Annotated in this window: 37 protein-coding genes and 1 riboswitch; of the genes, 28 read left to right on the top strand and 9 right to left on the bottom strand. The window is 41.4% G+C overall.

Going from position 1 to position 57,671, the window contains the following annotated elements:
* Positions 1-88 precede the first annotated feature (88 nt).
* From BWI44_RS13165 to tsf, 5 genes are all read left to right on the top strand, one after another.
* On the top strand, positions 89-580 hold the full coding sequence (locus BWI44_RS13165; RefSeq protein ID WP_007659591.1) for a DUF4488 domain-containing protein: 492 nt from the start codon (positions 89-91) through the stop codon (positions 578-580).
* Between the two features lie 290 nt (positions 581-870).
* The gene (gene rplM / locus BWI44_RS13160) at positions 871-1,332 is read left to right on the top strand and encodes a 50S ribosomal protein L13 (RefSeq protein WP_007659593.1); all 462 of its coding nucleotides are present in this window, start codon (positions 871-873) and stop codon (positions 1,330-1,332) included.
* A gap of 5 nt (positions 1,333-1,337) precedes the next feature.
* Positions 1,338-1,724 carry a 30S ribosomal protein S9 gene (gene rpsI / locus BWI44_RS13155; RefSeq protein ID WP_007210470.1) on the top strand — a complete coding sequence of 129 codons (387 nt, stop codon included), beginning with the start codon at positions 1,338-1,340 and terminating at the stop codon, positions 1,722-1,724.
* Between the two features lie 174 nt (positions 1,725-1,898).
* Positions 1,899-2,735 (top strand): 30S ribosomal protein S2, encoded by an 837-nt coding sequence (rpsB, locus tag BWI44_RS13150; protein WP_007659596.1) that lies wholly within the window; start codon positions 1,899-1,901, stop codon positions 2,733-2,735.
* Positions 2,736-2,846: 111 nt separating this feature from the next.
* Positions 2,847-3,839, top strand: coding sequence for a translation elongation factor Ts (gene tsf / locus BWI44_RS13145; RefSeq protein ID WP_007659598.1), 993 nt, complete (start codon positions 2,847-2,849; stop codon positions 3,837-3,839).
* Positions 3,840-3,966: 127 nt separating this feature from the next.
* Here the strand turns inward: tsf and BWI44_RS13140 are convergent, their stop codons facing one another.
* Positions 3,967-4,314 carry a translation initiation factor gene (locus BWI44_RS13140; protein WP_115503182.1) on the bottom strand — a complete coding sequence of 116 codons (348 nt, stop codon included), beginning with the start codon at positions 4,312-4,314 and terminating at the stop codon, positions 3,967-3,969.
* 109 nt (positions 4,315-4,423) lie between these two features.
* Between BWI44_RS13140 and BWI44_RS13135 the strand changes: the two genes are divergently transcribed.
* The 5 genes from BWI44_RS13135 to porV all read left to right on the top strand — a co-directional run bounded on the left by BWI44_RS13135 (position 4,424) and on the right by porV (position 13,393).
* Positions 4,424-6,913, top strand: coding sequence for a DUF5686 family protein (locus tag BWI44_RS13135; RefSeq protein ID WP_195209901.1), 2,490 nt, complete (start codon positions 4,424-4,426; stop codon positions 6,911-6,913).
* Between the two features lie 97 nt (positions 6,914-7,010).
* Positions 7,011-7,673, top strand: coding sequence for a redox-sensing transcriptional repressor Rex (locus BWI44_RS13130; RefSeq protein WP_021967680.1), 663 nt, complete (start codon positions 7,011-7,013; stop codon positions 7,671-7,673).
* On the top strand, positions 7,673-8,290 hold the full coding sequence (locus tag BWI44_RS13125; protein WP_007659602.1) for a fumarylacetoacetate hydrolase family protein: 618 nt from the start codon (positions 7,673-7,675) through the stop codon (positions 8,288-8,290). Before BWI44_RS13130 ends, BWI44_RS13125 begins: the two co-directional genes overlap by 1 nt.
* 16 nt (positions 8,291-8,306) lie before the next feature.
* Positions 8,307-12,143: a type IX secretion system sortase PorU gene (porU, locus tag BWI44_RS13120; RefSeq protein ID WP_195209902.1), complete on the top strand. Its 3,837-nt coding sequence runs from the start codon at positions 8,307-8,309 to the stop codon at positions 12,141-12,143.
* Between the two features lie 74 nt (positions 12,144-12,217).
* Positions 12,218-13,393, top strand: a complete 1,176-nt coding sequence (porV, locus tag BWI44_RS13115; protein ID WP_195209903.1) for a type IX secretion system outer membrane channel protein PorV — start codon at positions 12,218-12,220, stop codon at positions 13,391-13,393.
* A gap of 74 nt (positions 13,394-13,467) precedes the next feature.
* On the opposite strand, the gene BWI44_RS13110 is transcribed toward porV, so the two are convergent.
* The gene (locus BWI44_RS13110; RefSeq protein ID WP_195209904.1) at positions 13,468-14,913 is read right to left on the bottom strand and encodes a retropepsin-like aspartic protease; all 1,446 of its coding nucleotides are present in this window, start codon (positions 14,911-14,913) and stop codon (positions 13,468-13,470) included.
* A 577-nt stretch (positions 14,914-15,490) separates the two neighbouring features.
* Here BWI44_RS13110 and BWI44_RS13105 point away from each other — a divergent pair.
* From BWI44_RS13105 to BWI44_RS13070, 8 genes are all read left to right on the top strand, one after another.
* Positions 15,491-17,212 (top strand): PD-(D/E)XK nuclease domain-containing ATP-binding protein, encoded by a 1,722-nt coding sequence (locus tag BWI44_RS13105; RefSeq protein ID WP_195209905.1) that lies wholly within the window; start codon positions 15,491-15,493, stop codon positions 17,210-17,212.
* Positions 17,213-17,755: 543 nt separating this feature from the next.
* Positions 17,756-18,376 (top strand): RNA polymerase sigma-70 factor, encoded by a 621-nt coding sequence (locus BWI44_RS13100; RefSeq protein WP_118217011.1) that lies wholly within the window; start codon positions 17,756-17,758, stop codon positions 18,374-18,376.
* 74 nt (positions 18,377-18,450) lie between these two features.
* Positions 18,451-19,458, top strand: a complete 1,008-nt coding sequence (locus tag BWI44_RS13095) for a FecR family protein (protein ID WP_195209906.1) — start codon at positions 18,451-18,453, stop codon at positions 19,456-19,458.
* 134 nt (positions 19,459-19,592) lie between these two features.
* Positions 19,593-22,982, top strand: a complete 3,390-nt coding sequence (locus BWI44_RS13090; RefSeq protein WP_195209907.1) for a SusC/RagA family TonB-linked outer membrane protein — start codon at positions 19,593-19,595, stop codon at positions 22,980-22,982.
* 35 nt (positions 22,983-23,017) lie between these two features.
* Positions 23,018-24,871, top strand: coding sequence for a RagB/SusD family nutrient uptake outer membrane protein (locus BWI44_RS13085; RefSeq protein ID WP_229036250.1), 1,854 nt, complete (start codon positions 23,018-23,020; stop codon positions 24,869-24,871).
* Between the two features lie 52 nt (positions 24,872-24,923).
* Positions 24,924-26,540, top strand: a complete 1,617-nt coding sequence (locus BWI44_RS13080; protein WP_195209909.1) for a sulfatase family protein — start codon at positions 24,924-24,926, stop codon at positions 26,538-26,540.
* 243 nt (positions 26,541-26,783) lie between these two features.
* Complete coding sequence (gene ispF / locus BWI44_RS13075) at positions 26,784-27,263, top strand: 2-C-methyl-D-erythritol 2,4-cyclodiphosphate synthase (RefSeq protein ID WP_044533763.1); 480 nt, start codon at positions 26,784-26,786, stop codon at positions 27,261-27,263.
* Between the two features lie 40 nt (positions 27,264-27,303).
* The gene (locus tag BWI44_RS13070; RefSeq protein ID WP_195209910.1) at positions 27,304-28,320 is read left to right on the top strand and encodes a metallophosphoesterase family protein; all 1,017 of its coding nucleotides are present in this window, start codon (positions 27,304-27,306) and stop codon (positions 28,318-28,320) included.
* Positions 28,321-28,437: 117 nt separating this feature from the next.
* Here BWI44_RS13070 and BWI44_RS13065 read toward each other — a convergent pair whose 3' ends face one another.
* Complete coding sequence (locus tag BWI44_RS13065; RefSeq protein WP_195209911.1) at positions 28,438-29,964, bottom strand: alpha-N-arabinofuranosidase; 1,527 nt, start codon at positions 29,962-29,964, stop codon at positions 28,438-28,440.
* Between the two features lie 305 nt (positions 29,965-30,269).
* On the opposite strand from BWI44_RS13065, the gene BWI44_RS13060 reads away from it, so the two are divergent.
* From BWI44_RS13060 to BWI44_RS13035, 6 genes are all read left to right on the top strand, one after another.
* Positions 30,270-33,503 (top strand): SusC/RagA family TonB-linked outer membrane protein, encoded by a 3,234-nt coding sequence (locus BWI44_RS13060; RefSeq protein WP_195209912.1) that lies wholly within the window; start codon positions 30,270-30,272, stop codon positions 33,501-33,503.
* Between the two features lie 15 nt (positions 33,504-33,518).
* On the top strand, positions 33,519-35,468 hold the full coding sequence (locus tag BWI44_RS13055) for a RagB/SusD family nutrient uptake outer membrane protein (protein ID WP_195209913.1): 1,950 nt from the start codon (positions 33,519-33,521) through the stop codon (positions 35,466-35,468).
* Positions 35,469-35,491: 23 nt separating this feature from the next.
* Complete coding sequence (locus BWI44_RS13050) at positions 35,492-36,748, top strand: DUF5013 domain-containing protein (protein ID WP_022208584.1); 1,257 nt, start codon at positions 35,492-35,494, stop codon at positions 36,746-36,748.
* An 18-nt stretch (positions 36,749-36,766) separates the two neighbouring features.
* Positions 36,767-39,028, top strand: coding sequence for a hypothetical protein (locus tag BWI44_RS13045; RefSeq protein WP_195209914.1), 2,262 nt, complete (start codon positions 36,767-36,769; stop codon positions 39,026-39,028).
* 11 nt (positions 39,029-39,039) lie between these two features.
* On the top strand, positions 39,040-41,430 hold the full coding sequence (locus BWI44_RS13040) for a hypothetical protein (RefSeq protein ID WP_195209915.1): 2,391 nt from the start codon (positions 39,040-39,042) through the stop codon (positions 41,428-41,430).
* A gap of 108 nt (positions 41,431-41,538) precedes the next feature.
* On the top strand, positions 41,539-45,543 hold the full coding sequence (locus tag BWI44_RS13035) for a hybrid sensor histidine kinase/response regulator transcription factor (RefSeq protein WP_118296153.1): 4,005 nt from the start codon (positions 41,539-41,541) through the stop codon (positions 45,541-45,543).
* 44 nt (positions 45,544-45,587) lie between these two features.
* Here BWI44_RS13035 and BWI44_RS13030 read toward each other — a convergent pair whose 3' ends face one another.
* Positions 45,588-46,958: a glycoside hydrolase family 28 protein gene (locus tag BWI44_RS13030; RefSeq protein WP_195209916.1), complete on the bottom strand. Its 1,371-nt coding sequence runs from the start codon at positions 46,956-46,958 to the stop codon at positions 45,588-45,590.
* A gap of 254 nt (positions 46,959-47,212) precedes the next feature.
* On the opposite strand from BWI44_RS13030, the gene BWI44_RS13025 reads away from it, so the two are divergent.
* The 4 genes from BWI44_RS13025 (at position 47,213) to BWI44_RS13010 (ending at position 51,844) form a co-directional block, all read left to right on the top strand.
* Positions 47,213-49,243, top strand: coding sequence for a DUF3858 domain-containing protein (locus BWI44_RS13025; protein WP_286814503.1), 2,031 nt, complete (start codon positions 47,213-47,215; stop codon positions 49,241-49,243).
* Between the two features lie 111 nt (positions 49,244-49,354).
* Complete coding sequence (locus tag BWI44_RS13020) at positions 49,355-50,410, top strand: Gfo/Idh/MocA family oxidoreductase (protein WP_118423576.1); 1,056 nt, start codon at positions 49,355-49,357, stop codon at positions 50,408-50,410.
* A gap of 8 nt (positions 50,411-50,418) precedes the next feature.
* Entirely contained in the window at positions 50,419-51,237 is an 819-nt protein-coding gene (gene thiD / locus BWI44_RS13015) for a bifunctional hydroxymethylpyrimidine kinase/phosphomethylpyrimidine kinase (protein WP_286814500.1), read from the top strand.
* 4 nt (positions 51,238-51,241) lie between these two features.
* Complete coding sequence (locus BWI44_RS13010) at positions 51,242-51,844, top strand: thiamine phosphate synthase (RefSeq protein ID WP_286814498.1); 603 nt, start codon at positions 51,242-51,244, stop codon at positions 51,842-51,844.
* 34 nt (positions 51,845-51,878) lie between these two features.
* Here BWI44_RS13010 and BWI44_RS13005 read toward each other — a convergent pair whose 3' ends face one another.
* The 5 genes from BWI44_RS13005 to BWI44_RS12985 all read right to left on the bottom strand — a co-directional run bounded on the left by BWI44_RS13005 (position 51,879) and on the right by BWI44_RS12985 (position 57,539).
* Positions 51,879-53,012 carry a DUF4934 domain-containing protein gene (locus BWI44_RS13005; protein ID WP_286814496.1) on the bottom strand — a complete coding sequence of 378 codons (1,134 nt, stop codon included), beginning with the start codon at positions 53,010-53,012 and terminating at the stop codon, positions 51,879-51,881.
* 251 nt (positions 53,013-53,263) lie between these two features.
* Positions 53,264-54,037, bottom strand: coding sequence for a sulfide-dependent adenosine diphosphate thiazole synthase (locus tag BWI44_RS13000; protein ID WP_286814494.1), 774 nt, complete (start codon positions 54,035-54,037; stop codon positions 53,264-53,266).
* Positions 54,038-54,141: 104 nt separating this feature from the next.
* Positions 54,142-55,839, bottom strand: coding sequence for a phosphomethylpyrimidine synthase ThiC (gene thiC / locus BWI44_RS12995; protein ID WP_278707019.1), 1,698 nt, complete (start codon positions 55,837-55,839; stop codon positions 54,142-54,144).
* Between the two features lie 17 nt (positions 55,840-55,856).
* Positions 55,857-56,477 carry a thiamine phosphate synthase gene (locus BWI44_RS12990; RefSeq protein ID WP_007659630.1) on the bottom strand — a complete coding sequence of 207 codons (621 nt, stop codon included), beginning with the start codon at positions 56,475-56,477 and terminating at the stop codon, positions 55,857-55,859.
* A 61-nt stretch (positions 56,478-56,538) separates the two neighbouring features.
* Positions 56,539-56,633: riboswitch (TPP riboswitch) on the bottom strand.
* Between the two features lie 54 nt (positions 56,634-56,687).
* The gene (locus BWI44_RS12985) at positions 56,688-57,539 is read right to left on the bottom strand and encodes an exodeoxyribonuclease X C-terminal domain-containing protein (RefSeq protein ID WP_286814492.1); all 852 of its coding nucleotides are present in this window, start codon (positions 57,537-57,539) and stop codon (positions 56,688-56,690) included.
* Between the last annotated feature and the right edge of the window lie 132 nt (positions 57,540-57,671).

Below are 57,671 nucleotides of genomic sequence, written 5' to 3'. Positions count from 1 at the left end.
TTTTTATAGATAAATTGTTATAATATCAAAATAAATACTTATATTTGTGACAGTCAGATGCCAATACGTTAACCCAATATATACGAACATGAAGAAGAAGTATTTCATTACCATGTTGGCAGCGGTGCTGCTGGCGGTAACAGGAGCGATGGCACAAAAAAAGGCGAGTTTCAAACCTGCAGATTTGAAAGGTATCTGGCAGTTGTGTCACTATGTATCTGAAATTCCGGATGTTCCCGGTGCTTTGAAGCCCAGTAACACGTTTAAGGTGTTGAGTGACGACGGGCGTATTGTCAATTTCACTCTTATTCCCGGCAAAGATGCTATAATCACCGGATATGGTACCTATACCCAGCTGACGGATAATAGCTATCGGGAAAGTATTGAAAAAAACATTCACCTGCCCATGCTGGATAATAAAGATAATGTTCTGGAGTTTGAGATGGGAGAGGGTGGACTTATGCATCTGAAGTATTTTATTTCTAAAGATTTGAACGGCAACGAACTGAACTGCTGGTATCATGAAACCTGGAAACGGGTAATGATGCCACCTGCATTCCCTGAAGACATTGTCCGTTAAAGCGGGTTGTCCTAATATGATAAGCAGTGTTACGATGCATAACAAGTAATCTTATGCATCGTAACACTGCTTGTTTTGTGTCCTAACATTGCTTGTGATTGATAGTTAGCTTCTTTAAAAAAAAGAAGAAAACGTTTGCCAGTTTTGGGAAAATCCGTACCTTTGCAAGCCGATTATTATCTAATAAGGATAAGCAATTAATTCAGAGCGAGTTAATCTACCTTTGTCCGGGGTAGCTAATCCGTAATGAAGAATTTTTTTAGTAGTAACATTTAAAAAACAAATCAAGAGTGGATACTTTAAGTTACAAGACCATTTCTGCAAACAAAGCTACGGTAACCAAAGAATGGGTTATTGTTGACGCTACAGACCAAGTATTGGGTCGTCTGGGCGCAAAAGTTGCGAAACTGTTGAGAGGAAAGTATAAACCAAACTTTACTCCTCACGTAGATTGCGGTGATAATGTAATCATTATCAATGCCGACAAAGTTAAAATGACAGGTAATAAGTGGACTGACAAAGTGTATTTGTCATACACAGGTTATCCCGGTGGTCAGAGAGAAATGACTCCTGCTCGTCTGCAGGCTAAACCGAATGGTGATGACAGACTGTTGAGAAAAGTAGTAAAGGGTATGTTGCCTAAGAATAAATTGGGCGCTAAATTGCTGAGCAATATGTACGTATATGCCGGTAGCGAGCACAAACATGACGCTCAGAACCCGAAATCAATTGATATAAACTTACTTAAATAATAGATATGGAAGTAGTAAATGCATTAGGCAGACGTAAAAGTGCAATTGCACGCATTTTCGTAACCGAAGGTACAGGAAAGATTACTATTAACAAGAGAGACCTTGCAGAGTACTTTCCATCAACTATTCTTCAGTATGTAGTAAAACAACCGCTGAGTAAGCTGGGTGTTGCTGAAAAATATGATATTAAAGTAAATCTTTGCGGTGGTGGTTTCACCGGTCAGTCTCAGGCTTTGCGTTTGGCTATTGCCCGCGCATTGGTGAAGATGAATGCTGAAGACAAAGCTGCTCTTCGCGCTGAAGGCTTCATGACTCGTGACCCGCGTTCTGTTGAACGTAAGAAACCGGGACAACCGAAAGCTCGTAGAAGATTCCAGTTCAGTAAACGTTAAGAGTTGCAGAAACGTTGGGGCGGACAAGTTGCTTAATTCTCAACTTTTATCTCTCAACTCTCAACTGAAAGAGCGTTTAGTATCTAAACTACCGGGACTCTGGAATGATAGACTACCCGGCGGTTGGTTTAGAAAAAACAAAAAAGAAAGTAAACGATTTAAAGAAAAAACAAGATGTCAAGAACAAATTTTGATACATTATTGGAAGCCGGTTGCCACTTTGGTCACCTCAAAAGAAAGTGGAATCCTGCAATGGCTCCTTATATTTTCATGGAACGCAATGGTATCCATATCATTGACCTCCACAAGACAGTTGCTAAAGTAGACGAAGCTGCTGAAGCTTTGAAGCAAATTGCTAAATCAGGAAAGAAAGTCCTGTTCGTTGCTACTAAAAAACAAGCTAAACAAGTGGTTGCTGATAAAGCTGCCTCTGTAAATATGCCTTATGTAATCGAGCGTTGGCCGGGCGGTATGTTGACTAACTTCCCCACTATCCGCAAGGCTGTTAAGAAGATGGCTACCATCGACAAATTGACAAATGACGGTACGTACTCTAATCTGTCTAAGAGAGAAATCCTGCAGATTTCACGTCAACGTGCTAAGCTGGACAAGACTTTGGGTTCTATTGCTGACCTGACTCGTCTGCCGTCTGCACTGTTCGTTATCGATGTTATGAAAGAAAACATCGCAGTTCGCGAAGCTAACCGTTTGGGTATACCCGTATTCGGTATCGTTGATACGAACTCTGATCCTTCTAACATTGATTTCGTTATTCCGGCTAATGATGATGCTACTAAATCAATAGAAGTAATTCTGGATGCTTGCTGCGCTGCTATGCAGGAAGGTTTGGAAGAAAGAAAAGCTGAAAAAGTAGACATGGAAGCAGCTGGTGAAGCTCCTGCCAATAAAGGCAAGAAGAAAGCTACAAAAGCAAGACTCGACAAATCTGATGAGGAAGCAATCAATGCAGCTAAAGCTGCTGCTTTCCTGAAGGAAGACGAAGAGGCTTAATCATACTTGAATGGTAAGATGGTAAAATGATAAGATGATAATGTCGTCTTACCATCCTATCATCTTACCATTTTATCATTTTGAATATTAATTATAAAAAGAAAATATATTATGGCTGTAACAATGGCTGATATTACCAAACTCCGTAAAATGACCGGAGCAGGTATGATGGACTGCAAGAATGCGTTGACGGAAGCTGAAGGCGATTTCGACAAGGCAATGGAAATAATCCGTAAGAAGGGACAGGCTGTTGCCGCTAAGCGTTCAGACCGTGAAGCTTCTGAAGGTTGTGTTCTGGCTAAGACTACCGGTAACTTTGCCGTTATCATTGCTTTGAAGTGTGAAACTGACTTCGTGGCTCAGAATGCTGATTTTATAAAATTGACTCAAGATATTCTGGATCTTGCTGTAGCTAACAACTGCAAGACTTTGGATGAGGTAAAAGCATTGCCGATGGGTAACGGTACTGTACAGGATGCAGTGACTGACCGTAGCGGTATTACAGGTGAGAAGATGGAGCTTGACGGCTATCTGACTGTAGAGGGTGCAAGCACTGTCGTTTACAATCACATGAATAGAAACGGTCTTTGCACGATCGCTGCTTTCAACAAAGAAGTTAACGAACAGTTGGCTAAGGAAGTGGCTATGCAGATTGCAGCTATGAATCCTCTTGCAATTGATGAGGACGGCGTTTCTGAAGATGTGAAGCAGAAAGAGATTGAAGTTGCTATCGAAAAGACAAAAGCAGAACAGGTACAGAAAGCTGTTGAGGCTGCTTTGAAGAAAGCAAATATCAATCCGGCTCACGTGGACAGCGAAGACCACATGGAAAGCAACATGGCTAAAGGTTGGATTACAGCTGAAGATGTAGCAAAAGCAAAAGAAATCATTGCTACTGTTTCTGCTGAAAAGGCTGCACACCTGCCTGAACAAATGATCCAGAACATCGCTAAAGGTCGTCTGGCTAAGTTCTTGAAAGAAGTTTGCTTGCTGAACCAGGAAAATATTATGGATTCTAAGAAGACTGTAAGAGAAGTGTTGGCAGCAGCTGACCCTGAATTGAAGATTGTAGATTTCAAGCGTTTCACTTTGAAAGCTGAATAATTCAACTCAATATATATAGAAAACGACCGCACGGGAATTTCCGTTGCGGTCGTTTTTTTATGCATATTTGCTTCTTTTAGAAGAAGTGATATACTTACTGATAGACCGTCTGTTTCGGTGAACCGGATTATCCGACCGGCTTAGTCTGCGTATATCCCTCCTTTTTAAGTAGTTCCAGCACTTTCTGCTTGAAATCTCCTTGTACGATGATTTCTCCGTCTTTGGCACTTCCGCCTACGCCACATTTGGACTTCAGCAATTTTCCTAATTCCTTCAGGTCATTCTCCGTACCTACGAAACCCGTGACAAGTGTGACTACTTTTCCTCCTCTATTCTTGCGATCCAACTGAACGCGCAATTTCTGTTGAGAAGCTTCCGGGGTAACTTGTTCCCCATCATCTTCCATTTCATAACTATAGTCCGGATTGGTAGAATAAACCACATTCAACCGTTCTTTCCAATCATTATTCTTCATATTCGTTCTGTTTTAAGAATCAAAAGTAATATTTTGCGTGGAACTTTGCAATCTTTTGAGACTTTTGTCGTCTAATAGAAAATGCTAATTAGCTTCAAGTATACGAAATATGAAAAGAATCATCTGGCTATTTCTATTGTCTTTGGTTACTCTACTATCTTTTTCGCAATCTTTCAAGGGTACTGTTACGGATACTGATGGGAAGCCGGTTCCTTATGCCGCCCTCTATCTAAGAGAAATGAAGTCAGGTTTAACTACCGATGAGCATGGGCGGTTTCAAACGAAATTATCTGCCGGACAATATACCTGTGAGGTCTCTTCTTTAGGATTTATATCCCAGACCTTTACTTTCCAAATGCTGAATCGTGATTATGAGAAGGATATAGTGCTTGCCGAACGTACCTATAGCCTGCCGGAAGTAAGCATCACCAAGGGAAATGAAGATCCCGCCTATGCAGTGATGCGCAAAGCGATAGCGCGTGCTCCTTATTATCGTACTCAGATAAAAAGCTATACAGCCGGTACATATCTGAAAGGAACCGGTAAAGGGATCGCTATTCCTGCTGTCCTGAAACTATCCAAAGAGGTGCGGAAAGATGCAAAAGAATGGCTTGGAAAGCTGTTTGTCTTGGAGCAGCAGCAGATCGTGAATTTTACTGCTCCCAATATCTGGAATAATAAGGTATTAGCCAATAAAAACTCTTTTCCTGAGGAAATACAGGTGGATATGGGGATAACTACAGTTAATCTCTATACTCCTGAACTTTTCGGTAAAGTCTCTCCTTTAAATAAAAGTGCTTTTTCATACTATCGTTTCAGACTTGACGCTTGCTTTGTGGAAGAAGGACAAATGATAAATAAGATCCGTGTGATTCCCAAGAAAGACGATAGCCGTTTGCTGGAAGGAGACCTGTTCATTGTAGAAGATTTGTGGTGCATTTCGGCTGCTGATGTCAATGTTCGTGGCACCGGGCTGAAAGCAAAGATTAAGATCACTTGCAAGGAGGTGCAGTCTTCTGTCTTTCTGCCGGTTTCTATTACTACCTCTTCTACCATCGACATAATGGGTTTCAAGGCAGAGGCTTCCTATCTGGCGGCAATACACTATAGAGAGGTAAAAACGGATATCCAGCCGGAGACCAATACGGATAAAATGGCAAAAACTGTAACTGCCACTGAAGTAGCGCAGCCAAAGAAACATAAATTTGAACGTCCGGCACGGATCGGACGCAAAGATACTCAGGTTGATTCGCTTGCCGATAAGCGGGATTCTCTTTATTGGACCACTATCCGTAGTGTGCCGTTGCGATTGGAAGAAGTGCAGAGTTATCAATATAAGGAAGAAAAGATTGCGCTGAAAGACTTATCACCCGGAGAAAAATCCGAGAAGAAAACAGCGGTCGGGCAAGTACTGAATACCATTATGTGGGGAAAGACTTTCAGGACTTCCAATAAAAATGCATGGTTAACTTTACCTGGTCTTTCCGCTTATATTCCCGAATATAATTTTGTGGATGGCTTCTGGTTAGGAGTTAAGCTAAAGACGGGAGTGAAGTTATCAGAATCTTCTACACTTCGTTTTGTGCCTTCTTTCTATTATACCACTGCCCGTAAAAACTGGATTGGACAAGGAGAACTGACGCTGGATTATGCTCCCCGGAACCGTGGTTATTTATCTTTTTCCGGAGGTCTTCTGTCCGCCGATTATAATTCGGAAAGCGGAGAATCCCGTTTGATTAACGGTATGTCAAGCTCCCTGTTCGGTCATAACCATCTGAAGCTTTATGAGAATACCTTCTTCACTGTTGACCATGCAATAGAGCCGGCTAACGGATTACTTTTTTCTTCCTCACTTTCCTGGCAACGCAGGAAGATGCTGGATAACCATATCCGTAAAAGTTGGTTTAAAAGAGATGCCGAACCGAATATTCCGGAAAACACAGCTTTTCGACCAATGCCGGAGAATGATATCCTGAAAGCTTCTTTTGAGTTGGAGTACACTCCGGCTCACTACTATCACATGTCGCAAGGTAAGAAAGTGTATGAAGCTTCCCGTTATCCTACATTTGCCTTGAAATATGACAGAGCTTTCCCTATGAGCGGAAGCCGTTATCTAACTTCGTACCACCTGATGCAATTCTCAGCTAAACAGAAAATCGAATTCGGTATGTTCAATCGCCTGCATTGGTCAGTGAATGCAGGCTCATTCTTTGATGCAAAGAATCTTCAGTTCCCCGACTTTAAGCATTTCGCTTCTACCCGCATATTGGTTACGGAACGTTCTTTCGATACCGGGTTTAGTTTACTGGATAACTACGTTTTGTCCACTAATACCCGCTGGACACAGGCTAATGTCTCCTGGTATACTCCATATCTGCTTTTGAAACATCTTCCTTTTCTGTCAAGAAAAGCATTTGATGAAGCCTTGCATCTTCGTTCCATTGTGATATATGGTCGGCGCCCCTATACGGAGATTGGATATTCGATCGGGTTTTCCGATAGGGTACGGATAGCAGTCTTTGCCGGATTCGATTGCCTGAAGTTCCATTCGGTGGGAGTTTCTCTTAGTTTGCCGTTATCCCTCTTTGGTGATAAGTAAAACTTTTGTAGAAATTATGTTAACTTTCTTCTGTTGGAGTATTCTTTTCCAAAAAAAACGTATTTTTGTCCACCCGTAACCTAAAGAAATGAAGAAAATGACCACGAACCAGGCAATTCAATATAAGGATAGCATGAAAGTGCCGGAGCCTACTTTGCGCAGGTTGCCGTGGTACTTGTCGAATGTTAAGCTGCTCAAGCAGCGGGGCGAACGGTACGTCTCTTCTACACAGATATCCAAAGAAATCAATATAGATGCTTCCCAGATAGCCAAGGATTTGTCGTATGTCAACATCTCCGGGCGTACGCGTGTGGGCTACGAAGTCGATACTCTGATAGCCGTATTGGAAGACTTCCTCGGATTTACCGATATGCATAAAGCATTTCTGTTTGGAGTAGGTAGCTTGGGTGGTGCATTGTTGCGCGACTCCGGTTTGAAGCACTTCGGGCTGGAAATTGTAGCGGCATTTGATGTGAACCCGGAATTGGTAGGCACTACATTGAACGGAATTCCGATCTTCCATTCCAGTGAATTCGAGCAGAAGATGCGCGAATATGATGTGAACATCGGTGTGCTGACTGTACCTATCGAGATAGCCCAATGCATTACGGACACCATGATAGCCGGTGGCATCAAAGCTGTATGGAACTTTACGCCGTTCCGTATCCGCGTGCCGGAAAATATCGTTGTTCAGAATACTTCTCTATATGCTCATTTGGCGGTGATGTTCAACCGCCTGAATTTTAACGAAATCGAATAATGAAGATTATTGCTGTCGGAATGAACTATGCACTGCACAATAAAGAGCTGGGGCATACGTTAGTTAATAAAGAGCCGGTTATCTTCATGAAGCCCGACTCGGCTATATTGAAAGACGGAAAGCCTTTCTTTATTCCCGATTTTTCGGATGAGGTTCATTACGAAACTGAGGTGGTGGTACGTATCTGCCGTTTGGGAAAAAACATTGCGCCGCGCTTTGCCAACCGTTATTATGATGCAGTGACTGTAGGCATCGATTTTACGGCACGCGACTTACAACGTAAGTTCCGTGAAGCGGGTAATCCCTGGGAACTTTGCAAAGGGTTCGACAATTCGGCAGCTATCGGAACTTTTGTTCCTTTGGAGCAGGCTGGAGGCGATTTGCAGCAGCTTGATTTCCGTCTGGAAATAGACGGAAAGGAAGTGCAGCACGGCAATACCTCGGATATGCTTTTCAAAGTGGATGAGATTATTGCATACGTCAGCCGCTTTATGACGCTGAAAATAGGCGACCTGTTGTTTACGGGAACTCCCGCAGGCGTAGGTCCGGTACAGATAGGACAGCATTTACAAGGGTACCTCGGAGAAGATAAGTTGCTCGACTTTTATATTCGTTGAGTCAATTTATTACGATATGTTTATCAAACGTTGCTGGCTGCTTTGTTGCTTTATTGCTCTTCTTCTTCCGGTTTCAGCGCAGGAATTCATTACGCTGAACTGGCAGGAATTGTCTTCTGCACAGACGCTTCCCGTAGTGACGCGCGAACTTCCATTAGGGAACGATTTCCGTTCTTTTACTTATCAGGTAGAAATTGAATTCCCGGAATACCAGAAACTAAGCCGGAGTGAGGTGGCAGCATTAGAAATGCGACTCGACAGTTTGCGTCAGTTACCCAATGAAGACGTTGCTTTCCGGAAGGGCTTACCGGCATCTCCACAGATAAACACCTTCACTAAAATCTCCGCACATCATGGTTTTCTCTCCATAAGTTTTGTCCCTGTAGTTTTTCGTGAAGGAAGCTACCAACGGCTGAACTCGTTCAAGTTATCCGTGAAATCCTATCCAAAGACAGATGGAATAGGAGAGGGTACAGCCACTCGAGGCTCGGGAACAACTTTAACCAGAGCTTCTTTAAAAGATTGCACTACTTCGCTTCTCGCTTCAGGTCATTGGACAAAGATAGGTGTCAGAAATACCGGAGTCTTTAAAATCACGAATGCCGAATTAAAGAAGATGGGATTCTCAAGACCCGAGAAAGTCCGCGTATTTGGTTATGGTGGGTATTTGTTATCCCAGCGTTTCAATGAACATCCGGCAGCAGATTTGCCCGAAGTCCCCTTGCTGCGTTTGTCAGACGGTGTATTGTTTTATGGTCGTGGCACTGTATCCTGGAAACTGAGCTCCGATAACACTTACTTTGTTCGCGAACGTAATTTCTATTCCGATGAAGGCTATTATTTCCTGACTGACCGGGAGGATATTCCGGAAATGGAAGTCGAAGTCCTTTCTTCTTTGAAAGAACCTTCTGCCAACAGGTTGACAACCTTTAATTCCTATGCTCTGCATGAGAAAGAAGTATATAGTTGGGCAAGTACCGGCAGACAACTATATGAAGATTATGATTATGCGACGGGTAACACCAAGAATTATACGTTGAGTTTGCCGGGTATCGTTCCGGAAGATTCTGTATGGCTGACCACAGTTTTTGCTGCCCGTTCCATTGGAGCATCTACCTATTATTCGGTTGCAGTGAATGGTAAGACGAGAGGAAATGCTACACTGGCATCCATATCTTCCGACAATCAATATTACACTAGAGCTACTTCTGCCTCCATAAGTACTTCCTGGCTGGGTACAGAGTCGGAGAATACTATAGTGACCGTTACCCATACCCGCCCTTCCGGGACATCGGGGCGCCTGGATTATATTGCTTTGAACTATATCCGCTCGCTTACGCTGAATGCTCCTTACCTTACTTTCCGTTCTTTGGCCTCCATCAATAAAGAGACGACATTTGTACTTTCCGGTGCCACAGCTTCTACTGTTGTGTGGGATGTCACCGATCCCGCAAATATTTGCAGGATGGAAGGCAGCTTTGTAGGCGGCACATATACGTTTACCATTCCCGCAGGAAAATTGCGTGAGTTCGTAGCCATCACTCCAGAAGCTTTCGGCTTTGATACGGTAGAAACGGTAGGGAATATTGCAAATCAAAATCTGCACTCTCTGGGAGCTACGGATATGATTATCATTTCTCCCGACCGGAAAGACCTGATGACACAGGCGGAACGGCTGGCACAAGCACACCGTGAAAAAGATGGCTTATCTGTTCTTGTTCTTGCTGCTCCGCAAATCTACAATGAATTCTCTTCCGGTACACCGGATGGAACGGCTTACCGTCGTTTGATGAAGATGTTGTATGATCGTTTTCCGAATAAGGCTGAAAGTCCTAAATATTTGTTATTCTTCGGAGATTGCAGTTATGATAACCGTATGCTGACTTCCTCCTGGAAGAATTATCGGCCTGAAAACTTTTTGCTATCTTATCAATCGGAAACCTCTCTTGAGGAAACCTCTTCCTATGTAACGGACGATTATTTCGGCTTTCTCGATGATGGAGAAGGTGAAAATCTGTCAGATGCCATGCTGGATATAGGTATCGGACGTTTCCCGGTTCGCACGGCTGCTGAGGCAAAAGCTACTGTTGATAAGACCATCGCTTATATGGGAAATAAGCATGCAGGACCGTGGAAACACACCGTTTGCTATGTGGGCGATGACGGGGATGGCAGACTGCACATGTCCCAATCTGAAATCCTGGCAAGTTATACAGAACGGAATTATCCTTCCTTCCTTGTTGAAAGAATCTATGCCGATGCTTTCCGTCGCGAATCTTCTGCTACCGGAGAAACTTATCCCGATGCAACAAAACGCCTATTGCAATTATTCGACAAAGGCATGCTGGTAGTCAACTATACAGGGCACGGAAGTACTTCCGCCTGGGCAGAGGAGAATCTGCTGAACATGGGAGATATTACCCAAATGACATCCCCACGTCTTCCTCTTTGGATAACAGCTACTTGTGACTTTACCCGTTTCGACGATATCCAGACTTCCGCCGGAGAGCAGGCATTCTTGAATGCCAAAGGCGGGGCTATTGCTTTGCTCACCACTTCCCGGGTGGTATATGCTGCGCAGAATTCTACTTTAAACCAGGCTTTCCTTCGTCATATCTTTTCCCGCCCTGAAGGTAAACGCCTGCGATTGGGAGATGTTATGCGGCTTTCAAAGTGCGATGCATCTTTGGCTACTGACAAGAATAAATTGAATTTCTCTCTGATCGGTGATCCTGCCTTGACCTTGGCATATCCTGATTATCAAATACAGGTGGATGAATTTGCCGGAGTGAATGTAGCAGAAGAAACAAACACCTATCCGCAGGTGAAAGCCGGTAGCAAGATTACTGTAAAAGGACGTATCCTGACTCCCGAAGGTGTTTTAGCAGAAGACTTTACCGGCACAGTGCATCCTACTGTACTGGATAGTAAGGAAGAAGTAACCACTCTTGATAATCGTGGTGAGGGGGCTTATACTTATACGGAGCGCAGTAAAACTCTCTTCTCAGGCAGTGATTCGGTTCGTCAGGGGCGGTTTGAGTTTACTTTCCCTGTACCGTTGGATATCAATTATTCCGATGAAGAAGGCTTATTGAGTCTTTACGCTCTGGATGCTGTTCACTCTAATGAAGCGGGCGGAGCTTTCGACCGTTTCCTGGTAGGCGGTACGGATGATGATATTTCTTTGGCAGATACGTTAGGCCCTAAGATAACCATTTATCTGAATACGCCGGACTTCAGTTCCGGTGGACAAACCAATACTACTCCCTTGTTCGTAGCCGAGTTAGAAGATGCTGATGGTATCAATACGGTTGGCAATGGTATCGGGCATGACCTTTCGCTTAGTATAGACGGCAGTGCGGTGTCGACTTATAATCTGAATGATTATTATACTCCGGTAGCGGGAGATTATACCCGGGGTACAGTGCATTTTTCAGTGCCCGAACTTACGGAGGGGAAACATATATTGTCATTCCGTGCCTGGGATTTACTGAATAATTCTTCTACAAAGACTTTAGAGTTTGAGGTGGTTCGAGGGCTACGTCCCGGTCTCTTTTCAGTAACTTGCATACAGAGTCCTGCCCGTGAAAGTACTACATTTATTCTTTCTCACAATCGCCCCGGTTCCACACTTTCAGTCCGTATGTCCGTGTATGATTTTGCCGGGCGGGAAATGTGGACACATATGGAGAAAGGAATATCTGAAGGACAAACCTACTATGTAGAATGGGATTTGTGTAGTAACGGTGGGCAACGCCTGGCACCGGGTGTTTATCTATATCGTGCTTCTATTGTCTCTGATGGCAGTCGTGAAAGTACGAAATCACAGAAAATCATCATCCTGTCACAATAAACAGGGGGATTCTCTGTTTAATTAGTATTAAAAAGATATTCTTCATCCGCAGATGAAGAATTAAATAATATCGTATGAAGAAATACATCTTATCATTAATCATAGCTTTCTTGTCCGTACACCTTCTTGCTCAGGACAAGAATCAGTTTAACCCTGTTAATACCGGTGTTAACTCTCTGGGGATTGCCCCTGACTCCCGTGGTGGTGGTATGGGAGATGTGGGCGCGGCTACAGATCCGGATGTGAACTCCCAATTCTGGAATCCGGCAAAGTATCCGTTTACTATCAGCCGTGCCGGAGTGGCGGTTTCATATACTCCCTGGTTGCGTAAGCTGGTGAATGATATTGACTTGGCATATCTGGCAGGGTACTATCGCATCGGAGATTATCAGGCAGTCAGCGGTTCTTTGCGCTATTTTTCTTTGGGGGAAGTACCCGTGGGATATACCGGTGACGAGAATTCTCCGGGATATACGATTAAACCTTATGAGATGGCGGTGGATATAGCTTACTCACGTATGCTTTCCGAGCGTTTCTCTGCAGCGGTTGCATTACGGTATATTTACTCCGACCTGGCATACAGGGAAGACGAAGAAGTTTCTGCCGGTTCCGCTTTTGCTGCCGACATTGCCTTCTATTATACAAATTACGTCATACTTGCCCAGCGTGAGTGCATGCTTTCTTTCGGATTGAATGCTTCTAATATCGGTACGAAGATTTCTTATGATAGCGGTAATACCAGTCAGTTCCTGCCTACTAACTTGCGTTTGGGTGCTTCTTTACTGTTCCCGATAGATGATTACAATACAATTGGAGTTAGTTTCGACGCCAATAAATATATGGTTCCCACCCGTCCTATCCGTGGAGAAGACGAGTCACAGGAAGAATATGAAGAACGTCTGGACCGTGATTATAATGATATCTCACCCATTAAGGGTATTTTCAAATCTTTCAGTGATGCTCCCGGTGGTTTCAAGGAAGAACTGCAGGAGATACAATGGTCGTTGGGATTGGAATATACCTATCACGAACAGTTCTCCATTCGTGGTGGTTACCATTGGGAACATGAGAACAAAGGAAACCGCAAGTATTTCTCTTTCGGAGCAGGTTTCAAGATGAGCGTGTTTTCACTGGATGCTGCTTACCTGGTATCTACGGCACAAAGCAATCCGCTCGACCAGACACTTCGCTTCACGTTAGGTTTCGATCTGGATGGGATAAAGGACTTGTTCGGACGTCGTAGAAGATAAATCAGCTACTAGCTACAAGTTACGGGCTACAAGTGCCTTTCGGCAGAAGAGGGAGGGAGCTATGTGTAGAGCATTCAGCGATGATCGTTCCAGTAGTTCAGATATATATCTGCTATCCCCAATAGTATATCTGTTATATTCAGTTGGTCTTCTGGTAGTTTTAAGCGTAGCTTTTTGCTATCGTAGATCATTGCGTTTTTTCCTTGCATTTTCGGGGTGGTTTTCACGAACATATCCTTCAGATTAATTGTAATTGTGCTGAAACTCCGGAAGAAATCCATTCCCACTACCCCGTCTCCCTCAAAGTGAAGAGCATCTTGTTCGGGTGTTGCCACTACGTTGAGACTGTCTGTACAGCCCGTATACTCACCTATCTGGAAGCATGCGCCCGGCAGTTTGTAAATGCATACCCATGCTGTACCACCGAAACCGCCAAGTCCCATCGAGTCCCTTTCCGCTATTCGTTCAATACGGTCTTTATGCTGCTCAAAGTAATCATAATTGAGATGGCTGAGGCAGGAACCGCTGTCGAAGTTCATTTGCAATAGCTCATGGTCGTATACGATTTCTAGGTTCAGGAGGTTCTTTCCCGTAAAACAAATGTTCGGGGCAAAGCCGGGCGTGGGAGTCAGTTCTTTGGGAATAATCATCCGGTTGTTGCGTAAATCCAGTTGTATTTCCTGAAGTTGATTGAGGAAAGGCAGTCCGATGATGACTTCCAGATATTTCATGTAGCGGTCGGCTTTTTCTTCTCCAGTTTTCATATCCAACACGTAGAAAGGTACGTTTCGCATCACGAGCGGACCTGTTTTTATCTCTTCGGCAATGGCGAATTGTCCACTTCCCGTACCTATCCCATTTGCTGTGATTTCTACGTCCAGTATCTTCATGCCACAGGCTTTTGCTACTTCGGGGGTGACAACATTGACACCTGCACCTGTATCCAATATGAAGTTCCGTTCTTTTCCATTCACACTGCCTTCCATAGCTATGGCGGTGGCTCCCGAACCTTTTGGACCTACACTGTCTATGCGAATGGGCAGCGCTAAATCCGTATCTGGCTTCTCCCATTGGTATAGGGCATATTTGGACAAAGCGTGATATTCTTTTTCTTTTCTCCGGTATCCGGCAAGGAAAGTACTATCCACCTGGCCTTCCAACTGGTCACAGAAATTTTTCAGTGTTTCGGCAGCTTGGTCGTTAGCACCCAGCTTGCTCAGGTTTTCGGATAATAGGTAAATCATGGAAGCAGTATTCTCAAAGCCCATATTACTTTGTTGCTCGTTCAGCAATTTGCCTATAGATTTGTAGGCAGCTTGGGGACGGTTGAAGAAATTATCCAGTAGTGCCTGACCGAATTCTTGCAGGAAAGGGTGTAAAGAGTCTTTGTTGACGGCGAATTCGCGTTGCAGACTGAACCAGTTTTCCTGATTCATATAAGTTCCGGCTCGTTCATCAGCTGTTTGTGCAGATGTGCTGAGGCTCATACAGAGAAATAAAAATAGTAATATTGTCTTCATAACTACAGATTGTTTAGAGTTAGCCAATCTTCTTAATGATTCATTCTTCAAATATACGGAATATATTGTTTGGATGGGTTAAGGGATAAGATGAAAGTTTTATGTATTCTGATTTCAAGTCGATTGAATTCTGTGGTGAATTCATTCATAACGGTATGGATATGAATTTCCTCCAATAGCTAACTCCTTTCTTAGGCATTCCTATGCTTTTTCCCTTCCAACGGTTAGCCTTTTCCATCCGAACGCTTATTCTTTCTACCATGGAGTTTCTTTCTTTCCGCCATGGTGGAAAGAAACATTCCCCGTGATGGAAAGAAAGAAACTCCATGGTGGAAAGAATAAGTATCTACTACGATTTTCCTTAACCGTCGCAGCGAAAAGAGATAAAAGTGGCGATGCGGCGGCTTAACCTGTGAAACTTATATTATTAATGCGGATCAGGAGTTGGATTGTGTTCAACAGTGTGGAAAATCTTCTTTTATACTACCGCATAAAATCCGGCATACCCGTTCCTCGATTACCGGAAACTTTTCCTATCTTTGTAATGTTGTTGAATTTACTGCAAACCAGATTGTATATGGAAGATGTTAAGCGAATACCTTACGGTGTATCCAACTTTGTGGATGTTATAGAACAGAATCAGTATTATGTGGATAAGACGATGTATCTGCCTTTGTTGGAAGACCAGCCCAGTTATTTGTTCCTTATCCGTCCCCGTCGTTTTGGCAAGAGCATCTTCCTGAGCATGATGAGCGCATATTACGACATTGCCCGGAAAGATGAATTCGAACGTCTTTTCGGCAACCTCTGGATAGGTAGTCATCCTACCCGGTTGCGGGGTACCTTTCAGATTATGTCGTTTGACTTTTCGCGGGTGGGCGGAAGCCGGGAGCAATTGGAAGAAAACTTCCAGATTTATTGTACCGGAGAGCTAAACATCTTTATGAATAAATACTACGACTTCTATTCCGATCATATCCGGACGCAGTTTGAGGCTGCCCCCACTTTCGAGGCCAAGCTGCAAGTGATATTGGGAGAAGCCGGCTTGCGCAGTTATTCGCTTTACCTCATTGTCGATGAATACGATAATTTCACCAATGTGGTGCTGAACGAGCATGGCGAAAACATTTATCATAACCTCACCCATGCCGACGGCTTTTACCGTAACGCCTTCAAAAAATTCAAGGGAACTTTCGACCGTATCCTTATGATGGGAGTTAGTCCCGTCACGCTGGATGATCTGACCAGTGGGTTCAATATTGGCTGGAACATCAGCACCCTGCAGCAATTCAATACCATGCTGGGATTCTCCGAGACGGATGTACGCCAGATGTTCCAATATTACAAAGATTGTGAACGACTAAAGGGCGACATTGACGAAATGATAGCTGAGATAAAGCCGTGGTATGATAATTATTGTTTCTCCGAAGAGAGCCTGAACCGTGATCCGAAGATGTTCAACTGCGACATGGTGCTTTATTATCTGAGGCAGAAAATAGACTTGGGATACTCTCCCAAACAGATGATTGATCCTAATACCCGCACGGATTACAGTAAGATGAAGAAATTGCTTAATCTCGACCATCTGGATGGGGATCGCAAGGGTGTTATCCGTCGTATTGCAGAGGATGGGCAGATTGTAGCGGACTTGGTTTTATCTTTCCCTGCCAAAGACTTGGTTAATCCAGCACTGTTTCCCAGTCTGTTGTTCTACTACGGTATGTTAACTATTATTGGTACTCGGGGGGTGCAACTCATCTTGGGAATCCCCAACAACAACGTGCGTAAGCAGTATTACGATTATATGTTGGAACAGTATCAAGGCAAAGAACGCATCGATCTGACCGACCTGATTGGCAGTTTCTATAACATGGCCTTTGATGGCGATTGGCGCCCTGCCTTAGAGAAGATGGCCCATGACTACAAGGAAAATTCTTCCGTGCGTAGCTTGATTGAAGGTGAGCGTAACATTCAGGGTTTCTTCCAAGCCTACCTTAGTATAAATGCTTATTATCTTACTGCCCCCGAAGTGGAATTGAACCACGGCTTTTGTGATATGTTCCTGATGCCGGACCTGCAACGTTATCCCGAAGTGAAGCACAGCTACATTCTGGAGTTGAAATATCTTTCTGCCAAGGACTATGATGTCAAAGGTGAAGCCCAGTGGGAGGATGCAATAACGCAGATACATCGCTATGCCCAGGGGGCTAAGGTGCAGTTGATGTGCCAAGGGACAACGCTGCATTGCATCGTGATGCAGTTTTCCGGTTGGGAGTTGGTACGGATGGAGGAGGTCTGACTTCTTATCCTCCTTTTGTCAAAGGCAAGTAGTAACATATTTATGTTACGTTTTCGGCTTCTCAGCCGTCCGGTATTCACATCTACCCGATTTGACTTGCCTTTGAGGTTAAAAGAGTTTTTTACTGCTCCCGTCCAATGTTGTCTGATAAGCATAAAAAAAACGGTAAGCATTTGCCTATCCGCCAGAGAGGGAGTCGAAGCCCTTACGCACAAATAGGAAACGCCTACCGCATAAACGGTAAGGCGTGTAGTCTGTTCTATGTGCGTATAGATAATTTCGACTTTTCTCTGGCACAAGAATCAGCTAAACGCTTTTTCTTTAATATGTAAAATCATAGTCGTGTTTACGACTGCACAAATATATAAAATAATCGAATTACAGAGCACTGAATTTGCTGTCTTTTTCAGTGAATACTATCCACAGACGATTGAATTCACATAAATTAAATTTGGAGGCAAAGATAAACAGTTATATCTTTGTCTCTCAGATTCAGTCATTGATTCCTGAATAGTTGTATGGAATAGTATGAAATGAAAAAAAATGATTTTAGAATCGGTGAAAGACACAGAAGATATCCATAGCCTCTTAACAATGATTCAAGAGGAAAATACATTGGCATTCAATATGTTCTATGAGATGTATTATGACCAGGTATTTCGCTATACTTACTATTTTCTGAAAGATACAGAATCTTGTCGGGAAGTAGTTGCTGATGTTTTCTTTGCTGTATGGCAATCGCGTAAAAGACTAAAGGATATAGAAAATCTGGAAGCTTATTTATTTATATCCGTAAGAAACGAGGTTACCCGTTACAATAAGAAAAATGGCAGGCAAAACCGTGTCTCATTGGATGAATTACCTGTCCAATTGGAAATCACAGAAGAAGAATCTCCTTACGATAAGATCTCTTATAAAGAAATGGAGCAGCTCTTGGGAAAGATTATTGGCGAATTGCCTGAGAAATGCCGTTTGATATTTCTTATGGCTCGTCAGGAGCAATTAAAACCCAAAGAAATAGCAGAGAGACTTTGCATCTCGGAAAATACGGTGCGCGTACAAATGAAAATTGCTATAGAAAAGATTATCAAGCAAATAAAACCCTATTATCCGGACTTGACTCTTTCTCTATTATGGTCTTTCTTTTTCTCTTCCATTAGTTAAAGAATTTAAAAATACGGGATCTCTTTTAAATGAAATCCCATCAAGCTTACTCCTCAGTTTAGAAACAATTAATTATGAGCGAGGAAAACAACCCTATTGATATTCTACGAAATGAATTAATTCATGACATCAGTGATCGTGAAAAAGCGATATTAGAAGACTGGAGTCATTCTAATGATGATAATCGTAGTTTCCGCCAGTTGATTCGTGAAATGAAACTTTCTTCTGAAATCGAAAAGAAAGAAGAAGAAATGAAATCCTATATCTTGCAAGAAGTTCATAAACGAATAAACAGGAGCCGATACATCAGGCGTCTTCTAAAGATCAGCACTGTGGCCGCTTCTATTGCAATTCTATTGGGAATGACCGGCTATTTTTCATATAAAGAAGGTTTCAATCAAGTCAACAGTCAACCAATAGAGATGTCTAATCCATTCGGTATGTTATCAACAATCACTTTGCCCGATGGGAGTAAAGTCATTTTGAATGCCGGAACTACAATTACTTATCCCAATGCTTTTGTCTCAAAGAACAGGGAAGTCGAAATAAATGGAGAAGCTTTCTTTGAGGTGGCTCATGATGCCGAGCATCCTTTTATAGTGAAGGCTAATCAGATTAACGTTGAAGTATTGGGTACACAATTCAATGTAAAAGCATACGAAGAAGATGATTGGATTGAGGTTTCTTTATCCGAAGGAAAAGTCGAGGTGCAGAGTGAAGACAAGAAAAGAAGAATCTTCCTGTCTCCTGGCGAACAAGCATATTATGATAAGCACAATCATTCTTTGACTACACGTACAGTGGATATTGCCCATTATACATCGTGGAGAAACGGGATCTATTATTTCAGGGCACTTCCTTTGAAAGAAATAGTCAAACAGCTTGAACGTATTTTCAATGTAAATATTTGCATAACCTCTTCTAATATTGAGGATATTATTCTGACCGGAGACTTCCTGCGGGGTGAGAATCTGGAGCAAATATTGCGTGTGATAACTGCAGATAAACGTTTAAAATACAGGATTGAAGAATATATGATCTATATAGATGAAAATAAAAGAGCTCGGAAAAGAATTTATTAACCCTAAAAAAGAATGCCTATGATGAAATAATATAGTATGGAAAAAGCGAAAAATGCGCTAACATTTTTCGCTTCAGTTAAGACTAGAGTCTGTAATTGTTCATGGATTTACAAACCTAAAATCAATACAAAAATATGGATTTAAATTTAAAAAATAAACACCCTCGTCGTATTTATTATCTATTTCTTGTAATTATATTCTTTTTGGCATCTACGGAAATAGCTCATTCACAGGTAAAGAACTTATCTCTCCACTTAACAAATGTAACATTGGAAGAAGCCTTGGCGCAGATCAAGCAAAAGGGAGAATATTCTTTATGGTATCGCAATGAGGAAATCAACCTGAAGAAAAAAGTATCCCTTGATATTAAGAATGGCAGCATTACCCAAATTTTGGATACTCTTTTTAAAGGGGAGGATTTGGGATATATAATAGAGGATAAGCACATCGTTATTTTTAAAGCAGATGAAAAGACTAAGGCCGCTCAGCAAACAGGTAAACGGATTACGGGTATCATTAAGGATAATACCGGAGAGCCGGTCATTGGATGTAATATCATGGAAAAAGGAACATCAAATGGTACAATCACCAGTGTAGATGGAGACTTTTCCCTGAATGTTGCGGAAAATGCAGTTCTACAAATTTCTTATATCGGATACCTTACCCAAGAGATTCCTGTAAAAAATAATCAGAATATAACAGTCACTTTGCAGGAAGATTCACAAATTCTGGATGAAGTAGTTGTTGTGGGTTATGGAGTGGCAAAGAAAAGTGACCTAACCGGATCTATTTCTCAGGTGAAAGCGGAAAGTATGCAAAACTATACTCCATCCAGTGTTGGCGATTTATTGCGCAACAGTATTCCGGGTATGAGTGTGGGATACTCTGTTTCTGCGAAGGGAAATAGTGATATGATGATTCGTGGTGACAATACGTTGACTGCCGGATCGAGCCCTCTGATTATTGTCGATGGAGTGATTTATAACGGTGATATTTCAGATATAAACCCGAATGATATTGAGAAGCTGGATATTATGAAAGATGCAAGCTCTGCTGCGGTTTATGGTTCGAGAGCCACCAATGGAGTGGTAGCTATTACAACCAAGAAAGGAAACTCTCAAAAACCTGTTGTCAACTTTAATGGAAGTATCGGTATAGCTACTACAGCGAACAGGGTAAAGCCGTATGATAAAGATGGATTTATTAAGTGGCGTTCTGATATGTTTAAGTCAGTTTATAGTGCAACTGTACCACAGACTCCTTGGAGCCCTTTTGATGATCCGCGTACGATAGATTCTCAATATTTGGATCAATGGATGGCCTACCATAGTACCACACCGGATAATCTGGTAGATGCCTGGTTGTCGGGACTGCGACTGACCGGATTGGAGATAGAGAATTACAAAGCGGGAAGAAGTATTGATTGGGAAGACTATATTTTTCATAATGGTCCGAGGCAGGATTATAACATAAGTCTTTCCGGGAAAAAAGAAGATTTTTCTTATTACTGGTCATTGGGGTATATGTCGAATGAGTCATTAGTAAAGGGAGATGAATTTTCTACCATACGTTCGAGGGTGAATATAGAGGGGAAACCTGCCCGCTTTTTGAAAGTAGGTCTGAATGCCCAATTTTCTTATCGTGACGAAAGCTCTGTTCCCGCAGATGTGGATCAGTATACCAAACTCACTCCTTACAGTTCCTTTTATGAAAGTGATGAAGAAACATTGAAATTGTATCCTAATGATGATAATCAAGCAAAACATCCTTTATTAAACTCTACATACAGGTCGAGGGAGCAGGAATATTTTACCTTTTTCCCTAAAATCTATGCCACTCTGGATTTGCCATTTGGAATTACTTATACGGTGAATTATACCACCCGGTTCGTCTTCTATCATAACAACATACATGATTCTTCTGAACACCCGGAATGGAAGTTGTTCGGAGGACGTGCTTCGCGTGAGAATTCTTTGAGAAGAGAGTGGCAAGTCGATAACATTATAAACTGGAATAAGACTTTTGCGCAAAGACATAAGGTAGATGTCACCTTACTGGCAAATGCAGAAAAATTCCGTAATGATACGGAGAAAATGAGTAACCAGAACTTTACTCCGAACGATATACTCGGGTATCATGATATGGCTATAGGTAATTTGCCGGAACTTTCGAGTAATGATGAGGTCAGAACATCGAATGCTCTGATGGCCAGACTCAACTATGGTTTCATGAACAAGTATTTATTGACTTTATCGGTACGAAAGGATGGATCGTCTTTGTTCGGATATTCCAATCCTTATGCTACCTTCCCGGCCGCTGCTTTGGGATGGGTGATTTCAGAAGAAAAGTTTTTTAAAATGAAGTTTGTTGATTATCTGAAGTTAAGAGCATCTTGGGGAATAAATGGAAACAGGGACATTACAAATTATGCAGCTCTGTCTAAAATGCTTGCTGAAAAATCATTGAATACCGATTTAAACGGAAATCCGATTACAATCCCTACTCTGGAAATAAATACAATGGGAAACAAAAAGCTTAAATGGGAAAAGACAGAGGCTTATAACCTGGCTTTGGACTTCAGACTATTTAATGGCCGTTTAAACGGAACCGTAGAAACCTATTATATGTCGACTACGGATGTATTGGTAAACAGAGAACTTCCTACCATCACCGGATATAAAAGAGTGTACGCCAATCTGGGAGAAATCAGAAACAAGGGATTCGAACTTTCTCTGAGCAGTACCAATATGAAACAACATAATTTTGAATGGACATCCAATCTGATCTTCTCATTAAACCGGAATAAGATTATTACTATAACCGGTGAAAAGTATGATGTTTTTGATAAAGATGGTAACTTTGTAGGGCAAAAAGAACCGGATGACAAGACCAATAACTGGTTTATCGGTCAGGCAAAAGATGTGATATGGGACTATAAGATTCTGGGAACCTGGAAGATCGGACAAGAAGAAGAGGCTGCCAAATGGAACCAGGCACCTGGTGATTTCAGGCTGGAAGACGTAAATGATGATGGGTTGTTGACAGATGAAGACAAGCAATTTCTGGGATATAAAACCCCACGGTTTTCGTGGACATTGAGCAATACTTTTACGCTGTTTAATGACTTTGAATTCTCTTTTGTTCTGTATTCTCTCTGGGGGCATAAGGGGAGTTATAATTTGGCAAAACATGCAGATCATATTGAAGACCGCTGTAACTCCAGAGATATTCCTTATTGGACTCCTGAGAATCAATTGGATGATTTTGCCAGATTGCGTTCCGCTCCTGCAAAAGGAGTTAATTATTCGGTATGGTTCGATAAGTCTTATATACGCTTGGAAAATATAGCTTTAGGTTATAAGGTTCCTGCCAAATTTTTGAAAAAGACTCCTATATCCAATCTTAAACTTACATTGAATGTAAAGAATGCAGCTATGTGGGCAAAAGACTGGAAATTCGGTGACCCCGAAGATGGGATGCGTTCACAGAGAATATTTACTTTTGGATTAAATATGACCCTTTAAATTCTAAACCAAATTATATAGATATGAAAACCATTATGAAATATAAAACAGCGATATTGTCATTTACTGTCTGCCTGTTTAGTTCATGCGGATCAGATTTCCTTGATCCTAAGCCACTCTCTTTTTATGCTCCTGAAAATGCATTGATTGATGAGGCTGGATTACAAGCAGTATTGGATAAAGCAATGACGACTTTCAGAGGAGAATTCTGTGCCGATCAAGCGCCGTTCTGTACAAATATGAAATATTCGGATATAGCTGTAGACGGTACAACCGATAAGGCGACCCCATGGCAAGATTTGAACAATCAGATGCTTCCTGATGGACAAAATAATCATTTGGCATACACTAGAATTGGATGGTACTGGGATAATTCCTTTATTAATATAAAGAACTGCAATACAATTATAAACAGAATTAATGAAGCTACATTCAAATCGGAAGAATCAAAGAATGCGCTATTAGGTGGAGCTTATTTTATAAGAGCTTATCGCTACTATATGAAAACTTTGCAGTATGGAGATGTACCTTTGGTCTTGGACGAACTTACCGAACCCAAGGTTGATTATTATACTACCACAAAAGAGTCCATTTGGTTGAAAATGATAAAGGATTTGGAGTTTGCTGCACAACATGTTCCTGAAGCTAATAAAGTAAAAGGTGGACAGGTTACCAAAGCTGCCTGTAAGCATTTGCTTGCTAAATACTATCTACTTGAAGGGAGATTTGATGATGCTATCCGAATCACAACCGAAATTATAAATGGGGGAGTTCATAAACTCTGTACTGAACGTTTCGGATCAAATAAAAGTGCTGCCGATAAAGATGTGATATGGGATATGTTCCGTATTGAAAATAAAAGTCTGCCTGAAAATACTGAAGGATTATTATTGACTATCGACAGATATGGCATGGAAGGAAATACTAGTGGTACTCAGGTCATGTATAATGCACTTCCTTATTACGGACTGACTGGAGTCATTAAAACTCCCAATGGAGCAAACGGTATGTCGGATGCAGCTAAGAATGAAATAGGTATTGTTGAAAAATATGGTAGAGGAATCAGTCGTATTCGTCCTACTTGGTATGCACAAAAGGGAGTATGGACCATTGATCACGTAGAAGACTTTTCTGATTATAGGCATCGGACAGATAATGAAAACTGGATGACTATGGAAATGCTGGTTTATAACAATCCTGCATTGAAAAAAAGCGGAAACGAATGGTATGGGAAGCATCTCCAACTATATAGTGATCAAGGTACTATTTTATGTAAGGATACCATCCGATGCTGGTATGGTTGGCCAAATTATAAAACATGGTATCCTGATCCTGACCGTGTACAACCCAAGGGAGGTCCGGGCGACTTCTATATTTTCCGTTTAGCTGAAACCTATTTGCTTAGGGCGGAGGCTTATGTCTGGAAAGGAGAGTGGCAGAAAGCTGCCGAAGACATAAATACCATACGGAAAAGAGCCAATGCGCAATATATGTATTCTGCTGCAGATGTTGAAAAGCAAAAGATAGGTGCCGTATTGGATGAAAGGGCAAGAGAACTGTATTATGAGGAGCCGCGTAAAGTAGAATTAACGCGAATAGCTATCATTTATGCCCGGACAGGAATTCCTTGCTACAATGGAAAGACATATACCCTGGATAGGCTGACAGAAGATAACTTCTGGTATGATAGGGTAGTAGAGATTAGCGATTTTTATAATAAAGGTGTACAGACTCCATACGGAAACTATTTCACTTGTTCACCTTTCCATATATTCTGGCCTATTCCTTCGTATGCAATCAATGCGAACTCCGGGGGAATCATCAATCAGAATAAAGGGTACCCTGGTACGGAAAAGAACATTCCTCCTTTGGTATACGAGGGTGATTAATAAAGAATAGAAGAATTAAATCAAAAATAATATGTTTTTAAATAACGATCCCATGAGATATATAACTGGAGCTGTGCTACTTTCATTAAGTTCGGGGGTACTTGCTGGAGCTAAAGGAAAAGAAGAACCTGCCAAGCGTCCGAATATCTTATTCGTGATAAACGATGACCAAAGTTATGCACATACCAGTTTTGCCGGTAGCCGGTTTGTAAATACACCGGGATTCGACAGAGTGGCTTCTAATGGAATCTACTTCACAAATTGTTATGGCGGCTCTCCGGGGAGTGCACCTTCCAGAAGTAGTTTGGTAACAGGGCGCCATCACTGGCAAAACAAGCAATCCGGGCAGCATGCTTCTTCCTGGATGAAAGAGCATGTTCCGTTTGTCGACCTTCTGGAAGCAAGCGGATATTACACCGGTTTCACAGGAAAAGGTGTAGACCCTTTCCAATATGCACGGAATGATCAGGATACATTATGGAGAAAAGGAAACGCTGCCGGACATCCATTTAATAAACATAAATATGAAAAAAACACTTCTTCGGATTTGCGTACGGCCAAAGGAATTGGATTGACAGACTATTATAAGAATTTCCGTTCCTTCATGCAGCAACGTAAAGACGGACAGCCTTTTTATTTTTGGTATGGAGCTACCGAGCCTCATCGCGTCTATGAAAAAGGTTCATGGAAACGCAATGGAAAAAGTCTCGCCCAGGTAGATGTCCCCGGTTTTCTTCCCGATTCGGAAGAAGTGAGAGGGGATATGCTGGACTATGCCGTAGAAATAGAATGGGCTGATTCGCATTTGTCTAAAATGCTGGAATATCTGGATTCAATAGGTGAACTCAATAATACAATTGTTATAGTAACGGCAGATAATGGCATGCCTTTTCCCCGGGCAAAAGCCAATTGTTTTGAATATGGGGTACATGTTCCTTTCGCAGTTAGTTATCCGAAAGGTTTTCCGGGAAAACGTCGGGTAGATGATCCGATCAGCTTTGTGGATATTGCCCCTACCATTTTGGAAATGGCGGGAGTGAAACCGGATGGAATGCTTCCTATCTCAGGGCGGAGCTTTATGAATATACTTAAATCGAAAAAAGAAGGAATAGTAGATCAGTCGAAAAAGTATGTGTATATGGGCCGTGAGAGGCATTCTTCTTCCCGTTGGCAGAATTTAGGATATCCGCAGCGTGCTGTCCGCAACCAGGATTATCTATTAATCTGGAACCTTAGACCGGAACGTTGGCCTGCCGGAGCTCCTCAGATGCTAAATAAGAAAACGGGCGAACTATGCCCCATGTACGGAATCGGTGAAGATGGCACCTTCCATCCCGATTGGGCATTTACTGATGTGGATGATGCACCTTCTAAGACGTTTATGATAGAGAATTATAAGGACCCCGTTATTCGTCCTTATTTCGATCTGGCATTTAATAAACGTCCTGAGTTTGAGTTGTATCATATTGGCAATGATCCGTTCTGCCTCGATAACCTGATTGGTAAGAAGGATTATGCTGAAATTGAAAAAGAACTGAAACAAGCTTTATTGAAGGAGCTGAAACGATCGGAAGATCCCCGTATAGTGGGACCTGACAAAGAAATATTTGAATCCTACATCCGGTACAGTCCGATAAGGGAATTTCCTAAACCGGACTGGGCAGAATGATTTGATTGCTGGAGGGATGTCCTCGTTTTGATACCCCTCATTTCTTTATTTTCCCAAAGAGGATGTGTTTTTAACAGATCTTCTTTGGGAATTTTAATCCAACACTTTTTTAGGTCTATGTCGGTTGCCTTATATAAGACGAAAAATTGCGTAATTTGTGTAATTTGCGTTCTGTCTTTATTCCCCACTTGCTTTTTTTCCGTACTTTCGTGCATTCATCCAATAAAATTAAAGAAGAACGATATGAAAATACGTGTAGGCTTTGGCTTCGATGTACATCAGTTGGTGGTAGGGCGTGAACTTTGGTTAGGCGGTATCCGCCTGGAACATGAGAAAGGATTACTCGGACATTCGGATGCCGACGTGCTGATCCATACCATTTGTGATGCCTTGCTGGGAGCCGCCAATATGCGTGATATCGGTTATCATTTTCCCGATACCGCAGGAGAGTTCAAGGACATAGACAGCAAAATATTACTGAAGAAAACCGTAGAACTGATTGCAACCAAAGGCTATTCCGTGGGCAACATTGATGCAACCATCTGTGCGGAACGCCCCAAACTGAAATCCCATATTCCCGCCATGCAGCAGACGCTTGCCAAAGTAATGGGGATAGATGAAGACGACATCTCCATCAAAGCTACTACTACGGAAAAGCTTGGCTTTACCGGTCGCGAAGAAGGTATCTCTGCTTATGCAACAGTCCTGATTACCAAAGTATAATTGATTCTGACCTGATAACTACCTAAAACTAATCACTAACATGAGGAGAATCTCTTTAACCCTTAGTCTGGCTTTTCTGACAGTTCTGTTCTGCCAGGCACAGGTTACCCCTTTAAAGTTTAACAAGAACGGAGAGTTTAAAATCGTCCAGTTTACCGACATCCATTTTCAGTATCACAATCCAGCTTCAGCCATTGCCTTGAAGCGTATCAACGAAGTGCTGGATGCCGAACGTCCCGATTTGATTGTTTTTACCGGAGATGTAGTTTATGCACCGCCTGCTGATACAGCCATGCGAGCCGTACTTGATTGTGCTTCCTCCCGTAAGATACCTTTTGTCGTGACTTTCGGTAACCATGACAACGAACAAGGCAAAACGCGTGCCGAATTATACGATATTATCCGTTCCATGCCTTACAATATCCAGCCCGACCGCGGTAGCGTTGAGTCTCCCGATTACGTCCTCACCGTGAAATCTTCGGATGGCAAGAAAGATGCTTCTGTGCTCTATTGCCTCGACTCTCATTCGTATTCCAAGTTGCCCGATGTGAAAGGGTACGACTGGCTCACGTTCGATCAGGTAAACTGGTATCGTCAGCAAAGTGCTGCCTTTACCGCTAAGAATGATGGGAAACCTTTGCCTGCTTTGGCATTTTTCCACATCCCCTTGCCCGAATATAATGAAGCGGCTTCCGATGAGAATGCTATTCTCTATGGTACGCGTATGGAAAAAGCTTGTGCCCCTGCTATTAATACCGGTATGTTTGCTGCCATGAAAGAGGCGGGCGATGTGATGGGTACTTTTGTCGGTCATGACCATGATAATGATTATTCGGTCATGTGGAAAGGCATCGTACTGGCCTATGGACGCTTCACTGGCGGTAATACGGAGTATAATCACCTTTCAAACGGTGCCCGTGTGATTGTATTGAAGGAGGGCGAACGCACCTTTACTTCCTGGATACGCCTGAAAGGTGGTGAGTTAAAAGATAAAACAGTCTATCCCGATAGCTATGTGAAAGACGACTGGCGTAAACGTCCGTTGGTTACGGAATAATACTGCAAGGAAAGTATATATTCAAATAGTTGAGGCTGAATCAAAAATCCTAGTTTGATTCAGCCTTTATATGTTATGATAATCTTATAAAGAATGATGTCATTTTGTGAAAGAGGATTACTTTACTTTTACAATAATCTGTGTGAATGATCGCGGAGCAAATGAATATGTTATTTTCTCACCGGAAGTTTTTATTTCTTCTTTCTTTATATCAACGTTCTGTTCGTTTACAGAGTTTGTAATATTTGTGTTTGCTCCTGATACAATATTGGCTGTCGCTTTTTTATCGAAAGAGCCGGTTTGAGAAAGGATATCAGCTGTAATAGCTTTGTCTTTATTACGGTTAACGACGTTGATCACTACTTCGTTCCGTGAAGGTTCGTAAGTGGATGAAACATCCAGATAAGGAACTTCTTTATATTTATCAGTAGAATACGCTGGACTTTTTATGTATATGTCCAGTGCTTTTCCACGGCAGTTATTGGCAAAAAGATAGAGTGGGTAATAAGTGGTTTGCTTCCATAATTTATCATTGTTAACACGCATCGGAGCAATGACATTTACTAATTGTGCCATATTGGCCATCTTGACAATGTCACAAGTACGTAAGAATATATTGAGGTATTGAGCTACAATAAGAGCGTCCTGTAAATCATATATTTCCGATAGGGTATTGTCAGTACCTCCGAATGTCCGAGTCCATGCATTCCATTCGTCGAAAGCTATAAAAACATCTTTGGAAGAACGATTCTTCATTTTCGCTTCCTTTATCTGTTGTTCTACAATACGGATGTAGTTCTCTACTTCAATAGTATTTGTCAGATATGTGTAGTAATCTGAAGTGTTGTGCGAATAATGATGAAGAGAGATGTAATCGATGTAGTTATACATTTCGTCCAGTATTGTCCGGTTCCATTTATTCCAGTCGGCATCGTAATTGCTTGAACCGCTGGCTATGAGCTTGATGTCTTTATCAATCCAGCGCATTAATTTTGCTGTTTCTATTGCTATTTTAGAATAATCTTCGGGTGATTTGTGTCCCATTTGCCACGGACCGTCTACTTCATTGCCTAACCCCCAATACGTTACTTTATGCGGTTTTTCAAATCCATTTTTACAGCGAAGGTCTGAGTAGTATGTTCCTTTCTCCACATTGCAGTATTCCACCCAATTTCGTGCTTCATCCAATGAACCGGTTCCCAGATTGATACAGAAATAAGGTTCCACTTTTGCTTTGCGGGCAAATTGAATGAATTCATCTGTTCCTATCATATTACTTTCTTTACCTCCCCAAGCCAGGTCAATCCGAGTAGGGCGTTTGCTACGCTCTCCAATACCATCTTCCCAATGGTAACCTGAAACGAAATTCCCTCCGGGCCATCGTAAGATGGAAACTTTTAACTCTTTTGTCTGTTCGATGACATCTTTGCGAAAGCCATCTTCATCTGCTTGAATAGACTTCGGATCATAAATACCTCCATATATACCTTGTCCCAGATGTTCCGAAAAATTTCCGTATAGATGAGGATTAATCTGGTCAATTATGCGATCTGTGTCTATTTTTATAATTGCTCTTTCTTGAGCAATCGTATCATTGGGAAATAGAAATAAGAGAGAAGCAAATAATAAATTATAATTTTTCATAATGGTTGAATTAATAGATTTATAATAATACGGGAGTGTTGTTAACCGTTGCAAACATACATATAACACTCAAAAGTAATCATTCAAAAAATACTAGAAATCATTCAAACGCCTCAAATAACAGATTATTGATACTTAATGACGGCTTATTTTTACTTGTATTTGAATGAGGGGGATATCTTTGCATTACGATGTTGTTAACCCTCGTTAATGTTTTTATTGAACCTGTTTTATTAATCTTTAAAACTAATAAGATGATGAACGATTTCTTTAATAACAAGCTTAGCTTGTTAAAATTTATTCTCATGTTAATAGCCTTTGGAAGTTTCTTCGTATCAGAAGGCTATGCAACGACAAAGTCTGTTGCTATTACTCAACAAGAGAAAACTGTAAAAGGGAAAGTTACCGATGACAATGATGAACCTTTAATAGGGGTATCAGTACGGGTTGCCGGTACGAGTGCAGGTACTGTTACTGACTCTGATGGAATGTTTCAGTTGAATGTTGCTGGTTCCGATGTTTTGGAGTTTTCTTATGTAGGCTATAAAACTGTAAAAGTTACAGTTGGAAATAAACCATTTCTTTCTGTCATATTGAAAGAAGATCAGGAAATTCTGGATGAGATTGTTGTGGTGGGATATGGGACTAAACGTAAAGGGAGTATTGCTGCGGCAGTTACTACTATTGGTACAGAAGATATCGCCCGTACTACTTCTTCGACTGTTTCTGGAGCATTGGTTGGTAAAATAGCCGGTATCACTACCCGTCAGAAGTCGGGACAGCCGGGTAGCGGTACTTCTATTCAGATCAGAAATATGGGTACTCCTCTCTTTGTGATAGATGGTATTATAAAAGATGAGGCGCAGTTCAACAATCTGGATGTAAATGATATTGAGAACATTTCTATATTGAAAGACGGGGCTGCTGCCATCTATGGAGTAAAAGCGGCCAATGGAGTCGTACTGGTTACTACAAAAAATGGCTCTAAGAATCAAAAGGCTGCTGTAACTTTGGACTTCAATTACAGTTGGCAATCATGGACTTCTTATCCCAGAATGTTGAATGCGTATGAATGGCAATATGCTAATTATATGAAGGAGGCTAATCTGGGTACCCTGTCAGTTTCTCCGGATGTGGCTAGAGCTGAATTGGAAAAATGGCGTACGGGATATTATAATCCTGAAACCGGTGAAGACTATCGTGGATTTGATTGGAGAGATAACTATGTTAGTAATGCAGCACCGCAATCTTACATACATGCAAACCTGAGTGGCGGTGGAAATAAGACAACCTATTATTTATCAATCAGCAATATTGACCAGGATGCAGTTTTCAAGGACTATAATTTTCAGCGTACTAATATTCAGTCTAATTTCAATATTGATATCAGTGAAAAACTGAAGTTAGGTTTCCGGTTGAACGGACGTTTGGAGAATCGTACTAATCCAGCTCTTCCGGGTAGTGATGATTATGCAAATGCCCGTCAGGCGGTTTTTAATCTTCCGCCCATTTACCGTCCTTATGCAAATGATAATCCCAACTATTTGAATAATGTACCCGGTGCTTCTGGTCTTAACCTGGCTGCACTAACTATTGATAATGCAGGTAAATCAGATAACAATACTACCGTGGTACAGATTGATTGGGATATGGAGTGGAAAACACCCATTAAGGGGTTGACGGGAAAAGGCATTTTCTCCTATTGGACCTCTCAGAATAAGGTGAATAATCTGGAGAAAGGTTGGAAAGAGTATACTTATGACAGGGCTGCGGATGAGTATATTGTGGCCTATGATAAGTCAGCAGCTAATGAAACTTGGATGGAAAGATTTGATACGACTATCAAAGAATTTTCCGGGCAGTTTCTGCTAAACTATGACAATATGTTTGGTAAACATCATGTAACTGGTGTAGGTGGTTTTGAGTTTACCAAACGGGATTATCATTCGCTAAATGTACAGCAACATCCGGTTGAGAATGAGTTTATAGATCTTATTTCAACTAATGATAACAACTTGGTAAGCGAGAATAAAGCTATAACTTCTACAGCTAGCTGGGTATTCCGTGCAGGTTATGATTATGAAAACCGTTATATTCTTGATTTATCGGCCCGTTATGATGGTTCATGGAAATTCCCGAAAGGCAACCGATGGGGCTTTTTCCCCTCAGTTAGTGCGGCATGGCGTATTTCGGAAGAGAACTTTTTTAAGAATTCATCCGTAAGTAGTTGGTTCTCGAACCTGAAGTTGAGAGCGTCGTATGGTATGATGGGAGATGATAATCTGGGCGGTTTATATCCTGACTTTGCATACCTTTCCGGGTATACTTATTACAAAGGTCAGTCACTTATGCCTGATGACCCGTTCAGTTCTGTGAAAAGTAAAAAAGTAATAGGCTCGGTACCTAAGGGAATTCCTGTAACCACCATTTCATGGATGAAAATTAAATTGATGAATGTCGGTATTGACTTTGGTTTCTTTGATAATCGACTTACAGGAGAGTTTGACCTCTTTAAACGTATGCGTGATGGTATTCCGGGCACACCGAGTGATATTATGTTTCCGTTGGAGACAGGTTTGAGTGCTTTGCCTGAGAATATGAATTCTGATATGACGGTAGGATTCGATGCATTTGTGAAATGGAATGATAAAGTTGGAGATTTAAAGTATAGTGTTGGGGCTAATATAACATTTGCCCGACAGAAAAATGGTAAACGCCATGGAGAAATATTCGGTAATGCATGGGATAAATATCGTTGGGCACAATCCAATCGCTGGTCCAATGTAGTGCTCAATACAGATCAGGGTAATGCCGGAGGTGTATGGATGTGGGAAGTAATCGGTCGTTTTGAAACACAGGAACAGATTGATAGTTATCCGGTTGATCAGGACGGTCAAAACAATGCTACTGTTCGTCCAGGTGACGTAATACTTCGTGACGTCAATGGTGATGGAATTATCAATGATTTTGACGAACGTCCTCAAGCCTATGCATCGGCTGACTGGCCCTGGGATTCAAGTACATCCAATAAGAATCCGTTGATTTCAATGGGCATTAATTTAGGATTTGAATGGAAGGGGGTTGATGTGGCTGCTGACTTTGCCGGTGGTTTTAAAAATACATTTGTTGCTGACTGGGATTTGAAGTGGGGTGTAACGCGCAGCGTGAATGGATATTACTATAACAATATTGACGTATGGAGGCATGAAGATATTTTTGATCCGAAGTCTCCTTGGATTCCAGGGAAATTCCCGGCCTTGCGTGGACAGGAAAGTCATTCGGGACGTTGGTGGAACAGTTTCTATACGAGAGAAGTTAATTACCTGCGTCTCCGTAATCTTGTAGTTGGCTATTCTTTACCCAAAAACTGGATAAGAAAGGTAGGTATGGAACAATGCCGCATATATTTCCAAGGAACCAATCTTTTCTGTCTGAGTTCGTTGCATGATTATGGTTTTGATCCTGAAATTTCAACAGTGAATGGTCAGGACTATCCGCAACATAAGGTATTGACATTAGGTGTTAACGTTAAATTTTAAAAGAAGAGCATAAATATGAAAACAAAAATATTAGTATATGCATGTGTCGCTTTGTTGAGCTTTACCTCGTGTGAAGACTGGTTGAGTCAGAACGATCCCAAAGAATTATCCGAGGATCAAGCATATTCATCTGTTGCCAGTATCAGTAGTATTGCTGCAAATTTATACGGGCGCATCAAGTTGGACCAGAACTTCGCTTCGGATAATGAATCTTATGATATATGCAGGTGGGATGAAGCTACCAGTAATAGTTATTATTGGCAATTTTCGAGTAATGTTGGTCGTACCTACCGTAATTACTATGATTATAATCTGATACGGGACATCAATATGCATATCAGGAATTTGTCAGAGAAAACCTCGCATTTGCCTGAAAATCAACGCGCTTATTTTCTCGGTGAAGCACGTTTTCTAAGAGCATTTACTTACTTCAATATGGTGAAAAATCTGGGAGGCGTACCTTTAATTACAGAAGTGTACGATTATAGTACTACTCCGATAGAATATGCTAAACCCCGTGATACAGAGGCAGCCGTATATGAGTTTGTTGCGACAGAAATGGATGAAGTGAAAGAGGCGCTTGATATTGCTCCGCAGGGAAGTAGCTTACTTACACGTGCCACTAAGGCTTCTGCATTGGCACTCAAGTCACGTGCAATGTTATATGCAGGTACTTTAGCCTATAATGAGGATAAAAGTAAAACAATGGGATTGACCTTGACAAGCGGAGCAGTCGGAATCTCTAAGAATAAAGCAACAGAATATCTGCAAAGTTGTATTGACGCCTATCTGGAGCTAAAGGAAATAGGGCGGTATTCTTTGCTAAAGGGTACTGGAAGCAGTCTGGGTGAGAACTTTAATAATGTGTTTGTATCCAAGACGAATAATCCGGAACTTATTCTCATTCGTGATTATGATGGAAGTACTGATTTCCCAAACAATTTTACAGTGTGGAATATTCCTCGTTCTCAACGTTCAACTGCTAATTTTGGTGGCCATGTGAACCCGACGTTAAACTTGGTCGAGAGTTTTGAAACTATAAATTCCGGTTTATCACAGCTGAATGCTTATGTGGGTAATGAGATTATCGAATCAATGGGAAATGAAACTTCCGCTTATAACTATATTCTTTATGATTCTCCGATGGGTATTTTCGAAGGACGTGATCCGCGTTTGTGGGGAACCGTAATTCTGCCTGGTGCGGATTTCAGGGGAAAAGAGATTCAATTACAGGCAGGGCTGGCTGTGAAAACAGCTTCCGGTTATGATTTGAAAATGCTGGATTTAATCGAGAATGTATACGATCCGGACAAAAACTTTTATAATGGGCAGCAACTGACCAGCATTGACGGTCCTATCCGTAATAGTTATTATACCAGCCATACAGGTTTCTTGTTGCGTAAATATATAGATCCGGTTACTGGTTCCGAAGCATCAGGAAAGAGCGCAGTACCGTATATCATTTTCCGATATGGAGAGATTCTGCTTAATGCGGCTGAGGCTGCTTATTATCTTAATCAACTTGGTGTTGCTAATTATAAAGGCAGCAATACATTACAGTTGTCTTCTGATTGTCTGAATGAAGTAAGAGAACGTGCCGGAGGTACTGCTTTCCGTATTGAAAGTTCAGATTTGACACTTGCACTTTTGCAGAATGAGCGTAAGATAGAGTTGGCATTTGAGGATCATCGTTTTTATGATCTGAAGAGGTGGCGTATTGCTGATCAGATATGGTCGGGTGACTGGAATACTTCGACAGCCCGGATGACTGGCTTGTGGCCTTATAAAGTGTATGCTCCAGGACAGCCGGAAGATGGAAAGTGGCTTTTCCGAAGGGTGTATATTGAGCATCGTGGTAATGATAATGAGAAGGGATTACCTATCCGGTTCGGACAAGATATGTATTATGCAGAATATCCGATGACAGAAGGTAATCCGTATATTGAGAAGAATCCGAAACACTAAAACCTATTAATAGTAAATTGATTATGAAGAAGATTATTATATTATTATTGGCTACGATATTGTTTACTGCTTGTGAGTATGATAATTATGATGCGCCGAGCGTAACTTTCTCTGGGCAATTACTCTATAATGATAAACCATTTCTATGTGATGGTAATGATGCGCGTGATATATTTCTCTTTTTCCAGGAAGGGTTTGGCAAGGTAGACTGGGGAACGAAAATGCACACTTTGGCTGATGGTTCATACCAGCAATTGCTACATTCCGGAGAATATAAACTAACTTTAGGGAATGTAAAGTATCCGTTTGAAATAAATGAGTTTCCAGCTGGGACAGTAGGATATGATTCTATTTATTATGATCTGAAAAAGGATGTACGTCAGGATTTTCACATCACACCTTATTATGAGATATCTGATTTGGATGCAAAATTGGAAGGCATTAACATTGTTGCCAAGTTTAAGGTAAAGAAAGTTTCCGGAACGAGTAAGCCTGCTCCACGTATAGTGAAAGCTCGTATTTATTTAGGTATTAACCACTTTGTAAACAGTAAAAGTCCGGTTGTTGCCGAACAGGAAGTGGATGCTAATTTTAGCGGTGACGGAGAACTGACGGTGTCTATAGATGCGATAAAATATCGTACCGGCTATAAAGAGAATTACAGAGACAATGCTTTTTATCGTGTGGCACTTGAGTTGGAGAACATTCCTGATTATTATCTTTTCTCAGAAACGAAAGAAATTACTGGGATTCCGGAAGAGTTTGATGATATTACGAATCAATATCTAAAGAATTATAAACAGCCGTTTAATGTTGTTTCCTATTTTCCGGATTCTCGCCGTGGCATCCTTTCAGACTGGTTAACATCTAACGCAGCCGTACAGTATACAATGTATGACGGTTGGAGTGACCGCTTGTTTATGTGTGCTGAGAACTGGGGGAATCCTACTGCCTTACAGGGGGCTGTTTATCAGACATTCACTTTGCCTGCAGGAAAATACCTGTTTATAGCTACCCGTGGTTTCAATTGGTGGGATATTGAAAATGAAGGTGGAAAAGACCGTGCTTTCTTTGTTGTAGCAAAAGGTAAAGGAATTGAATGGAAAAGTCCGAGTATTATAGCCCAGAGTGATTGTGGAGATCCTGCAAGTCGTGTTTCCATGCCACTTAATATAACTTTGGAACAAGAAACGGAAGTTAGTATGGGATATGTAGTCAATTTCCCGGGTGGAGAAACGAATGCATTATCATTTACAGCATTTACTATCTATGCAATTTAGAATATGAACAATAAAATAATGAAAATTATAGCAGTTGTTTTTTGCCTGATGCTGAATGCAGGATGTTCAGATAATGATGATTTAACAGAGGAGCCTCCAGGCCCGGTTCATAATGAAAATATTAGTATAGGTTCCGGTAATCCGGAACTTATGCTCGCCTGGAAAGAGAATACGGGTTATACAGTAACAATAGCAGGATGGGGGCAGAAATATATACCTGTCGATGAAGCGATTGTGTGTTTAGAGGTATTCCCAGTAGGTGTACAGTCGTCTAAATGGTACAGGGCAGCGTATCAGGAAGCAGAAAAACAAAATGATCGATTGGTTTGTAAAGCCAGGATAATCACGGACTCCGGTTCTGATTTTGAAGTGACAGATGTATATACGGTGGCGGAGAATGAAGATAAATTACGCTTGTCGAGAGTAGTAGATGTCATGAAAGCTTCCGGTAAGGATCATGCGTTTAACTCTTACTTTATGGTACGGAATGAAGTACAACAAGCTATTACCGGATGCGAATATTTCATACCTTCTCTCATATATAAAGATGAATCTAATTTAAGTGAATCCTCCATAGGCGTAGATTTTACTCATGATTGGATACTGGCTCGTGAGGAACGTATGGGATTACCTCTGGCCATGTTCAGAAATAAAAGTTCGGAGGTATCTGTTGCTTTGGCAGACTATAATCTAAATCCGGTTACTTTTAAGGAAGAGGTGGGAATGGATCATCTGGTAAATGCGGATATGCATTTCGGCTCATTGGGTTTTTATTTGGCAAGCCAAAGTCCTGCATTAGTATATTGCTTTCCTGGTTCTGAAGGTGAGCATACTTATGCAGACGGAGGTGGAAGTCGTGAAAGACGTTGGGCGCGTCGGAGTCATCCTGTACGGGTTGGTGTAGAGCATGCCTATATGCTGGAATTGCAATTTAAGAAAGAAGTAGCTTTCCCAAAAGCGCTTGAGGAACACTGGAAAGCGACGTTCAATCTGTACAATCCTGAAGTATTGGAGGTGGATAACGAAGATGTAATGAATTACGGCTTGGAGGTTTTAGATCGTTATTGGCTGAAAGATAATGATGCCCCCGGTTTTCCTTTCTCCGTACATCTTCCAAGTGGGGAAGTGAATGAGATTTCTTATTCTATGGGATTTGTGGGGATGCAGATTCCTTGCGCATATTATCTTTACCGGAAAGGCTTGGAAACCAATAATCCCATCTATACGGATAAAGGAGAGCAGATACTTGATTTCTGGGCGGAGAACAGTTCGGCACCTAATGGGATGCCACGGATATGGTGGGATATATCTCCTTGGAATTTCTTTCGTAATCATAATGACTTACGTAATATGCAAGGTGGATTGGAGGCTATGATTTTAGCATGGTCGCATGCTGAAAAACATTTTCCCGGAAGTAAAACTAATTGGTTGGATTATTGCCGGCGGTCAGCTGACTGGATGGTGAGCCGACAACATGCTGATGGTAGCTGGGACAAAGCTTTTGACAATGGCGGGACTTCTATAGATTCGGGTAAACTACTTACTTCCAATCTGATTCGTTTTCTTACTTACATGTATATAGTTACTAAGGAAGAATGCTATAAGACAGCTGCTGTTAAAGCCGGAGAATTTTGCTATCGCGAGATTCATGAACCCTATAAATATGTGGGAAGTGTAATTGATAATCCGTATGTAAAAGACCGTGAGTCCGGGCAAAAGATTATTGAGGCTTTCCTTTGTTTGTACGATTTAACCAAAGATAAAAAATGGCTTGAAGGAGCATCCCAAGCGGCTTATTACACTGTAACCTATATGTATGCCTGGAATATTCCGGCGGCTGGAGGAAATAACCTCATGGCTTGGGATAGCAAAAAGACTACTGTTGGAATTACAATCATTTCCACCGGACATTCCGGAGCAGATTGTGGACTTTCATATAATTCTTTTGAATACCTGAGACTCTATGTTTTGATAGGCGATGAGTATTTCCTGCATATTGCCCGGCTATTGGAGAAAAATACGAAACAGACTATGGATTATGATGGTACGTTGGGGTATGCTTATCGAGGATTGCAGACGGAAGCCTTAAGATTGGTCACCCGTTGGGGAGATGGAGTAAATTTGTGGCTACCCTGGGTTACTGCATCTGCTTTAGATCCATTGTTCAAGATACGGGATGCTTATGGAGATATGGATATAGAACGTATAGGAACAGAATCTTTATCTACATTGAGACGGAAAGATGCGGTATATGCTGCACATCAGGGAATAATATATTAATTCAGGAGCTTATGGAAAAAGATAGAAGAATAAGAAAGGTTGTATTCCGGATACTGATGATATCAGGATTTTGTCTATTGGGCATATCCTGCCATTATCATGCCATGATCGGGAAAAGTGATTTGAAAACTATTTCTCAGGAATGTATAGAAGAAAGTGGTACAGAGAAAATCATTAAAAATGGTGATTATTCCCTTATACTAAGAGAAGGGGATGAAGGTTTTGCTGTATTTTTACAGAATGGTAAAGGGATAGTGGGAAGCCAAGAACTGCCTGCATGGATCACTGTCCGGGGAAGTGATACTTTACCAACGGGGGAATATATCGAAACTGATTATAAGCAACCTTATTATCAGGTCATAAGAAAGAAATATGGCTTTTGTGCTACAGCCAGTGTCAACACGGAAAAAGGGTCTGTATTTATTGTAGAAGATAAGTATACTTTATTAAAGGATGGGGTATTTGGGATATATAGAGATGTGAAGGTGAAAGAAGCGCGGGTAGAGGATGTCGGATTTGCCAGTACAATTTCATTTCAAACCGGGATTCGTTCGTCTGATAACAATGATTTCGAGTATTTTATTCCTTCTGTTTTATATAGAAATACCTCTGAAGTAAGAGAGGATGCGGTTGCTGCTGACCTGAATACTGACCGGATGTATGTAAAAGAAACGCGTACGGGACTGCCGCTGGCTATGCTTCGGGAAAAGATAACAGGAACTACTTTAACCCTCATGCATTATAATCCTAGGATAGATGTCGGACAAAATCCTGGTGGTGGAACATTCTATGAGGTGAATGATGCGTTACAATATGGTTCAATAGGTTACTCTATATATCCTTTATTGTCGGTGGATTTTCATTATCCGTGTGCAGAAGGGCCCAGAACGTATGAAGTTGCCGGAAGAAAAAGGGATGCAAAGACTATATGGTCCAAAAGATACCATTCGGTGAAAGAGGGCAATATACATAGCTATTCTGTAGCCTTGATTCCTGATAAAAAGGATAATTATAATGAAGCTATGATGTATGCGTTTGGTATGGGCTATAAAACGGAAGAGCCGACAATCGTGGATATGAATATGGATGAAATCTACCGGCAGAATATAGAACTTTTTAAAGCTGAATATCGGATGTTGGGAAAGGGAAACATAAAAGCGGCAGGTTTACCATGGTCACTTGATTTACCTGATGGTACAAACACTGAAGGGATATCTTTTCAAATGGGTTTTGTGGGACAACAAATAGCCGTTGGATATCACATGTATCGTTATGGTCTGGATCATCATGATTCAGAGACTAAGGGGAAAGGTAAATCAATGGTTGATTTCTGGATTTCTGATGCCATCATGAAAACTTATTTCCCCACTGTATGGTGGGATCCTGCTGATAATGCCACAGCCGGACAAAGGCGGGAATATCCAAGTTTTCTTCGATGTTTTGTAGATGGTATGGAAGGACTACTGGATGCCTATCGTATTTCTGTGGCTCACAATGAACCTCAGGAAGCGTGGAATCAAGCTCTTAAAAGGGTTGCTTCTAATTTGGTGAAGAAACAAAATGAAGACGGTTCTTTTTATAGAGCATATAAGACGAATGGTGATGTTGAGACGGGAGGGGATAGGAATACTCATGGGACTTCTAAATTGAATACTCCGGTGGCTATTAGATTCCTGGTGAAGATGTTTGAACATACCGGAGAGACTAAATATAAAGAAGCTGCAATCAAAGCTGCTGATTTCTCTTACAATGAACTGTATTTGAAATTAGGGAAATATGTAGGTGGAACTCCAGACAATCCTAATACTGTTGATAAAGAGGCAGCCATATTTGCTCTCTACGGATTCAATGCTATACATGAACTGACAGGGGATCTGAAATATCTGAAAGCGGCAGAACATGCTGCAAACTGTGCTATGAGCTGGACGTATTGTTATGATTTTGCCATTCCTAACCGAGATGCAATGGATGCCAAAAAGAATCCTTTTGTTAAAGGAGGTATTACAGGGTTTTCTATTATTGCTACGGGACATTCGGGTGCTGATAATTTTATAGCTTATATGTTTTATGAAATGTATAAATTGTATATCAAAACCGGAAATGAACTCTATTTACATATGGCAAAACTCTTACAGAATAATACGAAACTGAATACAGACTTTGACGGTAGAATGAATTATAAATATCGTGCATTTATGCCAGAAGCAACTAATGTTGCTGATTTAGCTTTCAGGTCTGTATCCTTGTGGCTCCCATGGGCAAGCATTGCGAACATTGAGCCGATTGTTAATCTGGAAGAAGCTTTCGGAAAAAAAGATCTATCTCAGATTGATATGAGTTTACCTGAACTTCGCAGTAGATTGACAATCTATGGAGTAGGTGGAAAACCTCTCCATAGATAGAATGGCTTTGGTCTGATATATGATCGGAAAAGAACCATCTATTGTTGAGGGAGTAGTCTGTTTTGTGTATATTTGTAGATCACTTTCAATGAATCATATTGTATAGTTATGCTCATAAAGAAAAAAGAAATAGCGTTATTACTAATTTTTCTCTCTTTGGTAGTAACTAACCTTTTTGCCGAAAACTATTATTTTAAGCGATATGACAAAGAGAACGGGCTTTCTCAGCAAACTGTTTTCTGTGCAGTTCAAGATCGTAGAGGTTTCCTGTGGTTTGGTACGAAAGTTGGTCTGAATAGGTTCGATGGTACAAAGTTTAAGAACTATGTGGCCGATCCGGAACAGCCCAATTCTCTTCCCAATAATACAGTTCTTGCTCTGGCGGAAGCACCGGATGGTTCTCTCTGGTTAGGAACTTCAGATGGTTTATGTATTTACAATCCGGAGAAGGATACTTTTGCTCCGTTTGTCAGTGCTGACTTGACAATTGAAGGTTTAATAGATAATTTAGTTTTTGACAAGCAGGGAAACCTTTGGGTTATAAATTCCAAGGGCATATATTGCTTGGATGTAAAAAATGGAAATCATAAGTTTTTTGCTGCATCTGATTTCTTTGTGCCTACAGGGATAACAGTGACTCAGTCCGGTAGTGTGTGGGTATTAGGTCTGGATGGTAATATCTATTTGTTTAACCCTCAACGCATGGAGTTTTCGTCTTATCCTATATTGACAAAAGAAGAGAAAACAAAACATATTCTACTTTATCGGATTCTGGAATGTAGTAATGGAGACTTGGTTGTGACTACAGATCGTATTGGGGCCAGGCGTTTTTCCCCTAACAATGGTGAAGTTAAAGTCTTGTTTAGCAATGATTCTCAGAATAATCCTATTTATATCCATACGGCTATTCAACGGAATAAAGATGAATTCTGGTTTGGTACAGAGTCAGGCATTCATATCTATCAATTGGATTTGGGATTTATTGATCATTTACAGAAGTCGTATAATGATGCTTATTCGCTTTCTGATAATGCTGTTCATATGTTGTTGAAAGATCGTGAAGAAGGTATTTGGGTAGGGACTTTTTTTGGTGGTGTGAATTACTTGTCGAGTAATAATACATTGTTTGATAAGTATCTGCCGAAAGATGAAAAAGGAAGTATAAAGGCAAATGTTATTCGTGAAATTCATCCGGATGTGGAAGGAAATTTATGGGTAGGAACTGAAGATGGAGGGTTATGCTATTTTGATACCAAGACAAAAGTATTCAGGGCATTGACTAATCTGAAATGGGACGGACGTCCCATTTCCAAAAATATACAATGCTTGCTGGTTGATAAGAATATGATATGGATTGGAACTTTTGATAGTGGTATCTACCTGTTTGATTTGAAGTCGCAAAATATAATCAATCATTTCTGTAGTGAGAATACTGGTTCCGGATTATTGGTTAATGGGATCGTTTGTTTCAGGAAGACTTCTTTTAATGAAATATTGGTTGGTACAATGGGAGGGTTATACCGCTATGTAGAGTCAAAGAATAGATTTGAAATTGTTCCGCAACTGGACTGGGGACTTGTACATTCCATTTATGAGGATTTAGATCATACTTTATGGGTTGTTACAATGGGGAGAGGATTGTTTACATTTAAATATAATGGGATACATGAGAAGATAACAGTTAAGACAATGCCATTCATAAGTAACTATATCACTACTATCTTCGAAGATTCTCGGAAGCGTTTATGGATTGGTACTGAAGGAAACGGGCTTTTTCTTTATGACAGGACAGATGGGACATTTACTCAGACTTTATCTAAACTGGATTATTCCGGACAAATTATTTATCAGATTATAGAGGATGCCACAGGAATGTTATGGGTGACTACTTCGAATGGCTTATTGCATTATGATCCTGAGCTGAAAGCTTTAAGCAGGTTTACAACGTCGAATGGATTGCCGATAGATCAATTTAATTATAATTCCGGCTATCAGGATCGAATAGGCAATATTTATTTTGGCTCATTGAAAGGAATGATAGCTTTCTCGCCAGAGAATTTTATAAAGGTATCAGAACCATTAAAAGTATTCTTTACAGGTTTTCAGTTATTTAATAAAGAGATAGAGACCTATCAACCGGATTCTCCTTTGAAACAATCGATTATTTTTACAGTTAAAATAACATTGCGTTATGATCAGTCTACTTTTAGTATTGATTTTGCTATACCTACTTATTCTATTTCTCAGGATGTATGGTATAGATATAAGCTTGAAGGGTTAGATCATGAATGGATTGTTAGTCAAGGACCTAAGAAATTGTATTATACAAAGTTACCACCGGGGAAATACACCCTTCGTGTACAAGCTTCAAGAGAAAGCGGAACATGGACTGGCGAAGCTTCTTCATTGGCTATCATTGTAAAACCTCCATTCTGGAGTATGCCGTTTGCATATTTCTTGTATGTTCTTATTATCTTTACTACATTTACTTGGTTTTTCATCAGATATAGAAGAAAACTCAAAGAGAAAGAACGACATCAGATAGAAATGTTACAGAACGAGAAGTATAAGGAAATTCTTCAGGCTAAGATTAGTTTCTTTACAAATATTACTCATGAAATAAGAACTCCTTTGACATTAATAATGGGGTCACTGAACCGTATAATAAAGTCGGGAGAAAAGAAACTTGCTGAGAATGAAAATATAGCTGTTATGAGTAAGAATACTCAGCGTTTGCTCGATCTGGTAAATCAGCTACTTGATTTCAGAAAGATAGAGTCTTCTACCTTCTTGATGAGTTTTGTAAAACTGGATATCAAACAACTACTTGAAGAGACTTATAGCCGTTTTACTCCGATAGCTCAAACCAGATGTATTGATTTTCATTTTTCCATGCCTGATGAGGGATGTGAAATAATAGCTGATAAAGAGGCTTTGATAAAGATATTAAGTAATATGTTGAACAATGCGATTAAATTCTGTGACCATATTGTTGAGGTATCTTTAGTGAGTATACAGAAAGAAGACAATTCTATTGTTCGGATTAGGGTGAATAATGATGGAGAAAGAATCCCAAAAGATGTGACAACAGACATTTTTAAACCTTTTTTCCAGTATTTCGGAGAAGATGCAAGAGTACCGGCAAAAGGTTCCGGATTAGGGTTGCCTTTAGCTAAATCACTGGCCGAGATGCATAATGGCGCTTTTTATCTTGATAATTCCATTACTGAGATGAATTCCTTTGTGCTTGATTTACCCTTGGAACAGCATGATGTTGCAGAGCCGGGACATTCTCCTTTTTATAAGGAAACCTCTTCTGTAGAAGGAAATAAAGACTATATGCATAAGAGTATGTATAATGTACTGGTGGTTGATGATGAAGTGGAATTGCGTCAGTTTGTTTGTGAAGAATTAACCCCACAATATAATGTGTTGGTTGCCGATAATGGAAAACAAGCATTGGAAATATTGGAAAGTCATGTAGTATCGCTGATTATTAGTGATTTGATGATGCCGGTAATGGATGGAATTGAATTGTGTAAGTCTGTCAAAACAAATATAAAATATTGTCATATTCCTATTATTGTATTAACAGCTAAAGTTTCTTTACAGGCCCATATTGATGTACTGGAATCGAAAGCTGATGCCTATATAGAGAAGCCGTTCTCTACAGAGCATTTACTGGCTCAGGTTTCAAATCTTTTAGCTAACAGAGAGCTTATCCGTTCTACATTTGTCCGCTCACCTCATGCACATCTCATAAGTGTCGCGTCTAACAGTATAGATGAGAAATTTATTGGCAAGATGAATGATTATGTGATGAATAATTTGTCTGATTCCTGTTTGTCGGTTGAAAGTCTGGCTGAATATATGAATATGAGTGTATCTACACTTTATAGAAAAGTGAAAGCTATCACTTCTTTGGCACCTAATGACTTTATCCGTTTATGCCGATTAAAGAAGGCTGCTGAAATGTTGGCTAAAGGTGATCTTCGGATCAATGAAGTTGCTGAGAGTTTAGGATTTTCTACCACTTCATATTTTACCTCATGTTTCATGAAGCAATTTGGAATTACTCCCAGTGAGTTTATTAAGTTGAATAAGAATAAATGAAATATCCCCATGTTTTGGACATGGGGATATAATCCTTTCTGTTGTTAATCAGTTTGCTCAGCAGAAGTAATCTGTTTTCCGTTCACCTCAACGTTTTCGAGTGTTAAGTTCACTACATTGTCCATCTGTATGGCTTTCGGTGCTTTCTTCACCTTTATATTCCGCAGGGTAATGTTGTATAGTTTGGCTTCCGGTAATCCATTTGCCATAAGTGCTACGCTATCTACACAGTTACAAGTCACATCTTCTATACAGATATTACGGAAGAGTGTCGGATGATTTCCACCGCGGTATCCGTGGTAGTTCGTACGGAAATTAATCACTCCCCACAGGCAGACATTCGCTTCTATCCGGCGCATATTCAGATTCTCGAAGTATCCGCCACGGTCCAAATTTGATTTGAAGTAAATTCCGTTGCGGCAACTGTCTATCTTGCAATCCTCGATAAAAATATTCCGTACTCCGCCGGACATTTCACTACCGATGGTAATAGCCCATCGGGCGAAGTGGCAATTCCGGATAATTACGTTCTCCGTAGCCTGTCCGATGCGCCAACCGTCCTGGTCGCGCCCAGATTTGATGGCGATACCATCATCCCCCACGTTGAAGTCCATGTTTTCAATCAGTACGTTGGTGCTTGATTCCGGGTCGCAGCCATCGTTATTGTAGTTGTTGCTGTCTATATATACATTGCGTACGGTGACATTATCGCAGAATACAGGATGAATGATCCAGAAGGGAGAATCGTAGATTTGCACATCTTCCACCAGTACATTTTTGCAGCCGTAGAACTGTATCATGCAGGGGCGCAGGTAATGCCCTTCTCCAAATACACGTTCGTATACCGGAATGGAGTCGCTGCCCATTTGACGCAGACGATTCACAGCAGGCCCTTGCAATGCATGCCAGCCGTTGAATGTTATAGCCCCGTTTCCATCAATCGTACCTTTACCGGTCAGGGCAATGTTGGTACATTGATATGCATAGATGAAAGGGGAGTAGTTGAAACATTCTGTTCCTTCCCATTTGGTCAATACCATGGGGAGATAGTCGGAAGCTACGGTGGAGAATTCCAGGCGTGCACCTTCGGCTACGTGTAGATTCACGTTACTTTTCAGAAGGATGGAACCTTTGCTGAAATAGTTTCCGGCAGGAATGAGTACAGTGCCACCACCGTTTTGATTGCATTGGTTGACGGCTTCCAGTATGGCAGGACGGCTGTCGAAAGTCGTATCACTCTTTGCTCCATAGGCAGTTACGTCATATATGCTGTCCGGAAACGTAGGGGGAACAATCTTTTTCAGGATTTCGGGAACCCTTGCCCATTCACCGGATTCTTTGCGGGGAGTAGCGGTATTGTTGCATGCTGTCCAGAGGATAGGGAACAGACAGACCCAAAAAATAATTTTCTTCATGGTATTTATATAAATAATGTGTGCGGCAAAAATACTTGTTTCTTACCTAATTAGTATGATTTTCATGTAAGAATTTAGTTTAATATCCAATTTCTTAGGGTTATAGAAGTCAGAATCTTAAATTTGCAATCTTCAATTTGATGACATGCTTGCGAAGTTACAAGGTAATGAGTCTTTATTTTTTATGAGATAGTTACTGCTGTATTGTATTAATTATTACTTTTGTATAATTGGTAACCTCAAAAAGTCAAATTATGAAAAACAAGTTGTTCATATTCTACGTGTTTATTTTCTTGTGCTTTCCGATAGCTTTCGCACAAAAAGCTACTACTGTAATTGAGCCTGATTTAAAGTATGGTAGACCCTCCAAGGAAGAGTTGGCATTGACTGCATATGTCCCTGATACCACTGCAACTGCAGTTTATTTATTTCATAAGGGTAAGAGTGGCTTTACTTACGATGATGGTTTTCGGTTGTTTACGGAACATTGGGTGCGTATTAAGATATTGAAACCGCAGGGAGTATCACATGCAGATGTGGCTATTCCTTACTATGCACCTTCTGACAGAGATAAAGAGAAAGATGGTATTTTGAACTTGGACGGATGCTCTTATAATCTGGAAAATAGGAAAATGACTAAGACTCGCCTGAAGCGGGAGCTGGTTTCTAATGAACGGGTGAATACCTATTACAAAGTCTTAAAGTTTTCGTTGCCTACTGTCAAGGTTGGAACGGTTATAGAGTATCATTATAAAGTGGTTTCTGATTATTCTGTGCACATAGAAAACTGGATGATGCAGGAAGAACTTCCTGTAGTATACAACCAATATGAAATAACCATTCCTCATGTATTTGTATACAATGTTGAGTTCAGAGGCCGTCAATATATAGATGTCTTGGAAGAGAAAAGTTCGATGCAGGCTAAGCAACATACGACAAGTGGTGTAGCAAGAGTTGCCCATGACTTTTCTATTTCGGCACGGAAACTAACATTCACCTCCCGGAATTTGCCTGCTATCCGTCAGGATGAATCTTTCTGTTGGTGCCCGGAGGACTATAAAATACAGGTCAGTTTCGATCTGCAAGGCACTAATTATCCGGGTGAAGACTATAAGCCTTATAGCCAGAACTGGGAAGATGTGGACAAGCAACTGACCAGGGAAGAGAGTAAGAGTTTCGGTGCGAACTTGTTGTGGCGGAATCCATATATTGAAGAGATTCGGGAACTTAGCCGTTCAGGCAATTTGGATTTTAACAAAAAAGTAATAGGAACATTCCAATTGCTAAAGCAGAAGTTTTCATGGAATGGAGAATATAAATTGTATAGCGAAAATCTGGATAAAGTACTTAAGACCGGAACCGGTAGTAACGCTGATTTAAATTTTATATTTATCGGCATGCTCAAAAGCTTTGGTATCAAAGCTTATCCTGTTGTCATGAGTCGACGCTCTGTAGGAATGTTGCCGGTCAGTTTTCCTTCCCTTCAGAAGTTGAACACTTTTGTGGTTGCTATTTATGATGAGGTTAGAGGTAAATATGTTTATTTGGATGGCTCGATGGATGTACCGGCTCTTAATGTGCTGCCCGTTGAATTGTCTGTAACTAAAGCACGTATACTTTCTGCAGATATACCTGAAAATAAGAAGTGGGTGAATTTGCAGGAGATACCTACCAACCAGATTTTTATGAAGATTAGTGCGAATGCTCAGGGAAATCAGATAACGGGGCGCCGGACTACTATTCTGAAGGGATATGATGCTTTGGAATATAGGAAAGAGTATCAGACCAAAGACTCTCTTGTAAATAAGCAGGAATTGGTTAAAGAAAAGCTGGCTATCAGCAATCTGAAACGAACAGAGATGGAAGATGACTTTGTAACCATACAGGAAGATTTTGATTTTATACTTGAAGCAGAGAAGTCGGAGGACCACATCTATATCAATCCGATGCTATTCCCGCAGTTGACCAAGAATCCTTTTATACAGTCGGAGCGAATTCTTCCGGTTGAGTTTCCCTATCTGTATCGGTTGAATCTCTCTTGTGCACTGACGCTTCCCGAAGGATATGAAGTGGAAGAAATACCTCACTCGCAAGTAGTGAAGACTGAAGATGGTAAACTGCAATGCAAATATATGATTCAAAGAAACGGAAACAATGTCATTGTGAACTATTCATTCAGTTTGAATTCCTCTGTTATGCCTTCCGAGTATTATAGCCAGTTGCAGGAAATATGGAATAAGGCCGTTGAGATGAATCAGGCTCTCATTGTACTAAAAAAACTATAACAGTGTACAAATGCAGATGATAAATCTTGCAAGGATTGTGATATAGTCATTGTTTTATGTGGCAAATAAATGATAATTTCATTAGTTTTGCTGCAAGAAAAAGAAATTTATATGGATAAGATAAAAACTGGATTGGCCGCTTTCGGAATGTCGGGGCAGGTGTTTCATGCTCCTTTTATTTCCACCAATCCCCATTTTGAGTTGACTGCGATTACGGAACGCAGCAAGGAATTGTCGAAGGTGAAATATCCACAATCCCGTATTGTGCGTAGTTTTGAAGAATTAATAGGGATGGAGGAGCTGGAACTGGTTGTTGTAAATACTCCGGATAGTTCCCATTATGAATATGCCCGTCGTGCTCTCGAAGGCGGAAAGCATGTTATTGTGGAAAAGCCTTTCACTACTACCGTAGAAGAAGGGGAAGAACTTGTGGCTCTTGCTGCGGAAAAAGGGTTAACCCTGAGCGTTTACCAGAATCGCCGTTGGGATTGCGACTTCCTGACCGTGAAAGAAATATTGGACAAAGGTCTGTTAGGTCGTTTGGTAGAATTTGAATCCACCTTTCCCCGTTACCGGAATTTCATCAAACCCAATACCTGGAAAGAAACCGGGGAGAGTGGCGGAGGCCTGACTTATAATCTGGGTGCCCACGTCATAGATCAGGCTGTGCAGTTGTTCGGTATGCCCGAAGCTGTATTTGCCGATATTGCAACTTTGCGTACTGGTGGTAAAGTGGATGATTACTTCATTATCCACTTACTGAAACCTGCCCATGCGCCGGAAGTGAAGATTACACTGAAAGCCAGTTATCTGATGTGTGAGAATGAACCTCGCTTTGTGCTTCATGGCACGGAAGGTTCGTATGTGAAGTACGGTCTTGATCCTCAGGAAGCAGATCTAACTAAAGGCATACTGCCGGATACTCCGCATTGGGGAGAGGAAGATAAATCCCAGTGGGGAATACTTCATACGGAAAAGAATGGGGATGTGGTGCGTGAATCCTATCCAACCCTTCCTGGTAACTATGCTGCTTTCTATGAGAATATTTATCAGCATGTCCGTAAAGGAGAGGTCTTGCAAAGTGATGCCCGCGGAGTTCTTGGTGTTATCCGGCTGATTGAAGCGGCTTGGGAAAGTAGTCGGACAGGAAGTGTTATCAGATTATAACCTGACTTATGGATAAAAAAGCGATTGTTCTTTCCGTTGCCGGTTCCGACAGTTCCGGTGGTGCAGGCATACAGGCGGATATAAAGACTATCTCCGCATTGGGCGGATATGCTGCTACTGCAATCACTGCAATCACTGTGCAGAATACATTAGGTGTGCAAGCTGTGCATCCTGTGCCGGCAGAACTGGTAGGTAAGCAGATGCAGGCCGTGATGGAAGATTTACGGCCGGATGCCATTAAGATAGGTATGACCGGAAATGTGGAGATTATTAGTGAAATAGCACGGTTGTTACATCAATATTCACCCCAGCAGGTGGTTCTCGATCCGGTAATGGTTTCTACCAGTGGGCACAATCTGATGACGGATGAGGCAGTGGAAGCTATTTGCACGCTATTGCTTCCGGAAGTGTCTCTTGTTACTCCTAATTTACACGAAACAGAAGTTCTGCTACAGCAACCTGTTCATACGGTTGATGAAATGGAGGGTGCTGCATGCTGCTTGTTTGAAAAGTATCACTGTGCTTTTCTTATTAAAGGAGGTCATTTGAAGGGTAATGAAATGTGTGATGTGCTTTATGATGGAAATCAGCTGAATATCTTTGGCAGCAATCGCATCCGTTCCGGCAATCTGCATGGTACAGGGTGTACACTTTCATCTGCAATTGCTACATTCCTGGCACAAGGAGCATCTTTGTATGAAGCTGTGGAGCAAGCCAAGGAATACATTTCTTGTGCTATCGAAGCCGGAAAAGATTTGCATATAGGGCAGGGGAATGGTCCTTTATGGCATTTCCCGTCTTTGATAAGTCCTGTAAATAACAAATAAAGACATGAAACTCATTATCATTACATCTCCGGACTTTCTTCCGGGTGAGGCGCGTATCCTCACTGAACTTTTTAAGGCAGGACTGGATTTATTGCATTTACGTAAGCCGGAGGCTGAAATCTATGAAGTGGAAAGTCTTCTACAGGAAATCCCGATGGAATATAGAAACCGGATTGTTATTCATGACTTCTTCCTTCTGAAAGAGAAGTATTCTTTAGGAGGGATTCACCTGAATTCCCGTCATCCGGAAGCACCTGAAAATTACCATGGACTATTAAGTCGTGCCTGTCATAGCTTGGAAGAGGTGGAAACCACAACACCTCGGTTTGATTATGTACTCATGAGCCCCGTTTACGACAGTATTTCCAAACAAGGATATCGTTCGGGCTATTCAACAGAGGCACTGAGACAAGCGCAAGAAAAAGGCATTATCAATGAAAAAGTGATTGCTCTGGGTGGGATCAGTGAAGCAAACCTTGCAGAAATCAAATCTTTAGGTTTCGGTGGTGCTGCTTTATTGGGCGATATTTGGAATCGTTATCATGCATGGGAAGACACCGAACAACTGCTTACCCATTTCAGAAAACTGAAACATTGTGCAGAATAATCTTTTTCTTTCCATGAAAATGGTAGCCGGTTTCTTATTTGAAGTATAATTTAATGAGGCAAGGGTTATCATCCTCCTGCCGGGACATCAATTTCTGATATTCTTCCGGAGCCAATACGGATTGATACGCTTCGAATTCTTCATTGAAAGAAAACTGCATGATATATTCATCTTCAAAAGCTTCCGGCCTGATCAGTATCCCCTCTTGGGTGTCCTTGAATAAGAAACTCTTTCCATCGCTCTTCCGGTAAAAAAGATTCTTTAAAGTCAGATTCGGAAACCAACCGTATGATAATCCGGCATAAAAGAATTTTTCATTCTGATATTGTGATCTTAGTAAATAAGGTATCGCATTCTCTTTCAGATATAGGGTTAGAAGCCGTCCTTCTTCTGCCTGATTGCCATCGGTAAAAGTAAATTTATAGCTGGAGATATCGATGTTGTCTTCGCCAAAATTCCATTTATAAGCTAATAGCAGGCTATCTTCCGTAATTTCATAGACCTCATTATTGTGAAAAGCAGGAGCAAAGTAGCTTTTCTTATGATAAGTATAGAAACAGCCTGGTGCTACGGAATTCAGAATGCGTGGTCCTTTCCATAAACTGTTCACCTCTTCTCCGGTATCTGCTTTCACAATGGTGATACACGGTTCGTCGCTGCCATTGGGAATTGTCCATGTTATGATTTTGTCTCCCATCGCTACCATAGACTGGTAATTACTTTTATCCGGTAATCGTATCTGCTTAATGAATTGCCCTTCCAGATCATAAACATATAAACTACCGAAAGGTGAAAGCAACTTTACCTGTTTCCGGCTTTCATCCACAATCATGTCATAAACTTCCCGATACTCTCCGGGACCTTGTCCTTTTTTGCCGATAGTGTGCAGGAAGTGCCCTTCGTCATCGAATACAAATACCTGGAAACTTTTCCAGTCGAGGATATAGTTTCTGTTGTTACCGGTAGTGACTTTTACAGGGGCTCTCAGCAGACAACTATCTGTAGTTTCCAGGGGAATTACCTGAATACTGTCAAAAATTTCATGTATGGATAGTGTCGAGGGCTGCAGATCTGCCTGTAAAATATTATTTTGAGTATTACTACCCGTATTATTATTCCTGCATGAGGCTAGTAATATACTTACTGCTAAAAAGAAGAAATATTTCATGATGTGTCAGTAATAAATTTGCTAAATATTTATCAAAGTGTTCGTAGGAAACAAAATTATATAATTTTGTTGTTCATTGATAATTTCTGCCGGAGAAAATAACACCTGATAAGAAAAATAGATTTAGCAAGGTCACAAAAGGATAAAACAATATACGGGCGAAAGATTTTCGTCTCTATCAATTGTATGTGACGTCGTAGAAACGGATAATCGCTCGCCCGGTATATATGGAAAAATAGTCTATGAAAGATTTATTTCTTCAACTTTGCAATAATCTCTTCAGCAACCTTTTTACCTGACATCAACATGCCACCGAAGATAGGGCCCATGCGTGGAGTTCCCGAAACGGCAGAAGCTGCCATACCGCAAACGTACAGTCCCGGATAAATTTCTTTTGTACCGTTTACTACTTCTTCTTCTCCTGCAATTACGTCCAGTGAACGTTCACCAATCACACCACCTGTTTCGGTAGCCAGGCGGCTGCCATTTTTGCGTGCCACGGTAGCGGCGATTTCGCTGTCGTGTCCTGTTCCGTCCACTACTATTTTGGCAAGGATGTTCAGTGGGTCTACGTGCATGCCTTCGCGCAATACGGGAGTCCAGTTTACGACTACTCCATTTACTGTGTTATTTTTGAAAATGACATCTTCTACAGAATAGCAGTTGAATACGGTGGCTCCTGTATGTACGGCATGGTAAAGCAATGCGGAAGTACTTTCCACAGAGTCCATTACATAGAGCCCGTCTTCATACTTCTCGTGATTGATATTGAATTCTTTTATAATATCAATAGCTTCTTCCTGAATTACAATCTGGTTGAACATCATAGCGCCACCCCACATGCCACCGCCGGGGGCAAGTTTACGGTCAAACTGTGCTACTTTCAATCCGGCCTTTGCCAGATAGTAAGCAGCTACGATACCCGACGGACCACCACCTACAATGGCGACATCCAGATCAAGGTTTCTTTCTAATTTCTCAAAATAGGTACTAATGATACCTTTGGATACTTTTGTTTCAATCATGTTCTTATAAGTTTAAAAAGTTATGGAGGAGCTACTGCCTACTAGTTACAAGCTACGAGTATCACCGTATATTGGTACAGCGACTCGTATCTTGTAGCTTGTATCTAGTAGCTGGTTTCGCAATCCCTCAGCCCTTGGCTGATTCGCATGGCGCAGAAGTTAGGTCCGCACATCGTGCAGTACTTCCCGTTCAGATGGTTTGCTTCCTTGTAATATTGCAAGGCACGTTCCGGGTCCAAACTCAGATTAAACTGGTCTTTCCAGCGGAACTCGTAGCGGGCTTTACTCAGGGCATCGTCCCGGATCTCCGCACCCGGATGGCCTTTGGCAAGATCCGCAGCATGTGCAGCTATTTTATAAGTGACCACTCCTATACGGACATCTTCTTTTTGAGGCAGAGCGAGATGTTCTTTCGGGGTTACATAGCAAAGCATTGCTGTTCCGTACCAACCGATTTGTGCTGCGCCGATGGCACTTGTGATATGGTCGTATCCCGGTGCAATATCCGTTACCAGCGGACCGAGGGTATAAAATGGTGCTCCGTGGCATTTTTCTATCTGCCGGTCCATATTCTCTCTGATCTTATGCATCGGCACATGACCGGGACCTTCGATAAATGCCTGTACATTCTTCGCCCAGGCACGCTCTACGAGTTCGCCCATTGTGTCCAACTCAGCAAACTGGGCCCGGTCATTGGCATCACGAATCGCTCCGGGACGTAAACCGTCTCCTAAAGAGAGTGCCACATCATATTGTGCACATATATCACATATATCATCAAAATGCTCATACAGGAAACTTTCCTTTTGATGTACTTTGCACCATTGTGAAATGATACTGCCACCACGACTCACCATTCCGCAAAGGCGTTCGTTAGCATAATGGATATTCTTCAGGCGTATGCCGCAATGAATTGTAAAATAATCCACTCCTTGTTCACACTGCTCGAGCAGTGTATCCCGGAATAACTCCCAAGTAAGGTTTTCCGCTTTTCCGCGTACTTTTTCCATAGCCTGATACATAGGGACTGTACCTACCGGAACGGGACAATTACGGATGATCCATTCGCGGGTTTCGTGGATGTTCTCTCCTGTAGATAAATCCATCAATGTGTCTCCACCCCATTTGCAACTCCAAACGGCTTTTTCTACCTCTTCTTCAATGGTAGAGGAAGTAGCCGAATTTCCAATATTGGTATTGATCTTTACAAGAAACTTTGAACCGATGATCATAGGTTCTGCCTCAGGATGGTTGATATTAGCAGGCAATGCTGCACGCCCTGCTGCAATCTCTTCCCTTACAAACTCAGGTGTGATGTAAGTATCTATACCCAGTTCTTTGCAGTTCATGTTTTCACGGATAGCTACATATTCCATTTCCGGGGTAACAATACCCTGTTTAGCATAATACATTTGGGTAATCTTTTTTCCTTCCTTTGCACGATAGGGCAAGGTGATATGGTCGAAACGTAAGGGATCGAGACTTTTATCCGCCAGGCGCATCTTTCCATATTCGGAACTGATTTCCGGTAGTCGTTCAACTTCCCGTTCCTGTATCCACGGTTCGCGGAGGCGTGGCAGACCTTTCTTTAAGTCTACTTTCAGGTTTGGATCACTGTATGCACCACTTGTGTCATAGATGTAGACGGGGGTATTCTCCGTCATGACTTTCTTCCCGTTTTCCACTACTACGGTAGGGGTGAGGTTCACTTTTCGCATCCCCACCTTCAGGTAAGGATAGAGTTGCCCCTGCATATAGACTTTCTCGGATTCGGGATAAGTAATTTTTGTTTTATCTTCCATGGTTCACTAATTGATTGCTATTGGGTCAGTCGTATAATTGTCTCCATTTCAAGTACAGGATTCTCAGCTTTCAGAATACCGCCGCTCAGTGCTATCCCGCTCAGTCCTAATGCTTTCAGGGATGGAATGTCTTCGCGTGTGATTCCACCGATAGCAACAATAGGGATGGTTAGACCTTCCTCCTGCATTTGTACGAGTATGGAGCGGTAGCCGTCCAGTCCCAAGATAGGTGATAACTTTTGCTTGGTAGTTGTGAAACGGAAAGGGCCGCAACCTATGTAGTCGGCACCATCGGCAACGTGTTGCCTGATGTCCGCGAATGTGTTGGCAGTTCCACCGATAATAAACCCTTTGCCCAGCATTTTCCTTGCTTCTTTTATCGGCATATCCAGTTTTCCTAAGTGGACACCGTCCGCACCAATTTCTTTCACCAGATCTACACGATCATCAATGATGAAGGTAGCCCCGTATTGGCGGCAGAGTTCCTGCACGTGCATGGCTGTGTTTTTCAGTTCTTCTTCGGAAACGTCTTTCATCCGAAGTTGTACCCAGCGGCAACCTCCTTCGAGAGCTATACGTGCGGAGTCCGGATAAGAAATAGATGCCGTAAAATGCGTAATGAATTGTACGTCAAACATTCAAACTCTGAATTTAGAAATTATACTTGCAGAAAGGGGCAGTAGTATAAACGAATAGTAAGAAGATAAGAAGAAAAATTCCCTTCGACGGTACTAACCGTATCAGGTTCATTGGGTATAATCTCAGCTATATTTATAGCACCCCCTTTTCTACCGGTAAAGTAAGGACGAATGTTCTTAACAGGAAAGAGACCGGCCTATCTTTTATGATTATTTAAACTTAACATAATTCAGTCGTGTATATTGCTTGTTTCCCGAAGCAAAGGTACATGAGATACGCGCTGAGACGATAAATACCGTCTCACCGGGTTGGAAAGCATGCTCTGTACCGGGTACTTGTCCCGATTCACGGCTTGCCGTACGGGAGCTTATCCGGAAAGTAACCAGATTACCGATAGAATCTTCCAGCGTCAGTATTTGTCGGACATAAAAATAGGGAGTTGTTCCTTTGACCATTGTTTTGTAAGGATCGTCTTCCAACCGTACACGCAGTACTTTCAGTGTTAGATTCTCTACTTTATCTCCTTCCTTGCCCAGGAAGCGGCTGGTAGAATATTTCTGCCTTGCCTGCCGTTTCTGAATATCCAGATGAACGGAATGGTATATCCGGGCTATTTCTACGAAACGTTCCTGTTTAGGAATGCGGGGCGTGAATTTATAGGCAATCCAACTTACATAACTCGGGCCGATGCGGAAAATCTCGTGCAGAAAATGTCCGCGATACTTCCCGAAAGCAATGATATCGTCTCCCTTGCTTTGCATACGTTTAGCATTATACTCCACCAATAGCATGCAGCGGGGAGAGTAATAACATAGACTGCTTGCTACCCGCAGACTTTCATGGATATTTGTAGAAAGGTCTTGAATGTAAAAAATAGACTGGCGTTCGGGTAGTGGAGAATAAACCCATAATGAGTAACGGGGATAGCCAGGATGGGGCAACACCACCAGATAAGCACCTGCATCTTTGTAAGATGTTCTTCCCCGGTTGTATTCGTTTAGTTTCTGATACAACAGCCCTTGTTCTGCTTCGGGTATTCCCGGAATAATCGGATTTGCCATAAGCATTGAGTTATTTATTCAAATATAAGATTTTTCGGGCGAATAATCAAACTCTGTATGGAAAAGTTTAGGTTTCTTTTGTATCTGCACCGTACCTGGATTGTATCAGAGCCATACTTGCTCCGTACTATC

This window comes from Bacteroides sp. Phil13 (assembly GCF_001940965.1).
In the GTDB taxonomy this organism is placed as follows: Bacteria; Bacteroidota; Bacteroidia; order Bacteroidales; family Bacteroidaceae; genus Bacteroides; species Bacteroides intestinalis.
Note: the sequence above shows the minus strand (reverse complement) of the source record. Positions and strands in the feature narration are given on the sequence as shown.

Excerpts from the sequence above, each read along its gene's own strand:
- BWI44_RS13140 (WP_115503182.1), bottom strand. The coding sequence starts at position 4,314 with ATGAAGAATAATGATTGGAAAGAACGGTTGAATGTGGTTTATTCTACC.
- BWI44_RS13020 (WP_118423576.1), top strand. The coding sequence starts at position 49,355 with ATGGATAAGATAAAAACTGGATTGGCCGCTTTCGGAATGTCGGGGCAG.
- BWI44_RS12990 (WP_007659630.1), bottom strand. The coding sequence starts at position 56,477 with ATGTTTGACGTACAATTCATTACGCATTTTACGGCATCTATTTCTTAT.
- BWI44_RS13005 (WP_286814496.1), bottom strand. The coding sequence starts at position 53,012 with ATGAAATATTTCTTCTTTTTAGCAGTAAGTATATTACTAGCCTCATGC.
- BWI44_RS13050 (WP_022208584.1), top strand. The coding sequence starts at position 35,492 with ATGAAGAAGATTATTATATTATTATTGGCTACGATATTGTTTACTGCT.
- BWI44_RS13030 (WP_195209916.1), bottom strand. The coding sequence starts at position 46,958 with ATGAAGAAAATTATTTTTTGGGTCTGTCTGTTCCCTATCCTCTGGACA.
- BWI44_RS13100 (WP_118217011.1), top strand. The coding sequence starts at position 17,756 with ATGATTTTAGAATCGGTGAAAGACACAGAAGATATCCATAGCCTCTTA.
- porV (WP_195209903.1), top strand. The coding sequence starts at position 12,218 with ATGAAGAAATACATCTTATCATTAATCATAGCTTTCTTGTCCGTACAC.
- thiC (WP_278707019.1), bottom strand. The coding sequence starts at position 55,839 with ATGGAAGATAAAACAAAAATTACTTATCCCGAATCCGAGAAAGTCTAT.
- BWI44_RS13035 (WP_118296153.1), top strand. The coding sequence starts at position 41,539 with ATGCTCATAAAGAAAAAAGAAATAGCGTTATTACTAATTTTTCTCTCT.
- BWI44_RS13025 (WP_286814503.1), top strand. The coding sequence starts at position 47,213 with ATGAAAAACAAGTTGTTCATATTCTACGTGTTTATTTTCTTGTGCTTT.
- BWI44_RS13095 (WP_195209906.1), top strand. The coding sequence starts at position 18,451 with ATGAGCGAGGAAAACAACCCTATTGATATTCTACGAAATGAATTAATT.
- BWI44_RS13010 (WP_286814498.1), top strand. The coding sequence starts at position 51,242 with ATGAAACTCATTATCATTACATCTCCGGACTTTCTTCCGGGTGAGGCG.
- BWI44_RS13105 (WP_195209905.1), top strand. The coding sequence starts at position 15,491 with ATGGAAGATGTTAAGCGAATACCTTACGGTGTATCCAACTTTGTGGAT.
- BWI44_RS13085 (WP_229036250.1), top strand. The coding sequence starts at position 23,018 with ATGAAATATAAAACAGCGATATTGTCATTTACTGTCTGCCTGTTTAGT.
- BWI44_RS13060 (WP_195209912.1), top strand. The coding sequence starts at position 30,270 with ATGTTAATAGCCTTTGGAAGTTTCTTCGTATCAGAAGGCTATGCAACG.
- BWI44_RS13045 (WP_195209914.1), top strand. The coding sequence starts at position 36,767 with ATGAAAATTATAGCAGTTGTTTTTTGCCTGATGCTGAATGCAGGATGT.
- BWI44_RS13070 (WP_195209910.1), top strand. The coding sequence starts at position 27,304 with ATGAGGAGAATCTCTTTAACCCTTAGTCTGGCTTTTCTGACAGTTCTG.
- BWI44_RS13130 (WP_021967680.1), top strand. The coding sequence starts at position 7,011 with ATGACCACGAACCAGGCAATTCAATATAAGGATAGCATGAAAGTGCCG.
- BWI44_RS12985 (WP_286814492.1), bottom strand. The coding sequence starts at position 57,539 with ATGGCAAATCCGATTATTCCGGGAATACCCGAAGCAGAACAAGGGCTG.
- BWI44_RS13165 (WP_007659591.1), top strand. The coding sequence starts at position 89 with ATGAAGAAGAAGTATTTCATTACCATGTTGGCAGCGGTGCTGCTGGCG.
- rpsI (WP_007210470.1), top strand. The coding sequence starts at position 1,338 with ATGGAAGTAGTAAATGCATTAGGCAGACGTAAAAGTGCAATTGCACGC.
- porU (WP_195209902.1), top strand. The coding sequence starts at position 8,307 with ATGTTTATCAAACGTTGCTGGCTGCTTTGTTGCTTTATTGCTCTTCTT.
- BWI44_RS13135 (WP_195209901.1), top strand. The coding sequence starts at position 4,424 with ATGAAAAGAATCATCTGGCTATTTCTATTGTCTTTGGTTACTCTACTA.
- thiD (WP_286814500.1), top strand. The coding sequence starts at position 50,419 with ATGGATAAAAAAGCGATTGTTCTTTCCGTTGCCGGTTCCGACAGTTCC.
- BWI44_RS13080 (WP_195209909.1), top strand. The coding sequence starts at position 24,924 with ATGAGATATATAACTGGAGCTGTGCTACTTTCATTAAGTTCGGGGGTA.
- BWI44_RS13110 (WP_195209904.1), bottom strand. The coding sequence starts at position 14,913 with ATGAAGACAATATTACTATTTTTATTTCTCTGTATGAGCCTCAGCACA.
- BWI44_RS13065 (WP_195209911.1), bottom strand. The coding sequence starts at position 29,964 with ATGAAAAATTATAATTTATTATTTGCTTCTCTCTTATTTCTATTTCCC.
- tsf (WP_007659598.1), top strand. The coding sequence starts at position 2,847 with ATGGCTGTAACAATGGCTGATATTACCAAACTCCGTAAAATGACCGGA.
- BWI44_RS13040 (WP_195209915.1), top strand. The coding sequence starts at position 39,040 with ATGGAAAAAGATAGAAGAATAAGAAAGGTTGTATTCCGGATACTGATG.
- ispF (WP_044533763.1), top strand. The coding sequence starts at position 26,784 with ATGAAAATACGTGTAGGCTTTGGCTTCGATGTACATCAGTTGGTGGTA.
- BWI44_RS13055 (WP_195209913.1), top strand. The coding sequence starts at position 33,519 with ATGAAAACAAAAATATTAGTATATGCATGTGTCGCTTTGTTGAGCTTT.
- BWI44_RS13090 (WP_195209907.1), top strand. The coding sequence starts at position 19,593 with ATGGATTTAAATTTAAAAAATAAACACCCTCGTCGTATTTATTATCTA.
- rpsB (WP_007659596.1), top strand. The coding sequence starts at position 1,899 with ATGTCAAGAACAAATTTTGATACATTATTGGAAGCCGGTTGCCACTTT.
- BWI44_RS13125 (WP_007659602.1), top strand. The coding sequence starts at position 7,673 with ATGAAGATTATTGCTGTCGGAATGAACTATGCACTGCACAATAAAGAG.
- BWI44_RS13000 (WP_286814494.1), bottom strand. The coding sequence starts at position 54,037 with ATGATTGAAACAAAAGTATCCAAAGGTATCATTAGTACCTATTTTGAG.